The following is a 55,941-nucleotide window of genomic DNA, read 5'->3' on the forward strand; positions in this document are numbered from 1 at the left end:
ATCTTGCCCTTGCGCCCGCCGTGATGCCGGTGCGAGATCTGGCGCACCATCTTGTAGACCTTCTCGTTCGCCTCGGAGCCCGAGTTCGAGTAATAGACCCGGCTCATCCCCGGCATCCTGGCGATCAGCTTCTCGGCGAACAGCGCGGCGGGGACCGAGCCCGAGGCCCCGGCGAAATAGTTCATCTTCAGGATCTGGTCATAGACCGCGCGAGCGATGCTCTCCCGCCCGTAGCCGACATTGACGGTCCAGACCCCGCCCGAGACCGCGTCGAGATATTCGCGCCCCCTGGCGTCCCAGACCCGCAGGCCCTTGCCCTCGACCATGATGCGGGGGTCGGTGGTCTCGAATGCCTTGTGCTGCACCAGATGGTGCCAGACATGGGCGCGGTCGGCCTCGACCACATGCTGCATGTCGTTCATGCCCTGAATGCCTTCCATGGCTTGTTCCCGCCTTTCCCTGCCGGTCTTCGAAGGCGCGATTATCGCGGCAATCGCCCGGCGCGCTTAGGGCCAGAACCGGACCGGACCTATAGCCAGTTGCAGAGGACGGGCCCGAAGGCCGCCACCGGGGCCTCCCATCCGCCCCGCCAACGTCATGGATCCAGGCTCCGCCAGGTTGCCGGATCGGCGACAATCCCAGCCATCCGACCGGGATTGTCGCCCCATTCATACCATATTTTCGCCCGTGGAATGCCACGATTTGAATGGCAATTTAGCCGCATTTTACCGGGATTTTATGGATCTGGGGCTCCAACCCCGTCATTTCAACGGTTTTCGCCCGTCTCCCGCCGGGCAAGGACATCACCAGGGACAGGTCCCCGGACCCCTCAGGACAGGACGCGCCATCATGGCAGGCAAGCTCGGATTTCTTCTCAGGCGCGGCGCCAAGTTTTCGCTCGGCCTCGGGGCGCTTGGCGTCGCGGGCTGGACCATGGGCGCCCAGCATCTGCAACCCTACAGCGCCGAGGCGGTGCTGAACGCGCCGCTGGTGTCCTTGATGGCGCCGGGCGAGGGCGCGCTCACCGACCTGCCCGCGCCGGGCCACCGCGTTTCGCAGGGCGAGCGGATCTTCACCATCTCGGCCTTCCCGCGCATCGGCGGCATGGCCCAGCAGGCGCTGGTCGGCCTTGGCACCGAAAGCGCCCGCCGCCTGGCCGAGGTCAAGGCGCTGCACCGCCAGATCGACGAATTGCAGGCCATCGCGACGCGGCTGGCCGCCCAGGCCGAGACCTATCGCACCGCGCAGTCCGAGCAACTCGCCCTTGCCATCGCCGAGCTGGAAAGCCGCCTCTCGCTGCGCGAGGCGCAACTGGAGACCGCGCGCCGCACCGCCGAGCGGGTCACCCGCCTGCGCGGCAGCGGCGCCGTCTCGGAGAACGAGCTAGAAAGCGCGCTTCTGGACCTGACCCTGGCCGAGCGCGAACTGGCCATCGCCGAAAGCCAGCTTGCGCAGAAGCGCCATGCGCTTGAACATGCGCTGACCTCGACCTTCCTGGGCGACGCCTACAACGACGTCTCCTATTCCATGCAGCGCCATGACGAGGTGATGCTGCGCATCGCCGATCTGACCGCCCAGATGACGCTGAAATCCGAGGGCCTTCCCGCAGCATTGGTCGAGGGTCTGGTCGGGGGCCTGGTCGCGGACCTGCCGGAAGGCGGGCCGATGCAGGTCTCGTTCGGCGCGCAGCCCCATGACGGCGCCATCGCCATCGCCTCGCCGGTGCAGGGCCGGGTCTGGTCGACCCCCCTGCCCGAGGGCATGCCGGTCTCGACCGGCGAGACGGTGATCGAGATCGCCGATTGCAGCCGCATGACCGTGGTCGCCGACATCTCGCGCCGGGGCTCGGCCAGCATCACCCAGGGCGCGCGCATCGGCTTTACCCCCACCGGAAGCGCGCAGACCTTCGCGGGCACGGTGATCCGGCTCGCGGACGGCAGCCACGACCAGCGGCTGGCGATCGCCGCGCCGCGCGGGCCCGAGGCGGTCTATCAGGTGGTCGCGGTGCTCGATCCCGCGCCCGCGCTGGCCGAATCCTGCGCCATCGGCGCGCTTGGCCGGATCGCGCTTTGGGAAGACCAGGCGCCGCCCGCGCCCTCGTCCCCCCGCGGCTCGGTCTTCGACGGGTTCCTGGCGATGATCGGGATGGGCACCACCCAGATCGCGGCCAGCGAACTGGCCCCGGGCGCGCCGCTGCGGCCCTGACCGGATGGAAGAGGGCGGGCCCCCGGCTTGCCCTGCTCTTACCCGCCTTCTTCCAACCTTCTCCCGCTCCTCTCCCTTTCCCGACGCCCCCTCCCGACAAGGAACCCCCATGCCCGCTGGAATCGGCCCCGTTCTGATGATCATCGGGCTTGCCCTGGCCGTGCTGCCCTTCGTGCGGCGCGAAAACCCGGTGGTGCGCGCGATCGCGGCGCTGTTCTGCGCCGGGCTGGTGCTGCGCTATATGGCCTGGCGCATCACCCAGACCCTGCCGCCCTTCGCCTTCGACGCCTCGACCCTCTGGGCCTGGGGCTTCCTCGCGACCGAGCTTGCCGCCGGGATCAGCGGGCTGACGGTGCTGTTCTTCCTGTCGCGCCACCGCGACCGCGGCGCCGAGGCCGATGCCAACGCCGACTGGCACGCGCAGGGCGGCCAATCCCCGCGCGTGGCCGTTCTGCTGCCGACCTACAACGAGGAACGCGACATCCTCGAACGCTCGATCCTGGGCGCGAAGGCGCAGGATTACGCCAATTTCTCGGTCCATGTGCTGGACGACGGGCGGCGTGACTGGCTGCGCGACTATTGCGCCGAACTGGGGGTGGGCTACCACCGCCGCGCCGACAATGCCCATGCCAAGGCCGGGAACATGAACGCGGGCCTCGCCTCGATCGAGGCCGGGGGCGAATCGGGGGGCGAGCGGCCCGAGATCCTCGCCATCCTGGACGCCGATTTCATCGCCATGCCGCATTTCGTCAGCCGGGCGATCGCGCTGATGCACGATCCCAAGGTGGGCGTGGTGCAGACGCCGCAGCATTTCTTCAACTCGGACCCGTTCCAGCACGCCTTCCGCGCCGCCAAGATCTATCCCGACGAGCAACGGTTCTTCTTCGACACCATCCTGCCCGCCAAGGACGCCTGGGGCACCGCCTTTTCCTGCGGCACCTCCTCGCTCGTGCGGCGCGAGGCCCTGCGCGCCATCGGCGGCTTTCCCACCGAAAGCGTGACCGAGGACATGCTTCTGTCGCTGAAATCCCAGGCGGCGGGCTGGAAGACGGTCTATCTGAACGAAAGGCTCAGCCAGGGCCTCGCGCCCGAGGGGATGGGCGAATACATCAGCCAGCGCGCGCGCTGGTGCCTGGGGCTGATGCAGATCCTGCGCAGCAAATGGGGGCCCTTCGGCCGCAGCGGGCTGCGCGCGGTCGACCGGCTGAGCCAGATCGATTCCGCGCTTTACTGGATCGCGACCTTCCCCTTCCGCATCATGTGCTTTCTGGTGCCGGTGGCCTTCTGGTTCACCGGGGTCGCCGTGGTCCATACCAGCCTGCCGGAACTGCTGTCGCATCTGGGGCCCGCGGTGACCTGCCAGGTGATCCTGCTGGCCTGGCTGTCGCGCGGGCGGATCCTGCCGCTGATGACCGACGCCAACCAGCTTATCGCCGCGCCCGAGGTGATCCGCGCCTGCGCCGCCGGGCTGCTGCGCCCCCGGGGCCATAAATTCGTCGTCACCGCCAAGGGCGGCGACCGCAGCAGGGTCGTGGTGCAATGGGGGGTGATCGGGCGGCTGTCGCTTCTGGGCGTGCCCACGGTGCTGGGGGTGATCTACGCCCATCTCGACCCCTGGCTGCCCTATCTTTACCACGACGCCTTCTGGGTCTCGCTGTTCTGGAGCTATTACAACATCTTCGTGCTGGCCGTGGTCGCCATGGCCTGTATCGAGCTGCCACGCCACCGCGACGAGCGTTTCCCCACCGCCGAGACCGCCCGGACGCTGCAGGCGGATCGCATGCGCGAGGTGCGGCTGATCGACCTGTCGCTGGGCGGCGCGCGCATCCGGGGCGAGACCGACCTGCCCGTCGGCGCCGCGCTGGAGATCGAACTCTCGGGCATGGCGCCGCTGGCCGCGATGGTGATGGAAAAGAGCCGCGCAAGCTGGGTTCTGCGCTTCACCGCGCCCGAAACCGCCCGCCCGGCGATGATCCGCCGGTTGTTCTCGGGCGCATATGGCACGCCGATCGCCAGCATCCGCTTTCACCGCGTGCTGGGGGCGATGGTCGGGCGGCTGGTCAGCTGACCAGCCCCGGCCACCGGGTGGCATTGGAGAGGCCCGGCCGGGCGGCAGGCGCCTCGGGACAGTTTTTCCATGCAGCGAAAGCCTGCCCCCCAGCGGCAGGACGGGCAGCCCGGGAACGAAACCGCCGCCGCGTTCGCGGATTGCGGGCTTTCCTCCGGTTTCGGGCCCGGTTCTGGCCCTTCGGCCCTGCCCGCCCTTCTGGCCGCCCAATTCTGGCCGCCCAATTCTGGACCCTCGGCCCCAACCCCTCAGTTCTGCGCCCAGCCCTGCCCTCTCAGCCCTGGCTCCCGAAGGCCACCACGCGCGGCCGACCCGCCTCGTCCAGCGCGACGAAGGTGAATCTGGCATCCGTCACCTTGATCGAGGCGGTGCCGTAGCGGTCGCGCCGCCAGGCCTCGACATGGATGCGCATCGAGCTGCGGCCATGCGATTCCAGTTCGGCGTAAAGCGAGACCTCATCCCCCACCTTGACCGGCTTGAGGAAGGTCATCCCCTCGACCGCGATTGTCGCGGCGCGCCCCCGCGCCAGCCGCGCGGCAAGATTGCCCGCCGCCAGATCCATCTGCGCCATCAACCAGCCGCCGAAGATATCCCCCGAGGGGTTGGTGTCCGATGGCATGGCGATGGTGCGGATCACCGGCTCATGCCCGGGCGGGCGCGGCGCCTCCTCCGCGGCAAGGCTTGCGGGCTGGACCGCGCCGCCCCGGGCAAGGGTCGCCCCGGGATCCGGCCTTTCCTGACGCGCCCCCGGCGCGGCCGGGTTCGCCAGATCAGGGCCGGGCGCGGCAGAACCCGGCGGATCCAATCTCGGCCCGCCAGACTTCGACGGCTCCGGATCCGACGAACGATGGAGCGGCAAATCTGGATGTGGCGAGGCCAGGTTCTGCGGATCCAGGTTCTGCGGGGCCGAGTTCTGCTGGCCCGACGCCTTCGGATCTGGGCTGCGGTCGTGGGTCATTCTCTCTCCTGCGGCGCAGGTTCCAGAATGCCGCGTCCGGTCTCCGGACAAAAGAGGGCCCGCCCGTTCTCCGGGCAAAAAAGGAACCGCCGCCAAAGCCGCGCCGCGCCCCGGCATCAGAAAGGGCGACCGGCAAGGCCGATCGCCCGGTTTCAGGGCAGTCCGAAGGCGCACAGGCAGCTAAACGGCCCCAAGAGCACCCCCAGAGGATCGCGGTTCTCCGCAAGACCGGCGGCTGCGCCGCCTCAGTTCACCGCCAGCGCCAGGAAGCGCGGATCGCCGTCGCGGCGGATCAGAAGCAGGATCGACCTGCGCCCGGCGGCCTTGGCCTCTTCCACCCGGTCGCGCAGGTCCGAAAGCCGCGTCACCCCCTGCTGGCCCGCCTCGACGATCAGATCGCCCTCGCGCAGCCCCTTGGTCCAGGCGTCCGAACTCTGGTCCACCCTGGTGACCAGAAGCCCCGTCGCATCCGCCGCCAGCCCCAGCCGCCCGCGCAACTCGGAATCCAGCGCCTGCAGCGTCAGGCCCAGGATCTCCAGCTCGCGCGGCTCCACCGCGCCGCCGCCGCCGGGCTGCGACACCGGAAAGGCCTTGGCCTCCTCGTCCTCGCGCCGCCCCAGCGTGACCTGAAGCGTCATCGATTCGCCCTCGCGCAGGATCACCACCGGCACGACCGCGCCCACCGGCGCCTCGGCCACCTTGCGCGTCAGATCGCCGCCGTTGCCGATGGCGGTCCCGTCCAGCGTCACGATCACATCGCCCGAGCGGATCCCCGCGGCCCTGGCCGGCCCCTCGGGCACGTCGATCACCAGCGCGCCCGCCGCCACCTCCATCCCCATGGATTCGGCGATGTCGGGGGTCACGTCCTGGATCCGCACCCCCAGCCAGCCGCGCCGGGTCTCGCCATATTCCTTCAACTGGTCGACGACCTTGGTCACCACGTTCGAGGCCATCGAGAAGCCGATCCCGATCGAGCCGCCGGTGGGCGACAGGATCGCGGTGTTCACCCCGATCACCTCGCCCGCCATATTGAACAGCGGCCCGCCGGAATTCCCGCGGTTGATCGCGGCATCGGTCTGAAGATAATCGTCGTAGGTGCCCGTAAGCTCGCGGTTCCGGGCCGAGACGATCCCGGCCGAGACCGAGAACCCCTGCCCCAGCGGATTGCCCATGGCCACGACCCAGTCGCCCACCCGCGCGGTGTCGGAATCGCCGAAGGCCACGAAGGGCAGCGGCTTTCCGGCCTCGACCTTCAAAAGCGCGATATCGGTCTTGGGATCGGTGCCGACCAGCACCGCCGTCAGCTTCTCGCCCGAGAAGAATTCGATGGTGATCTCGTCGGCGCCCTCGATCACATGGTTGTTGGTGACGATATAGCCGTCCTCCGAGATCACGAAGCCCGAGCCGAGCGCCTCGGACCTTTGCTGGCCGCCCTGGCCGCGATCCCCGAAATCATTGAAGAAATCCTCGAAGGGGCTGCCCTCTGGCACGATGGGCCCGCCCCGCGACGGCCCGGCGACCAGGGCCGAGGTGGTGATGTTGACGACCGAGGGGCTGATGCGCTCGGCTAGATCGGCGAAACTCTCGGGCGGGGCGAAGGCCAGCACCGGCATGGGCGCGGAAAGCGCAAGCCCCGCGCCAAGCGCAAGCGCCAGAGCGGCGGCGCGGCCAGGCCGCGACGAAGGACGAAACGGAAGGACAAGAGCCAAAACGGGATCTCCTCATGACATCGGCCGATGCACCGAACCGCGGCGCCCGCCGCCCGGAACCGGCCCCAACCGGCCGGAAACCGCACAGCCGGGCCCGCGCCGGATCGGTATCAAGATGAACAGTGCGGCAAGGCGGCGCACAATGCAAACCCTGTCGCGCGCCATCAAAGCGACGTGAACGCCGCCCGCCAAACGCTCCTCCGCAAACCTCCCGGGGCCCCCGCCCGGCCCCCCCCCCGCCAAACCACCCCATCCCTCTTCTTCTTTGCAAAAATATCCCGGGGTGAGGCGCCAAAGGCGCCGAGGGGGCAGCGCCCCCTCCCGCCGCCTCCGCCCCCCACCCCGCCCGACAAAAGCCTTTTGCCCTCGGCCCGCGATTGCGATACTGCGCCCGCATCCGCCGTTCCGTTCCCAGCGAGGATCACCGCCATGCCCGCCGACCTCAACCCGATCGACAAGGCCAAATTCGTCGCCGCGAAACGCGCGGTGGATTATGTCGAGGACGGGATGAAGCTCGGCCTCGGCACCGGATCGACCGCCGCCTGGATGGTGCGCTGCCTGGCCGAGCGGGTCCGCAACGAAGGCCTGCGCGTCAGGGGCGTGCCGACCTCGCGCCGCACCGCCGAACTCGCCGCCTCGCTGGGGATCGCGGTCCATACGCTCGACGAGGTCAAATGGCTCGACCTGACCATCGACGGCGCCGACGAATTCGACCGCGACCTGAACCTGATCAAGGGCGGGGGGGCGGCGCTCCTGCAAGAAAAGATCGTCGCCACCGCCTCGGACCGCATGATCGTGATCGCCGATGCCGCGAAAGAGGTCGCCCGCCTCGGCGCCTTTCCGCTGCCGGTCGAGGTCATCCCCTTCGGCTGGCAGACCACCAAGGCTCTGGTCGAGGAGACGCTGGTCTCGATGGATGTGCTGGGCCGCGACACCGCGCTGCGCATGAACGGCGAGCGTCCGCTGATGACGGACGAGGCCAATTACATCCTCGACCTGCATCTGGAGCGGATCGGCAATCCGCGCCAACTCGCGCTGGTCTTGAACCAGATCCCCGGCGTGGTGGAGAACGGGCTGTTCATCGACATCTGCGACATCGTGGTGATCGGCGAGGCCGACGGGCGGGTCTCGGTCCGAGACATCAACGCGGGCACCACCGACGAGGACCGGGTGGAATTCGCCCCCACCGACAATATCTTCGCCGATCTGGACTGAGCTTTCTCCGCCCGCGGCAGGCGCCCGGGGCCAGTTTCAGGCCGACCTCCCGGGGGGGCGGGTCCTCCGGGCCAGCCGCCCGGGTCGGTCTCCCGAGCCGCTTCCCCGGGCCTTCGATTGCCAAAAGCTTCATTTCCCGGGGCCAGTCCCCGGGCCAGTTCCCCGGCCATCACCCTTCCGACAGTCGCCGCCCCGAGGCCACCGCTTTCCCGGACGATCAATTCCGAGAGCATGTTTTCCCCAAGCCCCTCCTCCGGGGTAACACGGCCCCGGACCAGCGCGTCCACCAGCGTCTCCCCAGAGCTGCCGCGCCCCGGCCGTGCCCCGGATGGCGCCACCCCGGCGCATTCCTCAGCGCTCCTGCGGCTCTCGCGCCGCGCGCCCATTCCCCCGGTCACCTCCCGGTCCCACCTGCCTTTCCGCGACAAGCCGGACAGCGCGGCCCGCGAGGGCGCGCAGGGGCCCCCTCGGCCTTGTTCATGCGCCATTCGCGCCATCGCAGGACAACTCCGCCACAAGCCCCATGACTGCACCCGGACCGGGCGGGACGGCGGCGCTCGGGAAGGATCGGGCCGAGGCGTCCCCACCCGCCATGCTCATGCTCATGCTCATGCTCATGCTCATGCTCGGCCAGAGGCAAACAGGCGACAATACGCAAGCCACGGCCGAGAGGCCGCGAAGGATGGGCCGCGACTGAGGGCTGCAACCGAGGGCCGCAACCGGAACCGCGGGGGCCACGACGAGCGGCGGCGGCGGGAGGGCCGCGGGCACTGGCCTTTCGGAACGCGCTGTGGGATAGCTGCGGGCGGGGCCGGGACCGGAAGCGAATGGCCCCGAAGCGCGAGGGGTCGGGCGCAAAGAATCGCGCGCGGGATGCAAGGCATGGCGCGGGTCGGGCCCGGCGCGCAGGCACCGCGACCCCGGCAAGGTGGCGCTTGCGGCCCGGACCGTGGTCGGCGCTGGATCTGACGGGACCCGACCGGGAACCTGACTGGGGGACGAAACATGGCATTCGACTGCGATCTTTTCGTGATCGGCGGCGGCTCGGGCGGGGTCCGGGCGGCGCGGATGGCGGCAGCCACCGGCGCGAAGGTCGCGCTGGCCGAGGAAAGCCGCATGGGCGGCACCTGCGTCATCCGGGGCTGCGTGCCGAAAAAGCTGATGGTCTATGCCTCGGGCTTTCGGGACCTGCCCGCCGAGGCCCGCGCCTATGGCTGGGACATCGCCGAGGGCCATTTCGACTGGACCGCCTTCCGCACCCGCCTTCACGCCGAGCTCGACCGGCTCGAAGGCGTCTATCGCGGGCTTCTGGCCGGGTCCGGGATCGCCGTCCACGACCAGCGCGCCCGGCTCGTCGACCCGCACCAGGTCGAGCTGGCGGACGGCACCCGCATCGCCGCCCGCCATATCCTGATCGCCACCGGCGGCCGGCCCGACCGGCCCGAGATCCCCGGAGCGGAGGCGGGCATGGTCTCGGACGATGTCTTCGGGATGGAGCGCCTGCCCGGAACGCTGGCGATCCAGGGCGGCGGCTTCATCGCCTGCGAGATGGCCTCGATCTTCGCGGGGCTGGGGGTGAAGGTCACCCAGTTCCATCGCGGCACCCAGATCCTGCGCGGCTTCGACGACGAGGCCCGCGCGCTGATCGCCGAATCGATCCGCGAAACCGGGGTGGATCTGCAACTGGACGCCTCGATCGCCGCGATCGGCCCCCGCGCGCAGCTTGAGCGCGCCGACCTGCCCGCCTCGGAGCCGGTTCCCGCCGCGCGGGCGCTGCCCCCCGGCGAGCCGCTCGCGGTCAGGACCCGGACCGGCACGATCCTTGACACCGATGCGGTGCTCTTCGCCACCGGGCGGCGGCCGAACACCGAGGGGCTGGGTCTGGAGGATCTGGGCGTGAGGCTGGGGCGGCGCGGCGAGATCCTGGTCGATGCCTACAGCCAGAGCTCGGTCCCCTCGATCCATGCCATCGGCGACGTGACCGACCGGGTGAACCTGACCCCGGTCGCGATCCGCGAGGGGATGGCGTTCTCGCGCACCGTCTTCGAGGGCATCCCCACCGCGGTCGATCACGATCTGATCGCCTCGGCGGTCTTCACCCGGCCCGAACTGGGCAGCGTCGGGCTGACCGAGGAGGAGGCCCGCGCGCAGGAGCCGATCGAGGTCTATGCCACGGCGTTCCGGCCGATGCGCTCGGCCTTCGCGGGATCGGAAGCGCGGGTGATGATGAAGCTTCTGGTGTCCCAGGCCACCCGCCGGGTCCTGGGCTGTCATATCGTCGCACCCGAGGCGGGCGAGATGATCCAGCTTGCCGCCATCGCGATCAAGATGGGCGCGACGAAAGAGGATTTCGACCGCACCTGCGCGGTCCATCCCACCATGGCGGAAGAACTGGTGACGATGCGCAGCCCGGTGCGTCGCGACTGAGCCGGTGGCGGGGCGGGGTATGGCCGGGACAGGCAAGGGGGCGCTGCCCCCTCGGCGCCTTTGGCGCCTCACCCCCGGGATATTTCTGCAAAGAAGAATGGGGAAGGCCGGAGGGGGCGTTTGTGGGGCAGGGAGCGGGAGGCGGGCACATGGCGCGCGTGCGGACCCGGGATGGTGAGCGGTGCCGGAGGCGGGCGACGGGCATGGGCCCGGGGCGGGGGCGCGAGGTCGGCCTGGCGGATCGTCTCCAAGCTGTGCCTTGATTTTATCGGCCTGATGCACAATTCAGGCAGGGAAGAAACACAAGGAAGGTTCAATGGCGGGTAGCGGAGGCCCCTGGGGGGGCGGAGGCGGCGACGACGACCGTGATGGCGGGCGCAACGGCGGACGCGGCACTCAGGGCGGCGGCAACGGCCAGGGCGGCGGTTCGCGCCGTCCGGGCGAGAGTGGCCAGATCCCCGAGATCGACGAGATCATGCGCAAGGGGCAGGAGCAGCTTCGCGTATTGATGGGCGGGCGCGGGCGCGGCGGCCAGGGCAATGGCCAGGGCGGCGGGCCGCGCAGCGGACCGACCGGCACCGGGCCGATCTTCACCCGGCAGGGCCTTGCCATCGGCGCGCTGGCCGCGGTCGCGGCCTGGGCCTTCATGTCCTTCTACACCGTGCGCCCGGAAGAGCGTTCGGTGGAGCTGTTCCTTGGCGAGGCCTCGGGCATCGGCGAGCCGGGCCTGAATTTCGCGCCCTGGCCGGTGGTGACCTATGAGAAGGTCCAGGTCACCGGCGAGCGGACCACCGATATCGGCGCCGCCGACGGCAGCACCGGCGCGCTGATGCTGACGCGCGACCAGAATGTCGTCGACATCGGCTTCCAGGTGGTGTGGAACATCTCGGATCCCGAGCGCTATCTCTTCAGCCTCGCCGATCCCGAGGAGACCATCCGCGCCGTGGCCGAATCGGCGATGCGCGACATCATCGCGCGTTCGGAGCTTTCGCCGATCCTCAACCGGGACCGGGGCGCCATCGCCTCGGACCTGCGGGTGGCGATCCAGGCCACGCTCGACACCTACAACGCCGGGATCCAGGTCATCCGTCTGAACCTGGCCCGCGCCCAGCCCCCGGCCGATGTGGCCGAGGCCTTCCGTGCCGTGCAATCGGCGCAGGCGGAACGCTCGCGGCTGGAAAACGAGGCCGACGGCTACGCCAACCGCGTGACCGCGGGCGCGCGCGGCGAGGCGGCGCGGCTGACCGAAGAGGCGGAAGCCTATCGCGCCCAGGCCGTGAACTCGGCCGAGGGCGAGGCCTCGCGCTTCCTCTCGGTCTATGAGGAATACGTCAAGGCGCCCGAAGTGACCCGCCGCCGCCTTTACCTCGAGACGATGGAACGGGTCTATGGCGGCATGAACATGGTCATCCTCGACGGGGTGGGCGGAGAGGGCGCGGGACAGGGCGTCCTGCCGATCCTGCCGCTGGACGGGCTGGTCGGCCCAGGTTCGGGTTCGGGCTCGGGCGGCAGCGCCGTCCAGGGCGCCGCGGCCGCAACCGCGACGGGGGGGAGCAACTGATGCGCGCGATCTATGTCATTCCGGTGCTGGTCGCCCTTGTGGTCACCGCGCTGTCCTCGGTCTTCATCGTGGACGAGCGCAAGAAGGCGCTGGTCCTGCAATTCGGCGAGGTCACCCAGATCAAGGAGGATGCGGGCCTGGGCTTCAAGCTGCCCTTCATCCAGGAGGTGGTCTATTACGAGGACCGCATCCTCGGCCTTCAGACCGCGCCGATCGAGGTGACGCTGCTGTCCGACCGCCGCCTGGTGGTCGACGCCTTCGCGCGCTGGCGCATCACCGACCTGGGCGCCTTCCGCCGCGCGGTGGCCGGGGGCGGCGAGGCCCGCGCCCAGGTGCTGCTGAACAACATCCTCCAGACCGCGATCCCCGAGGTTCTGGGCACCACCACCCAGGACCGCGTGCTCAGCCAGGACCGCACCGCGCTGATGAACGAGATCCTCGCCATCGCCCGGCGCGAGGCGGCGGCGCTCGGCGTCACCGTGATCGACGTGCGGCTGACCCGCACCGACCTGCCCGAGCAGAACCTTGCCGCGACCTTCGCCCGGATGCGCGCCGAGCGCGAGCGCGAGGCCGCCGATGAGGTCGCGCGCGGTGGCGAGGCCGCGCAGCGCGTCCGCGCCACCGCCGACCGCACCGTGGTCGAGGAGACCTCGCGCGCGCGGCGCGAAGCCGAGGTGATCCGGGGCGAGGCAGATGCCGAGAGGAACCGAATCCTGGCCGAGGCCTATGGCTCGGACCCGGAATTCTTCGCCTTCATCCGCTCGCTCACGGCCTATGAGAGCGCGCTGGTGACCGGAAATTCCTCGATCGTGATGCAGCCCGACAACGAGTTCTTCACTTATCTGCGCGGCGAGGGCGGCGTGGTGACGGGTGGCGCGGCGACAGCCGTGCCGATCCCGGCGCCCGCTCCCTGACGCCTGCACAGCAAGCAACATCCCCGGGGCCCCGAATGCGCGGGCCCCGGCGGCTTTTGTGCCGCACGCCCCGATCCGGGAAGCGTCGGCTCCGAAAGCGACAATTCTTGAGGCGCCACGCGCCCCCGGGGCTGCGAAAGCCCCGCTTTCCCCCGAGAGCAGAAAACCGGCCCTCTGGCCTTCGCTGGACCGCTTGCGGGCCTGCGCTCTGGCGCGGCCCCCGCACAGTTCAGGGGTCTGGCCGCCAACCGTCAACCGCCAACCGCCAACCGCCAAAAAATGCCCGGCCATCACGGCCCTGCGTCAAGTCTCAATGTCACATTCGTTCAGGATATGGGCCGAACAGTCGATATTCGTCGCAATCGACATGACCGCCCGCCAAGGCGAGCCATGCTGACCGGCCCTGAATGGCCCATGTTTCGCCCTCTTTGCCGATTTGAGGCAAGGAGGGCATGGAGCACGGGGAAACTCGGCAACGGCTCAAACGCGATGCGGTGGCGTGGATCACCGAGCGAGGCGACCTCTCAAAGCAAACGGATTTCCGGCTGAAGCTGGAAGTATTCTCGCCACCTTGCGCGTGTTCTCACCCTTTTGCGCGATGGATATCCTCTTCCCACAGCCCGCCGGGGGGGGGAGAAACGGGCCGGGCCCAGCCTCCTCCCCGGCGGGCCGTGGAAAAGGTCTTGGCGTGGCGCGGCATCGCGGGGAGGGGAAGCGGGAAATCGACCCGGAAGTTCCCGTAAACATTCAAACTTCTATCTGAGCCGCGCCCATCGGGGAAGAGTTTCCGCCGCAGAGCCGACTTCAAGAGACTTCTCAAGCAGCCTTTCAGGGCATTCTCTTGCGCAGTCCGTGGGCTGCCGCCGTCCCGACCTTGCCGTGACGCGCGCGCCCCCCCCCTGCGCCACCCGCCTCCGCAATCGCGCACGCCCCCCCCCGCGCGGCCAGCGACAGGAACGCCTCGGCATCCGGCCCGGGACCACCATGCGCGCAACCATGCGGCTCCGGCTGCCTTAGCCGCGAACGCCCTGCCCCGGCGGCCCAGCCCAGACAAGCCGCCCCCGGGCAACCATGCGGCTCCGGGCGCCCTAGACGCGAACACCCTGCCCATGCGCGCATCCTACCGACGCGCGCCCTGTCCACGAACGCCCCAACCGGGACAAGCCCCAGCCCAGGCACATTCCCGCCCGACGCCAGGACACACCGCCGCCAATGCTCCCCTGACGCCCCCCTGACGCCCATCGCCCCATCGGCGTCGCTTTCGGGCTTCACCTCGGCGCCGCGACACCCCATCTTGAACAGGCGCGATCCGGAGATCCCCATGTTCCTGTCTGTCTTCGATATGTTCAAGGTCGGGATCGGCCCCTCCTCCAGCCATACGATGGGGCCGATGGTCGCCGCCGCGCGCTTTCTCGACCTGTTGCGCAATTCGCCCTTCCAGGCCCATGGGCTGAAAGCCTCGCTCCACGGCTCGCTCGCCTTCACCGGCGTCGGCCATGCGACCGACCGCGCGACGATCCTGGGCCTCGCGGGCTTCTCGCCCGAAAGCTACGACCACGAAAAGGCCGAGGCCGCGCTGGCCCGGATCCAGGCCGAGGGCCGCGTGACGCCCCCCGGCCTCGGGCCGCTGGCCTTCGATCCGGCCCGCGACCTTGTCTTCGACTATGGCCCGGCGCTGCCCGGCCACGCCAATGGCATGATCCTCAAGGCCACCGACGCCCAGGGCGACGCGATCCTCGAAGAGACCTGGTATTCCATCGGCGGCGGCTTCGTCCTGACCGCCGCCGAACTGGCCGAGGCGACCGGCGCGCGCAAGAAGGCCGCCGCCCCCGTGCCCTTCCCCTTCGCCACCGGCGCCGAAATGCTGGCCATGGCGCGCAAGGCGGGCCTGTCGGTCGCCGCGATGAAGCGCCGCAACGAGGTCGAGTTCCGCCCCGCCGATGAGATCGACCGCGGCCTCGCCCGGATCTGGCAGGTGATGAGCGACTGCATCGACCGAGGCATGCGCAGCGACGGCATCCTGCCCGGCGGTCTGGGGGTGCGCAGGCGGGCCAAGGGCATCCATGACGCGCTGCTGGCCGAGCGCGGGCGCAACCTCGCCCCCCCCCATGTGATCAACGACTGGATGAGCCTCTACGCCATGGCGGTGAACGAGGAAAACGCCGCCGGCGGCCAGGTCGTCACCGCGCCCACCAATGGCGCGGCGGGCGTGGTCCCGGCGGTGATCCGCTACTGGCTGGACCATGTGCCCGGCGCAAGCGCCGCGGGCGTGGCCGAATTCCTGCTGACCGCCGCCGCGATCGGCGGGCTCGCCAAGCACAACGCCTCGATCTCGGGCGCCGAATGCGGCTGCCAGGCCGAGGTCGGCTCGGCGGCGGCCATGGCGGCGGCCGGGCTTTGCGCGGTGATGGGCGGCAGCCCGGAACAGGTGGAAAACGCCGCCGAGATCGCGCTGGAACACCATCTGGGCATGACCTGCGACCCGGTGAAGGGCCTGGTCCAGGTGCCCTGCATCGAAAGAAACGGGCTGGGGGCGATCAAGGCGGTCTCGGCGGCCTCGCTCGCGCTCCGGGGCGATGGCCGACATCTCGTCAGCCTCGACGCCTGTATCGAGACGATGCGCCAGACCGGCCGGGACATGCATGAGAAATACAAGGAGACCTCGCTCGGCGGCCTCGCCGTCAACGTGCCGAACTGCTGAGCCCCGCGCGCAGGCGCAGCCCCCCGGCACAAGCGCGGCGACCGCGATTTGCCCCCCCGACCACCCTTCCACAGGGCCGCGCAAATCCCCGCCATCGCGCCGGGGGCAGCTTCGTCCAACCCGCCTCCCTTCTCCCAGAGAACCACCCAACTCCGCGGGCAATCCACCGCCGCCATCCCCCCGCCCACCCCACCACCCTCCACCAAACGGCCCAAGCCCCCCGACCGCCCCAAACGGCATGCCCCTTCATCTTGGCCCAAATATCCCGGGGGGAGGGCTCCACCAGGAGCCCCGGGGGGCAGCGCCCCCCTTCTTCGCCCCGCGCACGCACCGCCCTGCGCATGCACCGCCCCACTTCGCCCCAACCGAAGCCCCCCTCCCGCCCGCCCCCCTTTTTCCTGTTTCCCCCGCGCGCCCGCCCCGCTATACCCCTGACGCATTTTCCTGTTGCGAAGGACATCGTCAAAATGGCCAACGTTGTTGTCGTGGGCGCCCAATGGGGCGACGAGGGCAAGGGCAAGATCGTCGACTGGCTGAGCGAGCGCGCCGATATCGTCGCCCGCTTCCAGGGCGGTCACAACGCGGGCCATACGCTGGTCATCGACGGCAATGTCTACAAGCTCTCGCTGCTGCCCTCGGGCATCGTGCGCGGCGGCAAGCTCTCGGTGATCGGCAATGGCGTGGTGCTCGACCCCTGGGCGCTCCTGGCCGAGATCGACAAGCTCGGGGCCCAGGGCGTGACCATCACGCCCGACAACCTCTATATCGCCGAGAACACGCCGCTGATCCTGTCGATCCATGGCGAGCTCGACCGCGCGCGCGAGGCGCAGAATTCGGTCTCGAAGATCGGCACCACCGGGCGCGGCATCGGCCCGGCCTATGAGGACAAGGTGGGCCGCCGCTCGATCCGCGTCGCCGATCTCGCCGATTCCCAGACGCTCGACACCCGTATCGAGCGGCTCCTGACCCATCACAACGCGCTGCGCGCAGGGCTGGGGCTCGACCCAGTCGACGTGCCCGCGCTGAAGGCGCAACTGGCCGAGGTGGCGGGCCGCATCCTGCCCTATGCCAAGCCGGTCTGGAAAGTGCTGACCGAGGCGCGGCGCGCCGGAAAGCGCATCCTTTTCGAAGGCGCGCAGGGCTCGCTCCTGGATGTGGATTTCGGCACCTATCCTTATGTCACCTCTTCGAACACGCTGGCGGGGATGGCGGCGACGGGGGTGGGCCTCGGCCCGACCTCGATCGACTTCGTCCTCGGCATCGTCAAGGCCTATACCACCCGCGTCGGCGAGGGCCCCTTCCCCAGCGAGCTTCACGACGCCGACGGCCAGCGCCTGGGAGAGCGGGGCCACGAATTCGGCACCGTCACCGGCCGCAAGCGCCGCTGCGGCTGGTTCGACGCGGTGCTGGTGCGCCAGACCTGCGCCACCAGCGGGGTTTCGGGCATCGCGCTGACCAAGCTCGACGTGCTCGACGGGTTCGAGACGCTGAAGATCTGCACCGGCTATGAGCTGGACGGGGTGCGCTACGACTATCTGCCCACCGCCGCCAATCTTCAGGCCCGGGTGACGCCGGTCTACGAAGAGATGGAAGGCTGGAGCGAATCGACCGCGGGCGCCCGTTCCTGGGCCGACCTGCCCGGTGCGGCGATCAAATATGTCCGACGCATCGAAGAGCTGATCCAATGCCCGGTCGCGATGCTCTCGACCAGCCCCGAGCGCGACGACACCATCCTCGTGACCGATCCTTTCGCGGACTGACCCATGTCCCCGGGGACCCAGATGGCGCGGGAGGGCTGAGATGGCGCTTGGCTACAAGGCCCGCAAGCGGCTGGCGCTCGCCATCCTCACCCTCGGGCTTCCGGCCTATGTGGTGGCGGTGGTGACGGTGATCGACCTCGCCAATGCCCGCTGGGGGCGGATGCCGCTCTGGGGCGAGTTCCTGGTCTTCGTCGGTCTGGGGATCCTGTGGGCCCTGCCCCTGCGCCATGTCTTCAAGGGGATCGGCCAGCCCGACCCCGATGGTGACGATGGCAGCGACGGGGGCGGCGACGGGGGCAATGGCGACGGGGGCGAGCGCCCCTGAGGCCGTCCGGCCCGAGGGCCGAAGCGCCGGGCCGAGGAAATCCGTGCCGGAACCGGCACCAGGCCGCCCGCACAGGCGGGCCCCGCTTGCGAGATCCCGGGGCCTCGTCGGGCGCCCCGCATCCTGCGCCCCTTCACGCGCGAACCCGCACCGGCTGCCCGCAACGCACGAACATCGCACCGGCACCCTTTCGAACGGCTGAAATAGCAAACGGACGGAGGGTTGCCCCTTCCGCCCGTCCGCCATTTCAGCCGCCGCCATGCCCGACCCCGCCCCCGGGGAACGGAAGCCTCAGCCCGCGAAGCGGCGCGCCTCGGCCAGCAGCGGCGAATCCTCGGCCAGGGCATATTGGCCCCGGCGGACCTTCTCGATCCGCCCCTCGCGCAGAAGCGCGCCGAAGCTGCGCAGCCCCTCTTCGCGGCGCCGGCCGTTCTGCAACTCGGCGCTGGAGAACGCGTGGCGCATCAGCACCGGGCGGGTGAAGACATCGCGCTTCTCGACGAAAGTGGCATAGACCGCCGCCGCCTCCAGCAGCCCGGGCAGCGAGGTCGCGCCAAGCCGTTCGGCGAAATCCTGGAAATCGCTGCTGTCGTCGAACATGTTGCCCGCATCCGGCGCGTCTTCCTCTTCGTCATCCTCGTCGGTCAGCAGGTTCTGGGCCGAGGTCTCGAAGCCGCCCTCTCCCAGGGCTTCGGCCAGTTCGGCCTCTTCCAGCGCCGCGCGCAGCGAGGCGTCGAAATCGTCCTCGGCCAGCGGCGCGACCGGGGCCTGGGCCTGGGCCCGAAGCGGGGCCTGCTCGACCGTCTCGGCATGCCCGAGCGCGGCCTCCGGCCGCTCCTCGGCCGCCAGATCCGCCGGATGGGCCGAGGCCAGCGCGGCCCCGCCCATCGGGCGGCGCGGGCGCACCGGCATGACCGGCGCCACCGAAGGCGCGGCGGGGGCGGCCGGGCGGTCGATCCGCTGCTCGGACACCAGAACCAGCGGCGAGGGCCGCACGCCCCCCCGCTCCGCCGACGGGGCCGACGACGCGCCGGGATTGCCATCTGCCAGGCCACCCTCCCGACCGCCCTCGACGGGGCGAACCGGACGCACCGGGCGCACGGCGACGCGGGCGAGATCGGCGCGATAGGCTTCCTGACGCTCGCCCTCGGCGGGCTGCGCGATCCCGGCCTTGCGATCGGCGACGGTGGCGGCCACGGCGGCCTTCAGATGCTGGATCGCGGCCAGGCGGCGCTGGCTTTCGGGATCGGCCATGCTGTCGTCGGCCTGTTTCAGCAGCCGGGCCACATCGGCCTCGGCTTCCGCCACCGGCGCGCGCGGCGGCGTCGGCTGGGGCGTCGGCTGGGGCCCGGCCACGGGATGCGGCGCCGCCTCGGCGGGCGCGGCGCCCGGCAGGGATTGGGCCAGATCGCTGCGGCGGATCTTGATGACCCGGGCGCGGGCCCTTTGCAGCTTGTCGGCGATCGCCGGGTCGACGGTGGGGGCCACCGAGGCGGCGCCGACCGCGTCGCCCTGGCTGGTCGCGCCCAGGTTCGCGGGGGTCTGGTTCGCGGGGGTCTGGTTCGCGGGGGCATCGTTCGCGCCCTCCACCCCGGGCATGAGCGCCTGTGGCGCATCCGCTACGGGCGCGGGCGCTTCGAAGGCCGGGGTTTCGAAGACGGGCGCTTCGAGGGCAGCGGCTTCTAGGGCGGCGGCTTCGGGGGCGTCGTCCGGGATCTGCCAACCGTCTTCGGATTGCCAACCGTCTTCGGATTGCCAATCGTCTTCGGCGGTCTGCGTCGCTTCGAAGCCGGTCTCATCGAACCCGGCGGCCTCGTCGTGCCGGGCCGGTTCGTGGCTTTCGGGCAGATCCCGGCTTTCGGGCGCGCTTTCCGGCGCCAGCGATTCGGCCACGAGGTCGGAGAGCAGTTCGAAACCGTCGTCCTCATCCTCGGCGGCATTCTCCCATCCGGCCAAGCCGGGGGCGGGAGTGTAGGCGCGCGCCGTCTCATCCGCCAAGGGGGCCGCTTCCGCGATCCCCGGCGCGGCCAGCGCCGCGATCATCGCATCGAGCCCCTCATCCGCGGCTTCGGCTTCGGCTTCGAACGAGGCCGCGGGCGCGGTATGGGATTCATCCTCCGACAGCAGCGTCTCAAGCCGGTCCAGAACATTCGCCCCGTCCTGCACCAACCCGTCCTGCACCGAATCGACGGCAACCGATTCGTCCTTCGATTCGACCACCGGCTCGGCCAATTGATCGGGCAGGACCGATTGACGCAGCCGCGCCAGCTTGGCCGCAACGCCGCCGGGCATTTCGGCGCGCAGCAGCGGCGCCGCCGCTTCGGCGAAGTCGGGGCCCTGCGCGGGCGCCTCGACAAGCGGCAGCGCGAAATCGGCATCCGGCGCGGCGACATCCATATCGGATCCGGTATCGAACGGCGCCCCGGCCCCGGAGAGGTCCTGAGAAGCATCGGTATAGAAAGCCTCGTCCGGCTGGTCGGCATCGGGCGAAACAGGGAGGAGCGCTTCGAAGGGGGCCTTCACCGACGCATCGGCCAGCCGGGAATCGGCCGGTGCGAAATCACCCTGTGCAAGATCCGCCACCGGATGCGGGGCCCCGGGCGCGACGCCCTCGGGCGCAGCGGCGGCGGGCAGGTCTTCGGGAAACGCGCCGTCCGTCAGGTCGGCCGCGAAATTCCCGGAAGCATCCTGATGAGCATCCTGAGGGGCTTCGCCAGAGGAATTGCCGGAGAAACTGTCCGGGAAATCCTCGGCGAAATTCCCCGGGAAATTTCCGGGCACCCCGGTTTCGGGCTGGAAGGCCTCGGGCGCGGAATCCGTCTCGGTCCAGTCTTCGGCCCCGTCTTCGGCTCCGTCTTCGGCAGCGGGATTCCCGGCGGTGAACTCCTCGGCCAGATCCGATCCGGCTGCGGTCCAGGCTGCGGCCAACGGGGCGACATCCTCGGAGAAGGTCGCGGCGCCCTCGGCCGGGCCGTCGAAAGCCACACCGGGATCTTGCGTTGCAAATTCAATGGATTCAGGCGCGAATCCGGTATCGGCGCAGGCGGCCTCCCCGGCAGTTTCGGGCGGAAGATCGGCGGGCGGAGCATCGGCCGCCACAATCGGGGCCGCCGCAAGCGCGGTCGCCGGAACCAGGGCCACGGCTGCGCGCGCCGCGAATCCTTCCTGCGCCCCTCCCCGCCGGGACGGCGCCGCCTCCACCGCCTCGCCCGCGCGCAGGACGACGCCATTGTCGTCCACCCGTGCCTCGACCCGGCGCTGGATCTCGCGCTCGGCGATGCGGTGCAGCATGGCGGCATCGGGCTGCGGCGGCTCGGCGCCGAAATAGCGGTCCTCGGCGGCGAGATCACGGAAATATTCCGCGATCGCCTTCATCGTGTTGAAAGGATCGTCAAAGCCTTCCAGCGTGCAGCTGAAGGTCCCGTAGGATACCGTCAGGATCTTGCTTGCACCGATCATGGGGCGAACCTCATACTTTCCATGACGGAAACATTGTCTCCGTCCTGTTCGAATCCATGGACAGACCGGGGTAATTTGATGGATTGATTGTGGCCCCCGGCCCCGATCCCCGCCTTAATTCGTCCGTTGCGGCCCCGGCGAATCCACTTCACCCCCGCCGGGACCGGCCCGGACGGCCGTCCATCCACCGCCCTGCCCGACCGGGCCCGCCCCGAGCGCAAGCCAAACCCCAGCCCAGACCGCGGCCCGATTTCCGCCCCCTCAAGACCGGCCCTCACCTTGACCCGAGTATCCACATGAACCGCCCCCTCGTGCAATCCCCCGGCGGGGTCACTCTTGCGGGAGGCGGGCCGGTTTCGGCCACCGACCTGCGCCGATGCCTAGCCCGCGCGCCGATGGCGGTGGCGGCCGACGGGGGCGCGGACCGCCTGCTGGCCCATGGCGTGATGCCCGAGGCGGTGATCGGCGACATGGATTCGCTGTCCGAGGCCGCGCGGGCGCGCATCCCCGCCGCGCGGCTGCATCCGATCGCCGAGCAGGAGAGCACCGATTTCGACAAGGCGCTGCGCAGCATCAGGGCGCCCTTCATCCTTGCGACCGGCTTTGCCGGCGGGCGGATCGACCACGGCCTGGCCGCGATGAACGCGCTGCTGCGCCATGCCGGGCGGGCCTGCATCCTGGTCGGGCCGAAGGATCTGGCCTTCGCGGCCCCGCCCCGCCCGATCGCGCTGGCGCTGCGGCCGGGGGATACCGTCTCGCTCTTTCCGCTGGCGCGGGTCGGCGGCCGGTCCGAGGGGCTGCACTGGCCGATCGCCGGGCTGGATTTCGCGCCGGACGGGGTGATCGGCACCTCGAACCGGGCGACCGGGCGGAGGGTGGAGCTGGCCTTCGACCGGCCCGGCATGGTGGTGATGGTGCCGCGCGGGCGGCTGGATGCGACGATCCGGGCGCTGACCGAGGGCGGGGGGTGAGGTTTCCGGGGGCGGGTTCGCTGCTGCCGGGAGCGGGGAAGAAGGGGGGGGCGGGCGGGGAGAGTCCGGGTCTTTGCTTCTTTTTTGGGGAAGCGGCGGGATTGTCGGCCGGGGTTTTCGGGGCGGGCGTTTCGGTGGGAGGCGCTTCCGGCATCCCTGTGGGTGGGATGGGGTCCGGGGATGGGAATTGACCGGGCTGGCCCCGAAATCCGGGAAGGGAAAGGGCGGGGCACGCCTTGCCCCGCCCCGTCTCCATCTCTTCCGTCTCCATCTCTCCCGTCTGCGTCCGCCCTGCCCCGCCGGGTCGGGTTCCGGGGTCTCAGATCCCCTTCGAGCGATAGGTCTTCGCCACCCGCTCGATCGCGACGATATAGGCGGCGGTCCGCAGGTCCTCGACATCCTCGCGACCGTGCCAGACCTCGCGCATCGACTGGTAGGCGGTGCGCATCGTGTCATCGAGGCCCGAGCGCACCAACGCCAGTTCGTCCGACCCTTGCAGGAATTTCTCCTTGAAATCCTCGGCCAGGCTCCAGCCGAGGCCGCGGTCGGCGCTCAGCCGTTCCAGCTCCTCGACCAGGAGCCGCGAGCGGCCCTCTTCGGCGCGGCGCTGCATGCGTCCGAAGCGGATATGGCTGAGGTTCTTCACCCATTCGAAATAGGAGACCGTCACCCCCCCGGCATTGGCATACATGTCGGGGATGATCAGCCGCCCGCGCTTTCTGAGGATCTCGTCGGCGCCGAAGGTGACCGGGCCGTTGGCGGCCTCGATGATCAGGGGCGCGCGGATGCGCTCGGCATTGCCGCGATGGATCACCCCTTCCAGCGCCGCCGGGATCAGGATATCGCATTCGGCTTCGAGCAGGCTTGCGCCGTCCTCGACATAGGTGGCACCGGGGAAGCCCTTCACCCCGCCATGCTGGGCGATCCAGTCGCGCACCTCGTCGACGTTCAGCCCGCTGTCGTCGACCAGGCCGCCGTCGCGCTCGGCGATGGCGATGACCTTGCAGCCATCCTCCTGCGACAGGAACCTGCCCGCGTGCCAGCCCACATTGCCCAGGCCCTGCACCACGACCCTCTTGCCGCCGAGGCCGCCGCTCAGCCCGGCCCTGGCCACGTCGACCGGATGGCGGAAGAATTCGCGCAGGGCGAACTGGACGCCGCGCCCGGTGGCCTCGACCCTGCCCCGGATGCCGCCGGCATGGGGCGGCTTGCCGGTGACGCAGGCCTTGGCGTTGATGTCGGTGGTGTTCATCCGGGCGTATTGGTCGGCGATCCAGGCCATCTCGCGCTCGCCCGTGCCCATGTCGGGGGCGGGCACGTTCTGCGCCGGATGGATCAGGTCGCGCTTGATCAGCTCATAGGCGAAGCGGCGGGTGATCTGTTCCATCTCATGCTCGTCCCAGGCGCGGGGATCGACGCAGAGCCCGCCCTTCGAGCCGCCGAAGGGCGTCTCCACCAGGGCGCATTTGTAGGTCATCAGCGCGGCCAGCGCCTCGACCTCGTCCTGGCTCACGTCGAGCGAGAAGCGGATCCCGACCTTGACCGGCTCCATATGTTCGGAATGGACCGAGCGGTAGCCGGTGAAGGTCTCGATCTTGCCGCGCAGCCGCACGCCGAAGCGCACCGTATAGGTCGAGTTGCACACCCTGATCTTCTGTTCCAGCCCGGGGCTGAGGTCCATCAGCCGCACCGCGCGGTTGAACATCAGATCGACCGAGGCCCGAAAGCCCGGCTCGGTCTCGCCGGTGATACCCGTTGTCATTGCCGTCTCCTCCGTTTCGATGCGGCCGGGGCGGGAAGAACTCACGCGCCGCCCAAGGCCCCGCCACAACGCGAGTTTACGCCCGCCTCCCGCAACTTCCCATGACAAATTCCGGCACGAGAGCGGGAAGACGGCGGTTCTGCGCGACCGGGGTGAGCGGGGCGGGACGGGCGGCGGGGCGCGGTCGGGTCGGGATTGCAGTGGCGGGACCGGCGCCACCGCATGGCGCGCCGGTTCGCTAAAAACGAATCAGTTTTGTTAACCTTGAGGGCGGAAATGCGGCCGGGCCCCGGGGGCGAACCGTTCGCGGGGCGCGGACAGTTCTCCGGGCCGGGCCGCGAATGTTTCCCCGCCACCGAATTGCCGGCCCCCCGACCGCAGCCCGCCACAATTCCGCCCCCAAGCCACGGCCTTAATGAGCGCGGAAAGGCCTGCCTGAAGCATGGCGGCCGATGACCCCTGGATCGGTATCATGATTACGAATTTCGCCCGTCGCCCTGCCTCCGGCTCCCGCCCCCTTCCCGGGCGCTGCGCATTGCCGCCGGGCGGCACCGCCTGCGGCCGGGGATCCGACGGGCAGCGATCCGGCGCGCGCTGGCGGGCCCGCCAGCGCATCGGCGCCTTCCTGCACGAGGAAGACGGCGTGATGGCGACGCTGGTCCTGCTGTTCTTCTTCCTGATGATCGTCACCGGCGGCATCGCCGTCGACGTCATGCGCTTCGAGACCCGGCGCGTGGCTGTCCAGAACACGCTGGATCGCGCCACGCTGGCGGCGGCCAGCCTGCAACAGACGCTCGATCCCGAAGAGGTGGTGCGCGACTATTTCGACAAGGCCAATCTGGGGCAGGCGCTGGACGGCGTGGACGTGGTGGACGGGATGAACTCGCGCCGCGTGACCGCCGACGCCTCGGTGCTGTCGCGGAACTATTTCATGTCGATCCTGGGCGAGCCGGACCTGCGCGCGTTCAACGTCTCGCAGGCCGAACAGAGCGTGACCAATGTCGAGATCGCGCTGGTGCTCGATATCTCGGGCTCGATGTATAATACCATCAGCCGGATCAACAATCTGAAGGTCGCGGCGAAGGATTTCGTCGACACCGTGCTGGAAAACGACCTGGAGAACCGGATCTCGATCTCGATCGTGCCCTACAACGGCCAGGTCAACCTGGGCCCCGAGCTGTTCGGCAAGTTCAACGCCACCCACACGCACGGCTATGCGGAATCCTACTGCCTCGACCTGCCCGATTCGACCTTCACCTCGACCGGGGTGTCGCGCACGACGGCATTCCCCCAGACGCCCTTCATCGACGGTTTCTCGACCACCCAGCAGACCAACGGCTATTACGACCACAACAACAGCGACTGGTCGCGGGTCAGGTGGGATTCCGCGCGCAGCGTCCATCCCAGCGTCTTCTGCGCGCCGCACAGGGAAAACTATGTCCTTGTCCACACCAACGACATCGACGAGTTGCACGACCGGATCGACGGGCTGATCGCGATCGGCGCGACCTCGATCGACCTGGGGATGAAATGGGGCACGACGCTGCTCGACCCGTCGTCGCAGGCAATCGTCGCGCAAATGGCCGCTTCGGGCAGCGTGCCGTCGGAATTCGCCGACCGCCCCGCCCCCTATACCGACACCGAGACCCTGAAGGTCATCGTGCTGATGACCGATGGCGAGAATTTCGAGGCCGAATACATCAACCCCGCCTATCGCACCGGAATCTCTGACATCTGGCGCGCCAATGACGGCCGCTATTCGTTCTTCGACGGCGGGCGGGTGAACAACTCCAGCACCACGACCCGCTGCAACAGCCGCCCCTTCTACGTCCCCCATCTGAACGCCTGGCATTCGCGGCCCTGGAACGGCACGACGCCCGGCTCCAGCGCCTGCTATTCGCCGACGGCAAGCTATTCCAATACCACCCAGCAGACCTGGCCCGAGGTCTGGCAGCGTCAGCGCATGCAATGGGTGGCCTGGCAGCTTTACGCCCGCCGGATCGGCGGCAACAACGCCACCGCGCGCAACAACGCCTTCGTGCTGTGGCGCGACACCTTCCGCTCGACCACCTCGATCTCCGACATGGACGACCGGCTTGAGGTGATGTGCGAAACCGCAAGGCAGCGTGGCATCCTGGTCTATGGCATCGCCTTCGAGGCCCCCTCCAACGGCCGTGATGCCATCCGCAACTGCGTGTCGGAACCGCATTCGACCTATTTCTTCGACGTCTCGGGCCTTCAGATCCGCACCGCCTTCGCGCTGATCGCCTCGAACCTGAGCCAGTTGAGGCTGACGCAATGAGCCGCCCGAATCCGGTTTCCCGCCTGCTCTCGCACCTGCGGCACCGTGCGCAAAGGCTGTGGCGGCGCGAGGACGGCACGGCGACGATCGAATTCGTCTTCTGCGTGCCCGTCGTCCTGACGCTGTTCATGGCCTCGATGGAAAGCGGCTATTACATGATCCGCCATGTGATGATGGATCGGGGGCTGGATCTGGTGATCCGCGACTACCGGCTGGGGCGGCTGCAATCGGTCAGCCACGACGATTTGCGCAAGCTGGTCTGCGAAGCGACGCCGGTGATCCTGAATTGCGAAAGCGCGATGCGGGTCTGGATCCAGCCGATCAACACCACAAGCTGGGCCCGGCCCGGCACCAACGCCTTCTGCGGCGACCGCAACGGCACGTTGACCGCGCCCTCGACCGGCTCGGTGCAGCATGGCGCCTCGAACCAGATCATGTTCGTGCGAATCTGCATGATCCAGAAACCCCTGTTTCCGACCACCGGCCTCGGCCTGCAACTCAGGGCGGATTCGGTGTCGGGCGGCTACCAGCTTGCGGTGACGACGGTGGTGGTCAACGAGCCCGTCAACACCTCGGGCAATTGAGATCGGAGACCATGATGCGCGCCCTTACCCCTCCCGTCGCCCGTTCCGCCCGCGCCACCGGCGCCCGGTTGCGCCGCTTCGCGCGGGACGAGGACGGCGCGCTGGTCCTGACCGAATTCCTGCTCCTGCTGCCGATGCTGGTCTGGGGCTTCATCGCGCTTTTCGTCTATTGGGACGCCTTCCGCACCATCAACGAATCCCAGAAGGCCTCATACACCGTGGCCGATCTGATCTCGCGCCAGGGCGATGTGAGCACGGCATTCATCAACGGCATGGACGATGTGATGGACTTCATGGTGACCAACAGCACCGGCATCCGGGTGCGGGTCACCTCGGTCCAGTGGGACCCGGCGAACGACCGCCATTACGTGTTGTTCTCGCGCTCGCCCGGGAATGCGATGCCGCGGCTGACCACGGCGCAGATGCGCGACCTGCGCGACCGGATCCCGGTCATGGCCAATCTCGACGGCGTGGTGATCATCGAGACCGAGGTCGATTACACCCCGGCCTTCAGTGTCGGCTTCGACAGCATCCTGCTTGCCATCGGCGTCGACAGCCAGACCTTCCGCAATTTCGTCGTCACCCGGCCGCGCGGCGCGGCGCGGCGGATCTGCCTGGTCGAATCGATGAGCACCTGTCCGGCCTGGATGTAATCGCTGCGCGGCAGGTCCGGGGCAGGCCTGGGGGCAGGTCCGGGAGGGGCAGCTTCGGGGGGGCGCAGGTTCGGGGGGCGCAGACGAAACCCGGCCTTTCGCGACCGGCCCGAACAGGCTAACCTCGGGGGAAGCAACCCAAGCCTCGCCCCCAGCCCGGGCCATGGCGCAAAGTCAATCCCCTTGCCCGCGACCCTTTTTCCGATGTTCCAGCCCCTTCGTGCATCCCTTTCCGCGGCGCGGCGCCCCGGCCCGACGCGGCGTCCGAGCCGGAGGCTTGCCCGCATTCTTCCCGGCTTTCTCTGCGCCGCCCTGCTGGCGGCCTGCACGCAGTTTCCCGAAGTCGACGGCCTGCCCCCCGCCGCCCGGTCCGAGCCGCCCGCCCTGCTGACGACCGATGAGTTGGCCGCGCTGCGGGCCGCAACCGTCGCCCCCGCTTCGGCCGAAACCGCGCTGGACGCGCGGGCGCGTGCCCTGCGCGAACGCGCCGCCGCGCTGCGCGCAAGACCCCTCCGGTCGTGACCGCGGGCGCGGGCTTCGGCGGCGTTGCGCCCGCGCGGGCAAAGGGCTAACAGGCGGGCGCAACCCTCATCCGAAAGGTCGTGTCCATGTCCGTCGAGCCCACCGCCGCGCCCCTCCGCCTCGGTCTTGCCGGCCTGGGCACCGTCGGCATCGGCGTGGTGCGCATCCTTCAGCGCGAGGCCGCGCTGCTCTCGGCCCGTGCGGGCCGCCCGGTCGCCATCACCGCCGTCTCGGCCCGAGATCCGCTGAAGAACCGCGACGCCGACCTCTCCGGCTATGCCTGGGAGACCGACCCCGTCGCCCTGGCGCGGCGCGAGGATGTCGATGTCTTCGTCGAGGTGATGGGCGGCCACGAAGGCCCGGCCAGGGACGCGACCGAGGCCGCGCTGCGCGCCGGAAAGCATGTGGTGACGGCGAACAAGGCGCTGCTGGCCCATCACGGCCAGGCCCTGGCCGAGGCGGCCGAGGCCGCGGGCGTGGCGCTGCGCTTCGAGGCGGCGGTCGCGGGCGGCATCCCGGTGATCAAGACCCTGACCGAGGGCCTTGCCGGAAACCGCATCAAGCGGGTGATGGGGGTGATGAACGGCACCTGCAACTACATCCTGACCCGGATGGAAGAGACCGGCCAGGGCTACAACGTCCTTTTCGACGAATGCGCGCGGCTCGGCTATCTCGAAGCCGATCCGAACCTCGACGTGGGGGGGATCGACGCGGGCCACAAGCTTGCGCTCCTGGCCGCGATCGCCTTCGGCACCCGGGTCAGCTTCGACGCGGTGGAACTGGAGGGCATCGGGGCGATCTCGCTCGACGACATCCGCCATGCCGCCGAAATGGGCTATCGCATCAAGCTTCTGGGCGTGGCGCAGATGAGCGGGCGGGGCCTGGAGCAGCGCATGACCCCCTGCCTCGTCCCGGCGCGAAGCCCGCTGGGCCAGTTGCAGGGCGGCACCAACATGGTGGTGCTGGAAGGCGATTCGGTCGGCCAGATCGTCATGCGCGGCGCGGGCGCGGGCGAAGGGCCGACCGCAAGCGCGGTGATGGCGGATGTGATCGACATCGCGCGCGGCTTCCGCCTGCCGGTCTTCGGCATCCCCGCCCGCGACCTGGCCGAGCCGGTCGCCGCCCGCGCCGCCACGCCCGCGCCCTACTACCTGCGGATGCGGCTTCTGGACAAGCCCGGCGCGCTGGCCAAGATCGCCACCTGCCTGGGCGAGGCCGGGATCTCCATCGACCAGATGCGCCAGATCAACCAGGAAGAGGCCGAGGACGACGACGCCATCGTGCTTTTCGTCACCCACAAGGCCAGCCCGGCCGATATCGAACATGCGCTTGGCGAATTCGAGCGCACCGGCGTCCTGGTCGAGGCGCCGGTGGCGATCCGCATCGAACAGGTCTGAGCGCGCGCCGACCCTTCCGGCCACGGTCTTTCCGGCCAGGCCCTTCAAGCCCCGGGGGCTTTCCGCCCCGGCCGCCGCCCGGGCCCCAGCCGGCTCCCCCCCCTGCCGCACCGCCCCCCCCGGAAAACCGCCGTTCCCGCCACAGGGCCGCAGTCGTTAGCGCAACCTCGCTTGCGGCGCGGCTCTTGCGGGGCTAAACCTTGGGACGACCCCAAACTTCAGGAAATTCCCATGGCCGACAAAGCGCAATTCCAGGACCGGCTGCTTTCCCTGGGCCTCGCCCGCGTGTCCGAGGCCGCCGCCATCGCCTCGGCCAGGCTGATCGGGCGCGGCGATGAAAAGGCCGCGGACCAGGCCGCCGTCAACGCCATGCGCGACCAGCTCAACCTGCTGGAGATCGACGGCACCGTCGTCATCGGCGAGGGCGAGCGCGACGAGGCGCCGATGCTCTACATCGGCGAGAAGGTCGGCACCGGCACCGGGCCCGCGGTGGATATCGCGCTCGACCCGCTCGAAGGCACGACGCTGACCGCCAAGGACATGCCGAACGCGCTGACCGTGATCGCCATGGCGCCCGCGGGCACGCTGCTGCACGCCCCCGACACCTATATGGAAAAGCTCGCCATCGGCCCGGGCTACCGGCCCGGCACGGTGACGATGAACATGTCGCCCTCGGAACGGGTCTCGGCGCTGGCCTCGGCCAAGGGCGTCTCGACCGAGAATATCACCGTCTGCGTCCTCGAACGCCCCCGGCACGAGGATCTGATCGACGAGATCCGCTCGACCGGCGCCGCGATCCGGCTGATCACCGATGGCGACGTCGCGGGCGTGATGCATTGCGCCGAGCCCGAGGTGACCGGGATCGACATGTATATGGGCTCGGGCGGCGCGCCCGAGGGGGTGCTGGCGGCGGCGGCGCTGAAATGCATGGGCGGCCAGTTCTTCGGCAAACTGCTGTTTCGCAACGACGACGAGAGGGCCCGCGCGACCAAGGCCGGGATCACCAATTTCGACCGCGTCTATACCCGCGACGATCTGGTGCGCGCCGATGTGATCTTCGCCGCGACCGGGGTCACCAACGGCTCGCTGCTGACCGGGATCCGGCGCGAGCCGGGCTGGATCACCACCGAGACCATCCTGATGCGCTCGAAGACCGGATCGGTGCGCCGCGTCACCTATCGCAGCCCGCTCTGATCGGCCCGCGCCGCACGGCCGGACCACGGCGGCGCGGCCAGATTCAGGGCGCGCGGCCTCCCTTGCGGGCGGTTCCCCCCCGGCGCCCCGCCTGCGCTCCTCAGGGTGGCAAGAAGGGCGACGGCGAGACGCTTCGCCGGTCCCCCTGCGCCCCCACGGGTGGTCGAGGGGAGGCGGGTGGCGCTTGCAACGCCCCGCCCCTGCGGCGCGGGTTCCCCGCCCCCCAGCCTCTCGCACCCCGTCTCCTCGCACGCCGCGCCTCGCAGCGGCCTCTTGCCCCCGGCCCCTCTCGCAACCGGCCCGTTTACACCGGCTCCCCTTGCAACGGGCCGCGCTTTGCGCCACCCCTCGGGCATGAGCGACACCCCCTCCCCCGCCCCGCCCGCCTTCCTCGGCGTCGAGACCTCGCTGACCGGGCGGCGCTGGACCGGGCCCGCCCCCGCGCTCGAACGCCTGGCCGAGGCCCTGGCGCAGGACACCGGCCTGCCGCTGCCGCTGTGCCGCCTGCTTGCCGCGCGCGGCGTCGCGCCCGAACAGGCGGCGGGTTTCCTCGCGCCCCAATTGCGCGACCTGCTGCCCGATCCGCGCGGGCTGCGCGACATGGAGCGCGCCGCCGCCCGGATCCGCGCCGCCCTCTCGGCACGCGAAAGGATCGCGATCTTCGCCGATTACGATGTCGACGGCGGGGCCTCGGCGGCGCTGCTGCTCGACTGGCTGCGCGCGCTCGGCCATGACGCGACGCTCTATATCCCCGACCGGATCGACGAGGGCTACGGGCCCAACGTCCCCGCCATGCAGGCGCTGGCGCGAAGCCATTCGCTGATCGTCTGCGTCGATTGCGGCACGCTCAGCCATGAGGCGATCGCCGCCGCCAGCCCCGCCGAGGTGGTGATCCTGGACCATCACCTTGCGACCGAGACCCTGCCCGGGGCGATTGCGGTGGTGAACCCCAACCGCCAGGACGAAGACGGCCGCCTCTCGCATCTGTGCGCGGCGGCGGTGGTGTTCCTGCTTCTGGTCGAGGCCAACCGCCAGTTGCGCGCCGAGGGGGTGAGCGGCCCCGACCTGCTGCGGCTTCTCGACCTCGTGGCGCTGGCGACCGTGGCCGATGTCGCGCCGCTGGTGGGCGTCAACCGCGCCTTCGTGCGCCAGGGGCTGAAGGTGATGGCGCGGCGCGAACGGCCCGGCCTGCGCGCCTTGGCGGATGTGGCGCGGATGGACAGCGCGCCAAGCGCCTATGCGCTTGGTTTCCTGCTGGGGCCGCGGGTGAATGCCGGGGGCAGGATCGGCCAGGCCGATCTGGGCGCAAGGCTGCTTGCGACGGCGGATCCGGCCGAGGCCGAGGCGCTGGCGCGGCGGCTGGACGAACTGAACGCCGAGCGACGGCTGCTGACCGAACATGTCCGCGAAGAGGCCATGGCCCAGGCCGAGGCCCGCGGCCTCGACGGCCCCCTGGTCTGGGCGGCGGGCGAGGGCTGGCACCCGGGCGTGGTCGGCATCGTCGCCGCCCGCCTCAAAGAGGCGACCGGCCGCCCGGCGGTGGTGATCGGGCTGGACGGCGGGGTCGGCAAGGGCTCGGGCCGGTCGGTCAGCGGCGTCGACCTGGGCGCGGCGGTGCAGCGGGTGGCGGCCGAGGGGCTGTTCCTGAAGGGAGGCGGCCACCGGATGGCGGCGGGGCTGACCGTGGCGCAAGAGGCGCTGGAGCCCGCGATGGCCCGGCTGGGGGCGCTGCTCGCCCGCCAGGGCGCCGACCGCCCCGGCCCGCGCGCCCTGCATGTCGAGGGCCTTCTGATGCCCGAGGCCGCCACCCTGCCCCTGGCCGAGCAGATCGAAAGCGCGGGCCCCTTCGGCGCCTCGGCCCCCGCGCCGCGATTCGTGATTCCCTCGGCCTCGGTCAGCGCGCGCCGGATCGGCGAAAGCCATCTGCGGCTGACGGTGCGCTCCTCCGCCGCCCCGCTTGAGGCCATGGCCTTCGGCGCCTTCGACAGCCCCCTCGGCCCCGCGCTGGAGGCGCCCGGGCACCGGCTTTTCCACCTTGCCGGACGGCTGGAAATCAACAGCTGGGGCGGCCGGTCGAAGGTGCAACTGCGCCTCGACGACGCGGCAGAGGCCTGATTTCAGGGAAATGTTTTTTTCCTCTTGCGCTCCCCGCGCCGCCCGCATAAACACCGCCTCATCGAAAGGCTGGCCCGTTCGTCTATCGGTTAGGACGTCAGGTTTTCAACCTGAAAAGAGGGGTTCGACTCCCCTACGGGCTGCCATATTTCCTTGTAAGTAGTTGATTTTATTAAGTTTTTCAGAACTCGAAAATCTCTGCCTAAGGATTGCCCAAGGTATCTGACTGCGCCTTCCGGCCCGTCGCGGCCCCGGAAACGATCACGCATTCGTGATAAAAAAGCCGCCCCCGAAGGGACGGCAGTTCGGCACTCTCCCACGACAGGCCGACGCGGAAGCACGGGGCAACCCGGCACCGGGCCGGGCGCTATCTCATTCGGCTGCGGCGGCGGGCGGTTCGGCGAAGGGTGCCGCCGTATCGACATGCGTAGAGCGGATGCGGTCGGCCACGGCCTTCGTGTAGGCGGTGGCATGAAGCTTCTTCATGCCTTCCTGCATCCGGTCAGCTTCTTTCCCGACCGCGACGGCGTGTCGAAGCGCGGCAACATCTTCGGGGGCAAACGCGGCAATGGCTTCGTCCTTCAACCGCATGTGCCGTTCGGTGCTGTTCACGCCCGACAGATACCCCGGCGCGTTCGCAACCGCGCGGGCCGTGTCCAGATCGGTGCGGCAGAGTTCGGCCAGTTCGGCGGGAAACTCGGGGTCGGTGCGGCGGCTGGCGCAGTAGGCGCGGATTTCAGAATAGACCTGGGCCTTCGTCGGATCGGGGTTCATCACCGCAAGGGCGCGCGCCCCGGCAGCTTCCGCTTCGCGTTCCGACCAGTCGCGGATTGTCTGAACATGCTTCGAAACTTCTTTCGACAGGTTGTCCATGACGATGCGGCCCCCTTCGTGGCGCATCGCAAGCGTCTTGCTTTCGTCACCGGCCAGCCGTGAAACCCTGCCGATTGCATCGTGGATCGCGAACTTGGCTTTCATCGCCGCCGATCCGACAGCGGGGTCAACCGCGTCGGGTTTCATGGTGAAGAATTCGACTTCGAAGCCGACATTCGTTCGGGCGAAGTCAAGAAAGCGAACATGGGTCGGGTGTTCGGTCAAATATCGGGCCATCTTATGTTCTCCATTTCTCGCCTGTGAGGCGGTCTTGTTGCCATTCAACTCCGTTGGCATCTTTGATTAAGATATATTGTGGTCTTTTCTTCCCCGGCGGAAGCGGGGGAAGTTCGCCCGAAGGTTCGGGCTTATGGAAATTCTCATTCGCGCTTCCTTCATTCAGTTGTTCGGCAAAAGCTTCGCATTGAGCAAGCAACCGGCGCTGTTGATCGCGACAATGAGATTCCCAATCTTCGGCGGGAATGCGCGTTCCACCAATGACGCCGATCACTTGAACGCCCGGTCTATGAACGCCGTCCCATTTGGGGAAACCTTGGCTGTCGCAATAATTCAGAATGCCAAGAATCCTGTTGTCTTCGGCGTTCGCGACCCGACGCTTCTTTTCGAGTGCAGCAAGGCGGCGGTGCAGGCTCATTCGTCGGCACCTTCTTCAAGCCGCTTCAAGCGTTCCTCCATATCCGACGCTTCAAAGCTGCGCTGAACTTGGGCGAGAATGTTGACCAAGCGGCTTGCATCCGAAATATCCAGCTTTCCAGTTCTTGCTTCTTTAAAGATGCGAACCATGTGTTCGCGGCAATGGATCACATTGGCGATAGGCCCGATCCGCTGCGGCAGGGGGCGGGCAGGTTTTTCCCAAGCGGAAGCAAGGTTTGCCATGAAACGACCCTTTCGATTTCTGCGGCTAAGCCTAGGCTAATCGGGAATAGGCGGCAATTAACGGATAGGCACAATAAGCCGCGCATGGCAAGCCCTATTTATCCCATCCTGCCGCCAATTGCGCAATTTCTGCCCGCGTCAGCTTGCGTTTCATCCAATTCGGAATCTTCGGCCGATATTGCGGAATAGGAATACCATAGTTTTCGCCAATTCGTTCGTTTCTCTGGCGGCGTTCTTTTGCCCGCTTCCCTTGCTTGGACATTTCGGCGACGAGAACGGCAGTTTCTTCGTCATTCAGAATGATTCCAGTTCGGAAAGCATTTCGGACCTTATCCATGTTCACCATTGCCATACCCCTGCCAAGCTGCCCACATACCCCATGCCCGCAGACCTCGATTTCCGGCCCGTGGAGCGGCTTCCCGGTGCCGGGGCATCCTCTCCCCAGCCCCAAGCCCCTACCCGCAGCCCTGCGCCCGCTCCTGCGCGGCGCTGGCCCTATGTGTCACCGATCTGCCGCCGGTGACTGCCAAGCGCCCGCATCTGGCGTTCAAGGTGCTTGGTAGGAACAATGGCGGCGTCATAGTCCAAGCCGCGACGCCGCAGTTCGCGGTTGATCTGTTCCTTGACGCCGGGCAACTTCGCGGCGGCAAGATGGAAGATGCCGTTCCAGCTTGCACCGATCAAAACCGCATCGTCAGGCTGTTGCAGTTCTTCGATGTAGCGTTGCGTCAGTATCGCGTGAAATCGCGGGAAATAGTAATGGGAATGAAACGACAGTTGATTTCCGCAGGCGTTCGAGCGTGTAGCATTCATTCGCTTCATCAGTGGATGCAGCCTATCGGTTCCAGACCCAAGACACTTCAAGAGGAAGTATTCCGCACCGGCGGTCGCTTCGCCCTGCATGAACCAAGATGCGCCTTTGATAATGTCGGCGACTGTTTCGATATAAACCCGGCAAAGAATTTCTTCGGTGTCTCGATGATCGCAGATACCCCCGGAAGTCAAGCGATCTTCGGCAATGTCGATAACCTTCCTAACCATTTCGTGGGCAACGGGATTGAACATCGCGTCCAAATCGCGGTCTTCATCGGTTTTCAGTTTCTTTCTCATTTCGGCGTTCCTTTGTTTTGCCCACATGGGGCGGGTTGCAGGTTGCTGTCGGTCAAAGTGGAAGGGTGGAAATCTGACCGGGAAACCTTCCACCCCATAAATCACTGTTCTTGCTTGCTAATATGTAAGAAGTAGAAAAGTAGAAGAAGTGGACCATAAGGGAATAGGCTGTGATATATAAATATAACAGTATATAATTTCATCTGTGATCTATATGGGGGTAAGAACCCGGTCCACTTTTCCACCTTTCTACTTTCCAATTAAATCAATGGCTTACGATCTACCGCAGGCTTCCCCTTTCTACTCCAAGAAGGCTTCTGGCCTTTCGACGCCATATGCGACGCCAGAATAGCCGTAATCTTTCGCCATTTTTGCGCGCGACATTTCGACAAGTTCGCCGCGCTCAATCATAATCCGAAGCGTTTGCTTTATCGCTTCCGATGATTTTCCGAACGCTGCATCCTTGAACGGCTTCAACTTCGAAACTGACCGCTGGACGAATCCATACGGGACGATATTTTCGCGATGAAGCCCCGACGATCTGGAACCCGAATACGACGCAACTTCGGGCCATTGTGACGTAAGATAGCGTTTGATCGCGCGCTTAACTTCGTTCAGCCGCGCAACTTCGGATTTCGACACGTCGCCAACTTCGCCGTCGTCAAACTTGTTCAGCAGCTTTTCAATGCTGCATGTCACAAGAGAAACGGCCCAAGTCGCATCGCAAACGTCGATTGTGGGCATAAAGAAGTTTCGGCCAACGGCAAGGATGCCAGACACGCGCAAAGCATGAATATAGCCCCGCGACCAGATTGCGCGGATATGTTCTTCCTTCGATGCGTCGCGTTCTTCGGCGCATCTGTTGCGGAAATCGACCAGTTCAAACCGGGCGTCTTTCGAAATGGCAATGTCTTGAATTAAACCCTGATTGTTCAGGTTCAAGGATTGGCTGCAAAGATCGGAAAGGCGTTCGATCAATTCGGCGGAAGGTTCGACCGACGCATGACCTTCGTTGAACGGCGCGGTCCTTTCTTCATTTTCAAGGATGATGAAGCGCGGGAAGAACCCGTTCGCGGTGTTCTTTTCGTTCATCGCGCCGTAGAAGGTCGCTGCGGTGCTATCGCCGACAATCGAAACGGCGGGGCGTTCGACGGTTTCGATGTTCTTTTCAACGTCAGCATATGCCGACTTGTGAAGGACCGATCCTTTGCCGCCCTTTTCAAAGCAATCAAGAAGCATCTTGCGCAGGCTTTGGCGATGTTCGCTTGCGGTCGGCGACACGATGGGTTCCATCCATTCGCCAGCTTCGTTGATGAACATGACGAACGACGGGGGCGTTGTCTTCGACACATAGCGATGAAGCGCCGCTTTCGAAGTCACGTCGCCCGGCCCGATGAAGCTTGCGGCAGGGGAAATCTTGCGAACGATATGGTTCAGAAGGATACCCGGTCCCTTCGACGCCATTTCCTTGCCGGAACCGGACGGCGACAGAAGGACGGCGAAGATGTTCAGCCCGCTATCTTCGACGTTCCATGCCCTGCCCACAATACCGGCCAGAAACCCTAACGAACCTGCGACCGAAGCATAGCGCATGGGATGCGGTGCCTTCGCTTCGATGAAGCCCATAACATCGCCGACAAGACCGATGGGCGGTTCGGGAAAGACCGGAACCGGATCGCCGGGTTCGGTGCTATAGACATACGGGTTCGCGACGTGATGCCAGTTGCTTTGCCAAGGCTCATGCTTGTGGGCATCGAACGGGACATGAAGTTGCGCCATGATTTCGGGCCTGTCCTTAGGCAAGGCTTAGGCAGACTAACCGGCCCTTGCTCTTTGCAGTCTTTTTCAATGTGTTGCGGAATTCATTGGAAGCCAATTCGGCTGCCATCACGCCAAACGCTTGCGGGCTTCGGTCAACTCAACGACCAAAGCGCGAAGTTCGTCTTCGGACTTACCGGCGATCCGGGCTGCGCACATGGCGTCAACTTCCCGGCAGGGCCATGCCGACGACTTTTCGCCAAGCTTGATCGGGCGGGGAAACAGGCCCTTCGCCATCGCCTCATAGAGCGTCGGGCGGGCCATGCCGGTGACGGCGCAAACGTCTGGGGTGCGCATCAGGGCGTTCGGGACAAGCTGCGCAGGGGTGACGGCGCGGTCGGGGCTGCCATAGTCGGCGGCGGGGGTCGCAGGGGCGTTCATGGTGCTATCCTCACAAATCCGGGCGCGTCTGCCCGTCAGGTAAGGGTTTCCCCCATGCCGTCGCCCAATCCTGCCACTAAAGGCGCGGGATTAGTGGCAGACAGACTTAGGGGCGTTTCACGACAGGCTTGCCCGGCCCTGCACCGCCCGGAAACTGGTAGCCCATGTGGGTTACGGTATCTATTACGGAACAAATCAGGTCGGTAACATGGGCCTGAACTTGTGAAAGAAATTCAATATCGACCTTGCTTTCAAACTGAACCAAGTTCCCTGTTGCACGATCCTTCTTCGTAAAGCGCGGAAGCGACTTGCCTTCATTGTCTGGCACCATCCAACTGCCATGACAAAGCGTGTTCCGTAAGCCTGCGGCTTCCTTTATTGCAGCGACAAGTTCGCCGATGTTTTCGGTAGAATTGTTCGGGTTTGAGTTTGCCGCTTCTTCGAACTCTTTTGCCAAGTTCCAAAGCTGCGCTGTCATAATTCGCTCTAGTTGCTTTCCCCATTCTGCCACAGCCTTTTCGGCTTCTTCGGGTGGAATTGGTCTTGTCCCGGTGAATGCGAAGATACCCCGGCGCAATGTGTCTTCCAAAAACCCAAAGCTTGCAATCGCACGGCCCAAGTGTTCCCAAAATTCGGGCGTATGGCGATGGGTCGGCCATTGGGGCGGAAGCCCATTTCGATCAGTAATCGCCCGCTTCACTTCGTCACCTTCCGCCATGTCGCACCTTCGCTATTCGGGATGGTGGGCAACATGCCATGCGGCGCGGTAGGCGTCACGCAAGTTTTGAAGCTGCGACCGACTGTATTTTTCGTCCTGCCCGTCGTCCAGTTCTGCGGCGACGGTCGCGACGGCCTTTTCGGGCTTCATTCCGTTGTCTTCAAGGTCGCAGATGCGCCTTCCGACCGTGAACCAAGCGTTTGGATCGGCTTTCGGGCCGCGACCGCGCTTTACGCCAAGGCGGCGGGGCAGTTCGTCAGGATCGCGGCCCGAAAGCCGGATCGCTTCGCCAAGCCATGCCGCCAAATCGCGCGGGATAGGTTCGCCGTCTTGCAGGTATTCAACGATGGTATCCAGCTTCGTCCAAGGATCGTCAGAAGCGTTCGGCAAGGTGCCATCAAACGGGTATCGAAGCTTTGCCATCACGCGACCCCTGCCCGAAGCGGAACGACTTTCGACGCTTCGGCTTCGTCAAGGCAGAAGGCCGCATAGGCGTTCATCATGGCCCGGCGTTCTTCAACAAGGTCGTCACGACGATAGCGGCGTTCAACTTCGGTGCCCACATTGTGCGCCAAGGCCAATTCGGATTGAATATTGTCATACCCGCGCTTCGCCGCCCAATCCTTGAACGTGCTGCGAAGCCCGTGCGGGACCGCAGGGCGAGGGTTCGTATCGTCGGAAGGATCGACCCAACCCCGTTCATCAACCTTCAACTTGGCTTCGTGCATCCGCTTCATAACTGCGGAAATCGTCATGTCGGACATTACGCCGCCTCGCGGGGCCGGGAAGACAACCGCCTTCGGGTCTTTGTGATCGGCTTCGAAGTTCGGTAGCGCCTTCAACAGCGCGACCGCAGCTTCGGACAGCGGCACCGAATGCGGCTTCTTCATCTTCATGCGCGCCGCCGGGATGGTCCAGACCTTCGCCGCGAAATCGACCTCGCCAAAAACCATGCCGCGCACCTCGCCCGACCGGCTGGCGCAAAGCACGGCAAAGGCCAGTGCCTGCGAAGCCATGCCATCGCGCTTGCGCAGTTCGGCGAACCATGTGGGCATATCGCCCTGCTGAATGGCCGGATGGTTCTGCGCTTCGGCCTTCTTCTGGTTCTTGATCCAGATTTGCAGCGCCGCGACCGATGCCGGGTTGTCGTGTTCACGGCAACCTTCGTCAATCGCCCAAGCGAACACGCTTTCCATGCGCTGCCGAACCCTACGGGCGGTATCTGTCTTCGTGGAATAGATCGGTTTCAGAACGTCCTTTACTTCGTCAATCGTGATGGTGCCCACATTCTTCGCCCCGATCTTCGGGACGGCGTGAAGATCAAGGCTGGCGCGCCATTGCTTGCGGTGCTTGTCGCTGGAAAGGTTCTTCTGAATGTAATCGGTCTTCATATATTCGTTCAGCGCGTCGGCGAAGGTGACGATCTTCGGCGCGTCGGGCGCGGCCTTCTTCGCCCGGTTCACTTCGACGGGGTTTTGCCCCGCTTCGACCATTTCGCGAAGTTCGATAGCCTTGCGCCGGGCTTCCTTGACGCTCATTCCCTTCTGGAACTTCGGTTCACCTGCACGGGGCGGTTCGACCCAACGGCCCAAGCCGGTGCAGGATGTCTTGCCGTTCATGGTGAAGTAGAATTCCCATGACTTCGACACCTGTTCAGCGCCCTTCGCGTTAACGTGCTTCGTCACCCGCAGGAACAACCCATCGGCCAGCTTGTCGCGCAGCCGCATGACGGTCTTACCGGCTTCCGGTCCCTTGATCGAAGCGACGAACTTGTCGTCCAGCTTTTCGTATTCCTTGGGCGGCATATCGAACCCCTGCCTAAGCGTTGCCTAAGGAATATCGCAGAAACAGGCAGTCAAAGATAGACGGGTGCAGACGCAACAGCGCAGCAAGCGATTGGAAACAATAGGTATTTCAGACGGCCCTAGACGCTGACAGACATACCGATGGACGCCCTACGGGCTGCCACCTTCCCCATGATTGACTGTATAATCAAGGGTTTAGTCCTTTGAGTTGCTAACCTTCGCAGGGTGGTTAGCAGATTGGGTTACGGAGTCGATCACGATCAGCTTGCCCATGGCGTGTTTCGCCAGCTTCTTCTGATCGGCGGCTTTGGTGTAGCGGGTCACTTCGGCTTCGGTCTCGTGGCCGGTGATTGCCTTGATCTCCTGATTGCTGCATCCGGCCTCGGCAAGACGGCGGGCGCAGGCTTTGCGCAGCCCATGCGAGGAACAGGACGGCAAGGCAGCCTCGTCGCACCTGTCGCGCATCCAGTTGCCGAAGCCGTTGGCGCTGAACGGCCTGCCGTATTCGGTCAGCAGAAAGGTGAGGTTCGCCTTCGGGGTCTGGTCCAGCACCGCTTGCAGATCGGGGTGGATGGGGATGGTCAGCGTGGCCTTGGTCTTTTGCTGGCGCACGGTAATCATGCCCTCACTGACATGCTGCCAGCCCATGCGCACGGCATCGGATCGGCGCTGCCCGGTGCAAAGCATCAAGGTCATGGCAAGCCGGGCCTTGGAGCCGATGGGGTGGCGCTTCTCGAAAGCCGCGATTTCTGCCTCGGTCCAAGTGTGGAAGCCCTCGCTGTCACTCTTGAAGCCTTTCAGGCCAGACAGTGGGTTGTGGGGGATCATGTCCATGTCCACCGCGAAATTCATCAGCACCTTGAGGCGTTTCAGAAGCGTGTTTGCCGCCTCGGGGCGATCCGCCATCTTCCCAAGTATGTGCATGACGTGCTTGCGCCCAAAGCCCTCCACCGGCTTTGTGCCATGCTCATCGCGGAATTTGTCCAGTTGCCGCCGGTAGGTGTTCCGGCTGGTCTCGGCCAGATCGCGGTAAGAGGGCGATTTCAGATAGAGTTCGATCAGCCCCGCGATGGTGTTCTTCGGCGCGCGCGGCTGCGTCGGCGGCGCGGCCAGTTTCACCCCGGCAATAGCCTTGGCATAGGCTTCAAAGAAAGTAGGGCTGTTCAGCGGTCCCGGCAGGGGCACCTTGGGCTGCCCCGGCTTGTTCAGATAGATGCGCACCTTGCCGTGGCGGTCACGGTAAACGTGCACATGCGGGGGCTTGGAGAGTTTTGCCTTACTCATCAAGAATATCATCCCACGGGTTCGACGGCGGTTCAGGCGCAGGGGCGGCAGCGGTCCCGGCAGCGATCACGCGGAAACCGCCTTCCGGCATCAGTTCAATCGCGGCGAGGGATTTTCCCGCGCCCTTCATGAGTTTCATCGCCTTTTTGACTTCAACCACGGGCAGGATGATCTTCTTCACCGGCTTGGCCCGCACCTTCGCCCAGATGCCTCCGGCCTTCTTTGGAAGGTCAACAGGCTGGGGCAGCTTGGAAAGGATGCCGGTCACTGTGCCGCCTCCCCTTGCTCGGACTTTTTGGCGGCTTTGATGATCTGGACAATCTGCCGGTTCAGGCTGCGGCCCTCATCGGATGCCTTCGCTTCGATCCATGCACGAAGATCATAGGGAACGCGGATGCGCATTTCTTGGGTTTGCATGTTATGCCTCCAAGTCTCACCGTGAGACATATGTGAGGCTATTGACGGAGGAGCTTGCGGTCAAGCCCCAAGTGAGGCACATGTGAGGCATGTCCAGAGATGATCCAATCTTTCGCCTTCGCCTCCCTGATCCCCTCAAGGACAGGCTCAAGGAGCTTGCTGAAACCAGCCGCCGAAGTCTGACGCAGGAGATTGTGGACAGGCTAGAGAAGTCGCTTGTTGCAAGTGACAGTGCCGGGGTGCCCGACTTCTCCCAACCGGACAGGATCGAGAGCTTAGAGCAAGAGATTGAGAACCTGCGGGCAATCGTGCGGGGAGTGGAAGCGCGATTGAATACTTTGGAGGTCGAGAAATGATTAATATAGGCCGCTCAACCCTAAAGAAAGGGCGCCCCTATGTTTTTTAATACCTGCAATCTCATCAAGCATATCAATTAAGGCGTCAGTTTTCTGCTTGTGTTCGAGGAATTGTGCTCGTCGAAATGCCTCTATTAATTTTGGCGCCTTGCCCTTGAAAAAAATCCTATCTTTTGAGTAAATCTGTGTGATTTCATTCACCCAATCAACCATCCACGGAGCAACACTTAGAGACGCACAGTTCGGTGATGATCGCATCGCCATGGGTGTGCAGAAGTAAACGCACAGGTGGGGTGTCAGCGGCACAAGAGCTTTTCCATTTATCCTGTTTCCAATCAATCCGCTGGTCAACCAGTCCAAGCTCCCATCTCCAAAAGTAAATCTCTTCAAGGGAGAGTGAAGTAGGACAAAATATTGATTTGACGTGAAACCGCTCTGACAAATCTTTTTCGCAATCATGTAGTTTTGCTGCATGTTTGCTTTGCCCACATCCTCATCAGGAGGCATGCCTGCAAGTCTTGAATAACCTTCATACTTGGATCTATTAGACGGGCTTCTTATGATAAGAGAAAGTATCAAAAGCAGGAGGCGTCTATGTAAGCTTTCCTCCAACACATAATACTTACACATATCCCGAAGTGTGCGATCTTTTTTAAAAATCATCTTCAATAAAGTGAAAAATTCTGCTGGAGTTCGGCCTAGCGGCTTCAGCTCTTTCAGCGAAGAAATTACGTTGTGCACCTCACTATCAATATCAAACTCTTTCTCAAAATTACCCTCCCACGCACCACCCCGAAAAATCGTGTGTCCATGTATCTTAAATCCAATTTTTCGATTTGCAGCGCGTTTCTTGTCGGTTCTTCCGCTTGGCTCTATCCACCAAACATTCCCTGACTTATCCGCCCAGTAGCCCTGCAATGCTACCGGCCACCAATGGTGATTTTTCGACTTCCCACCGCCTGACATTTTTCCTCCGTAGCCCTTTGAAAATCTAAGGCGCAATATCGAGCAAGCTCAAGAGGAATTGTTGGTTAGCCGTTCCGGTTTGTAGCCCGCTGCATCTCTCGGGCCATGCCCGACATGACGCTGCCCTTTGCCCGGCGGATGCTGGATTTCGGGGGCGCGACATGCCTCTGCACTTCCTTTGCCACCAGATCGGCAAGGCGCTGATCCTGCACCGGGTTGCCTGATCCCTGCACAGAGATGTTCAGGCTTGGCGCATAAGTCGAGGACAGGCGGGTGCTGCCCACCATGCCCCCGGCGGCGAGGCCCCGCACCCTGCCACTGTTGATCGCTTCCAGAAGGGCAAGGTGCTTTCGGGTGGCCTTGGCGTTCACGACATATTCCCCATCGGAAAGCATGGCGGGGATGCTGTCGCTGGTGCCGGTGCCCGGCCCGCTGATCCTGCCCCCGGTGGCGGCATGGACAGGCCCACCCTTGGAGAAGCCGAAGATGCCGCCAAGGAAGCCCCCGCCAATCTTGCCGAACAAGCCCCCCAGCAGCGTGTCGAACAGGCGGTTGGCAGCCATTTCCGCCAGCCGGGCGGAAAGGTTGGACAGGGCTTGCCCGAAGGTCTGGGCACCTGTCAGAACGCTGGCGAATGCATCCCGTCCAGCATTCTTGAAGTCCTCCATCCTCCGGTTGGCATCCGCCTGCGCATCAGCCAGTTGCTTTGCCGCCTGTTCCACGCCGATATAGCTGTCTGCCAGCCCCTCCACCTCGGTGCGAAGCTGGGGCGTGATGGCAAAGCCCGCCTCTTGGGCGGAGTTCAGCAGTTCATGGACGATCCGGGCGCGATCAACGGCGGCTTCCTGTTCCTCAATGCTGCCGGTCACAGTGCGGCGGGCGGCGATTTCGGCCTCCATTGCCGTGATCCGGTCGCGGATATTGGCTGCATCCCGGTCAAAGGCATTCTCCCTACCGCCAGCACCGCGCCCGCCTGATCCGCCACGGGTTGGGCGGTCGGCATCGCGGCGGGCATCTTCTCCGGCAAGGGCAGCGCGGGCAGCGGCTTCGGCCTGTGCGGCGGTCAGCGTCACCCCGGCATCGCTGGCCCGCTTCCGGGCGGCTTCCACCTCGCGTTGCAGGCGTAGCTGTTCGCTGGTGGCGGCATTGCGGGCGGTCTCGGAAGCGGTAAAGCGTTCGTTCGCCTCTCGCATCGCCTCATAATTCGCCATGCTGGCAGCCTCTGCCGCGTGACGGTCACGCAAAGCCTGTGCTGCCACCTGATCGGGCGAGATGCCCGCAGCCTGTTGCAGGGCTGCCTTGAGGCTTTGGGCAAGGCTGGTGACGCCTGCAATCACGCCCCCAAGCCGGGAAAGCTGCGACATGACGCCTGCGAAGTTGATCCTGTCGCTATCGTCCAGCGTGGCGAAGGCGGCAGAGGCTTCGGCCTCAAGTTCGGTCATGCGGATGGTGAAATCCTCTGCGGTCACGGTGCCCGCATTGAAGTCATCCGCCACCTGCCGCATCTCGGTGCCCACGCGGGCGATGGTGTCGGCCTGTTCCTCATATCCCCATGCCGAAACCTGCGACATGGCCCCCAGCAGGGCGTTCGAGGCGGTGCGGGCCTCATCGCCAAGCGTGGTATACTGGCCCCGCAGGCGGGCAACCGCCTCGGCGTTCTGGTCCAGCGTGTCGCGGTTGCGGTCCAGTTCGTTGTAAAGGTCATCACCAAGGATCGCCCGGCCCTGCGCCTCATCGGGGAAAAGCTCGTCCAGCTTCGCCCGCATATCGACAAGTTCCGCCCCGGCCTCGGCAACGGCCACCGCCACGCGCTTGCCGAAGTTCCCCATGGTCGTGGCCAGTTCGGCAAACTTGCGGTCCAGTTCCTCGGCCTTGGCGATCAGTTCGGCATCCAGCACGGCCCCGGTTTCATGGGCGCGGGCGATGGTGGCCCGAAGCGCATCATCCCCTTGCGCCAGAAGCTCCACGAATTGCTCGCCCCCGGTGCCGCCGAAAATCTCATCGGCAATCCTGATCTGGGCGGCGGTGTTGAACCGCTGCATCCGGCCAAGGATTTCCAGCATCAGCGCCGAAGGATCGGCCAGCTTGCGCTTGAGGTCATCAGCCCGGAAGCCCAGACGCCCGAAGGCTTCGGCAGCCGAACCGGCCCCGGTGGTGATAAACTCATCCGCCCGCAGGTTCAGTTCCTTGAAACCGTCCACAAGCGCATCCACGCTGATACGGTTTTGTTGCGCGACGAATGACCATTCCTGAAACGCCTGCACCCCCACCCCGGCGCGGCGGGCCTCGTTCCCGATCTCGGCAATGCCCTTGACGGTGCCCGCGATGTTGCTGGTCAGGCTCGCCATGGCGGTGGTGACCACGCCCCCGACAAGGCCCCCGGCAAAGGCTGTTGCCATGCCCTTCATGTTGCGGGCGATCCCGGCGGATGCCGATGCCATGGAGGTTTCCAGCCGGGTGGCGGAGGTCTTCGCCCGGCGTTCGATGGCCCCGAAGTTTGTGTTGGCGGTGCGATTGGCCTTCTGGAAATTGCGCTCGAATTGATTGACGCGGGCCTCAAGGCTCACCAGCAGGCGTTCGGTATCGGTGGACATGATGTTCCCTCACCAGACAAGGAAGCCCTCGGGGCGTTCCTCGGTGTCATAAACGGATCGCGTATCTTCGCCCTGGGCTGCCCGTGCCACGGCCATGGCGCAGGCCACGGCCCCGTCGATCTTCTCGGCAGATTTGGACTTGTTGAACGATTTGTTGCCCTTGCCGTCATCCTGAATGGCGATGTTGGCGAAGTTCCAGCGAAGAACCGGGTGCCCGCCATGCCGGAATTTTCCGGCAAGTATGGCGCGTTCCAGTTCCTTGATGGCTGGCCCCATTGTCACCCAGCCCTGCCGGAACGATACGGCAGGGAAACCATCATCCAGCAAGTTTTGCATAATCATCCCGGCATAATGGGGATCGAAGGCGATTTCCCGCACCTGATAGATTTCGCACAGGTCGCGGATATGCTGTTCCAGCACCCGGTAGTCGGTGACGTTGCCCGGCGTGGCGATGATCCGGCCCGCCTTGGCATGGGCGAGATACGGGAAACCGGATTTAATTGTGCGCTGGTCGATATTGTCGGCAGGCATGAAAAAGAAGGGCAGGACGATATACGCCTCATCCTTGGCGGGATCGCGGAAGGCCAGAACCACGGCGGAAAGGTCATCCGTCATGCCAAGATCAACGCCGATCCAGCAGGGTTGCCCTTTTAGCGCCTCAAGTTCGATCGGATCGGCCCCGCGATCGTAAACCGCCATTTCCACGAAAGGCGATGTTGATCTGTCGAGCCATATATTGAGGTGAAGCTGCCGGAAAGCGTCCTGCGCTGCGGGGCTGTCTTCGGCCTCTTTTGCCTCCTGCCGCAGGCCGGTCAGGCTGGGATAGCCATGCGGCAGGCCGGGGTTCGCCAAGGGCCAAACGCTTTCATCCCGCCAATCGGCATCCGGCGGGGCTTCGAACAGGAAGGGCAAGGTGAAGGGGTCTTCAATGTCGCCCCGGGCGATCTTGCGGGCGCGTTCGATGATCTCCCACCCGATGGTATCCTGCCCCCGGCCCCCTGTGGTGATGGTCACCCGCAGGCTGTTTTCCGTTTTGGCAAGGCCGGTGCCGATCACGTCCCAGAGGTCGCGCTTCTTCCATGCGTGGATTTCATCGCACAGGGCGAAGGCCGGGGTGCGTCCGTGCTGGGTGCCGCTGTCATTGGACAGGGCCTCAAGCCATGATCCGTTCGGGAAATGGATTTGGTTCAGGTATTCCTTCACCCGGATTTGCTTGGTCGGATCGGTGGATTTGCTGGCCTGCCCCTTCTTCCAAAGGGTCGCATCCCCCGCTTGCAGGATGTTGTATGCTTCGCGGTAAGCGATTTTCGCCTGTTTCTGGTCGGCAGCGGCAAACAGGACTTCCCCGCCCGGCACCGTTTCCGGGCCTTGGGTGTGCAGCAGGGCAAGGGCTGCGCCAAGGCTGGTCTTGCGGTTGCCCCTTCCGATCAGGATCACGGCATGACCACAGATGCGATTGCCGTTCGCATCGCATGGCCCGTAGATGCGGCGCACGATTTCTTCCTGCCACGGGTCAAGCTGGAAGGAATGGCCCGGCAGGCGGGATTTCGGATGCTTGAGGCCCCGCAGGAAATCCACTGCCCGTTGCCCGTATCCCAGCGGATCGGGAATATGGGGGAACGGGTTCACCGGCTTGCGCTTCTTTACAATTTTGATGGGCATCAGGCTGCCCCCTTGGCGATGCAACGCAATTCCAGCCCTTCGCGGCGGCCAAGTTCCTTGATTTCCTTGAGGTCATAGACGCGGCCCCCGTGGGTGACGCGATCCGCCGGGGTGATCCCGTCCATGAAGCGGATGCGGAAAACCACGGCCACCTCGGTGCGGGTGCCGAAATTGCGCATGAATTCCTCGGTGCTGGCCTGCACGATCTGGGCGCGGACGGTGGCAAGATCGGCCCAGCCCTCTGTCGGGGTGCCGTATTGGTCCACGGCAATCGTGGCCCGCTGCAAGGTGATGGTCTTGGTGAGCTTGCCCGCGCGCATCATGCCACCTCCATCATGTCGGCCCGCAGCGTCATCACCCCATGGGAGACGCCGGACGGGTCGCGCAGGAAGCGGGTGGACTGCACATAGGCATCGGCGACATGAAAGCCGGTGACGGTCCAAGGCCGGTCCCGCAGGGCATCGCGGATCGTGCCTGCGATCAGCTTCGCGGTGGCAAGGCCGGGTTCTTCTGCCCAGATATGCAGATCGGCAAACACCTCGTGCCGGGTGCGCATCAGCCCCGGCCCCGGCAGGGTCTGGGCCTCCCCGATCAGGATGCAGGGAAACACCTCGGGGCGGGTGTTGCGGTCGAGGATATGGGCGGCGGGCACCAGAGACGTGACCACGCCCGATGCCACCATGCGGGCGCGAAGCATCGCCTGTAGGGCAAGGGAAGGTTCAGCCATTCGCCCACCCCTCCCTCACTGCCTTCGCAATCGCCCGCTTGATGCGGTTCGCGGCCCGCTTGCGGGTCAGCCGGAAGCCCGGCCAGAAATAGGGCTGCGCAGGCGCATGGGCGGTGCCATGCTCCACCAGATGCGGATAGCGCACATCACTGTTCCCGGCAGTCACCAGTGCCTCAAGCTGGGAGGCCACACGGGAACCGCCCGGCTGCGAATAGGCCGGTGTCGGCATTCCCGGCGGGGTCACGGTGATGCTGGCTTTCAGATCGCCGGTTTCTTCGGGTGCAAGCGCCCGCTGGGCAGCGGCCACTTCCTCGGCCCCTTTCACAAGGGGAGGCTTCACCGCTTCCCGGACGGCCAGCGGGATGGCCTTCATGCGGCGGTTCAGGCGGTCAAGCTGCGCACTCATGCCCCGAAACTCCAAGCCCGGTGCTGGTTCAGGATGTCCCAGAGGCCCAGCGGCAGTTCGGCGGCGCTGATCCCCACAAGGCTGGCCTCGCGGTTTTCATAGAGATGGCCCACCAGCAGGCGCACCGCCTCTTGCAGATCGGCGGGCACTTCCTCCATCTCGGCCAGCGTGATTTCCAGCCAGCGGGAAACCCATGCCTCGGCAGCGTCGATCTTCTGCGCCAGAAGCGCGTCGTCGGCATCGCCCGAGATGTTCAGATGGGCCTTGAGGTCTTCAACAGTCAGAATCGCCATTCAGCCCTCCATCGCGATTTCGGTTTGCAAATCGTTTTCGAGGCTCCCCCCGCCGGTCCCCGGCCAGATGGGCAAAGTTTCGACATACCCCCGGATGGCTATATGCCCGCGTATTGACCTCGGCATGATTGAGCGAAATGCTACCGTTACGCGGTGAATGGAGGTGGCGATGAGCTTTTTTCCCGATGGCCTGACTAATGAGGAATATGCGCTCCTGCGTTCGCTCCATGTGAACGATGCCAAGCATTTCAACAGAGAAGTCGCTGATACGCTGATGAAGAAGGGGTTGGCTGTCATCACGGATGCGGGCCACCTGCAAGCCACGGAGACGGGCCTTGCTGTGCCGCGCACACTCAGGGTGCAAAAGTAATCCATCACCATCCCCGCTTCTCCTGCGATTGCTTGCGGCTGGAATGGCAGGGGGTGCACAGGGCCTGCCAGTTGCCCTTGTCCCAGAACAGCTTGCTGTCGCCTCTGTGCGGCGTCCTGTGATCCACCACTGTGGCTGTGGCCCCGCATATGGCGCAGGCGGGATGCGCTTTCAGGAAACCGGCGCGGGCCTTGTCCCATGCGGTCGTGTATCCCCGTTCCCGGGCGTTCGGTCGGTTCTGGTCGTGGCGGGCCTTGCGTTCAGCATCGGCCCCCTTGCGGCAGGGGCAGCGGCTGCCGCTGGGCACTACCTTGCCGCATTGGCAGACGGATGGCGCTCTGACAGGCATTGCCGTGCCTCCTGCTTGGGGTTGGCGGGCAAGGCATCCAAGACGTAGCCCACATGGCTGAACCACGCTTCGACATAGTGCATGGGGGTGCGGCCACTGCCCTTGAGGAAGGCGTGAAGATTCGCCCTCGGGGTTTGGGTCTGGATCGACAGCGCCCGGGCGGAAATGCCGCGTTCCTGCATGATCTGACGCAGGATCGGCCCGAAGGCGCAGGGCTTGGCGGGGAAGGTCGCGGGTGCGGTCATGCGTCATACCTCGGGGGCTTCACGGTGCCGATGGAACCGAAGACCGCCCGGAATTTGCGTTGTAGGTCCACCGGCTCGGGGGTGGTGTCGTCGTCTTCATCGCTGGTGCCGAAGATCAAGCGCAGAAGTTCGGCCCGGCCCTTCACCGCTTCGATGATCTCGGCAGGCGTGGCATCCAGCGCGGTTGCCGGGGTCCAGCCCAGCCAGCCGGTGGCCTTGCGGTAGAGGTCTGCCAGATGCTCGGCAAAGGTGGTGGTCGTGCCTTGCGTGGCCTCATCGGTCTGGGTTTCGAGGTCCAGCCCGGCGGCATGAAGCACGAATTCCAGCAGCGGGGCGCGGAAGCTGTCCACCCCGCTGTGCATCACCTTGGCCTCAAGAAACGGGGCATCCAGATCGGCGCTGCGCAGCACGTCACAGATTGCGGTCATGCTGCCGTCCTGTATCTCGGTCAGGAGGCGCGGAAATCCCCCAGGGCGATTTTCCAGCAGCATGGCGCAACGCAGGCTCGGGCGGATGGCATGACTGCCAACGCCCTTCAGGAACACGATGAATTCCTTGCCCACGCGCATCGCTCATGCCCCCTTACGGGTCAACCGCTTCGGCGGCGGGAACCTCGAACACGGCCCCGTCGATCCCGAGGCGAAGCGTGGTGCGGGTCACGTTGTCCTCGGTGCCGAAGTTGTTGCGAACCGAAAGCACCACGGCCCGGAAATAAAAGGTGGTCCCGGTGCCCCCGGCGGGCGCGTCTTCCAGCACCACGCGGAAGGCGTAGGGCAGATGATCCTCGAAGGCGGCTTTCGCGGCGATCTGGCCCGCGTCCAGCGGATCGCGCCCCACGATCAGTTCGATGGTTCCGGCATCAAAGCTGCCTTTCATGCGCCGGGTGTGACGGTCGCCCAGAGCCTTGAAGGTCAGTTCCGTCGCCTCGGCGCCCCATTCGCCAAGGTCTTCAACAGGGGTGATCTCGGCCCAGCCGGTGGTGATCGCCTGAAATTCGGCCAGCGTGTCGGCGGTGGTGGTCGCGGGGCCGATGAAGACCTTTGCCCCTGCGGTTGCGTTGATAGCCATGGCATTTGCCCTCTGGTGATGGTGTCAGGGGTGAACGGCGGCTGATCCGCCGCCCTCGGTCATCAGGCTTCGATGGTCAGGAAGCGGAAGGCTTCGGCCTTGGTCATCGCCCCGCCCACGCGGCGGCGGGCATGAAAGCGCACAAGCCCATTCACCTGCACCGAATAGGGGTCGCGCAGAACCGACAGGTTCACCCGGTCGAAGATGCGGAAGCCTGCCGCGAAGTCCCCGAAGATGAGGGGGATTGCCCCGTCTTCGGCGTCCGGCAGATCGGGGAATTCGATCACCGGACGGCCCAGAATGGTGGCCGGGTTGCCTTCGGCGAGGCTGTCATGCCAGAGAAAATCCCCGTTCTCGTTGCGCAGCAGGCGGATTTTCCCGATGGTGGTGCGGTTCATCGCCCAGACCGCGTTCGCGGCGTAGAAACTCGGCAGCGAGTGATAAAGCGCAATCAGTTCCTCGGCGAGGATGGTCGCCCCATCGGTGGTGATGCCCGGCACGGTGGTTTCGGTCAGAAGCCCCTTCGGCTGTCCGATGCCGGTGCCAGCGATGAAGGCGGCGCTTTCCGCCCGTCCGAATTCCTCGGCGAAGTCGCGGGCAAGTTCGCTTTCGATGTCAAAGGCGGCATCTTCCAGAAGGCGGTTGCTCACGTCCACATGGCAGGCAAGTTCGTGCACGTCGATCTTCTGTTGCCCGTAGGCGGGTTGGGTGTTCGGGGTTGCAGCCCCTTCCCCCACCCATGCGGCGGTAAGAGTGCCGGTGCGCTTGGGCAGCAGGATTTCGCCCGCGCTGGTGGCGGCGACACGCGCGGCGGTGCGGATCGGCGAGAATTCGACAAGCAGCCGGTCGAGTTCGGTCAGAAACTGTTCCGGGGCGAGGAAACCGCCTGCCGTATCGGTGGAGACGTTCAGGGCGCGGACTTCATCCGCCTGCATCCGCTCCACCCCGGTGCGCACGAAAGACGCAAAGGCCCGGCGCTCGGCATTGGGTTCGGTCGTGTTCTCGGTGCCGGTGCCGGGGCGGTTCAGCCGGGTTTCCAGCGCCGCGATGCGATCCTGTGCCGCCCGCAGTTCGGTGCTGTGCCGGGTCTGGGCCTCGGTCGCGGCGGTGCGCAGTTCGGTGACGGCGGCAATGGCTTCGGTCAGATCGCCCGGCGGATCGTTGCGGGTTTCAACCGGCAGCCTCGAACGGGTTTCGATGCGATGGTGTTTCATGGGTCAGTTCCCTTTCAGGGTGGCGGTGGTGGAGCGGCAGGCGTCGAGGAAGGCGGCGAGGTCGGAGGCGGAGCGGGTCGAGGTGACACGCGATCCCGGCACGGCGGCGATTGCCACCACGCTGATTTCGACAAGGCGGGCCTCGGTGATCCGGCGAATGCCCCCGGAAAGGCGTTCGTCTTTCAGGGTGCGGAAACCGATGGACAATCCGCCGATGTCGCCCGCTTGCAGCAGGGCGCGCACCTCTTGGGCCTTGTTGACGGCGAGATTGAGCTTGCCCCGGACGTGAAGCCCATCCGCCCGCGCTTCGATCCCGGACCATGAACCGATCACCTGCGCGGGGTCGTGACTCCACAGCATCGGCACCGATCCGCGAACCGAAGCGAAAGCCCCCGGCGCGAATTCGGTGCGGTAAGAGTCCACAACCCCGAAGCGGACGGCGATGCCCTCAAGGGTGCCGTCTTCCGTGATGGGCGAGAACCGCACTTCGGCATCGGCCAATTCGGTGGTGGCGACTTGCCGGGCCTCGGGTGCAATCAGATTCATGGGATCGTTCATTTATCGTGCCTTTCCAAAGACATGATGCCAACCGCCCCGCTTTCCGGGTTTGCCCACCCGGCACTTGGCCAAGCCCATATCGTCGGCGTGTGTGCGCAGGCAGCGCGTGAGATTGTTAATCTGTGAACGGCGGGGGTTCGGCCCGTAGACATGCGCGGCCAGTTCTTCGGTGCTGGCCCGGCGCTGCGGCTCGGCATCGAACAGTGCAGTGACTGATCGCTGGATATGGCCCGGCCCACGACTCATGCCTTGCCCTCCTGCGTGGTTGAGGCGGGCGCGGTGCCGGTCATGAGGTGATCGAGAACCGCGACGGCCAGCGCGAAGCCTTCCAGCACCGGCCGGGGCACGACATAGGACGCGATCAGGGCAGCGGCTTCCTGCGGATCGGTGCCCCCGCCGATCAGGGCAAGGCGGATGGTGTGGTGCAGGTGTGCAAGGTGGAAATCGCCAGCCATGAACCGGCGGGCGAAACCGCCGATCCCTTGGCCGGTCAGGCGCTCAAGCTCGGCCACAAGCTCGGGGGTCAGCAGGAAATCGCGTTCCTGATCCCCGAAGAAAATGTGGAGGGCGGGGGCTTCGGTCATTCGTCGCCCTCCTGCGGATCGGTCTTGGCAGGGGTGGTGGCGCTGGTCGTGTAGGGGTTTTGGAGCACGTTCCCGCCGGGCAACGGCGGCAGGTTCAGGCCCTGCCGCACCTCGTTCGCGGTCATGGCCCCCATGGAGCGATATTGCCCGTAGGCGGTGGCACGGGTGGCGAAGTCGGCCCGCAACAGGGCATCGGTCAAGTGCTCCACAAAGACGCTGGGGCGATCCTCGGGGGCGATCAGTTTCAGGGTGATTTCGGCCTCCCAGCGGGCAAGCCAAGGTGCAAGCGTGTAGGTCAGGAATTGCTGCCCACCGGTCTCGGCATTGGCCCAAGTCTGGCGGCTGTAATCCATCAGCAGGACAGGCGGAACGCGCAGGACGCGGGCGATTTCGGTCAGCGAGAGTTGCCAGATTTCCAGAAACTGGCTGTCCACCGAATTGAACGACAGAGGGGTGAAGTTGCCTCCTTCTTCCAAAACAGCGGTGCCGCCATTGTGCTGCCCTGAGGTCGCGGCCTGCCAACTCGCCTTCATCCGGGTGGCAGCCTCTGCGCTCAATTTCGCCGGAAAGTGGAGAAGGCCGGAGGGGCGGCCACCATTTGCAAACAAACGGCTCGCGTAGCCTTGCAGGACGATCAGCAGGCCGATGGCGTCCTTTGCTTCCATGAGCGGCGAGCGGCCCGACACGGCATCGGTGCTGGCAGGGCTGGGCGCTCGCAGGTGCAGCACGTCACGAAAGGTCAGGACGCGGGTCGCGGTGCCGGACTGAACGCGGTAGCTCGGTTCGCCGGACAGGCTGTCCACGGCGATGCTGACGGCTTGGGGGTGCAGGCGATGAAGCTCCCGGGGCTGCCCGGTCCCGTCCCGCACGATCTGGGCAAAGGCATTGCCGCGACAGATTGCGTCAGCGGTCAGAAGCTCGCGAAGTTGCGGGCCTCGGGTCCACGGGTTGGCATCGGCGTTCAAAAGCTGGAAGGCGGGGTGGTCGTGGTCACGATCCCGGGAGCCGTCCTGTGCCCGGCGGTAGGCGTGAAGCGGCAGGATGCTGACGGCTTCCGCGATGGCCTTCACCCCGGCGGCGACAGCAGGCACCCGCAGCGCGGTGACAGGCGAGACCGAAACATCAGCCGCAGCCGTGTGCCCGCCGAACAGTTCGACAAGCGACAGGTCAAGCGCCCGCTGTTCAGGCGGGGCGGTCGGTTCGGTCGGGGTGAAACGGCTGAAAGGCCACATGCAGAGCACCAGAGCAATCTTCGGGGGATCGCTGCGGCGGTGCTGCCGCTCCGGTGCCACGGTCGCCCGGCGGGCGGATGGCATCAAGCCGGATCAGATTACGCGCCATTGCCCGACAGGTCAAGGCGGGCGGTCGCGGGTGGTATAGATCGTGCCCCGGTGCGGAAGGGGGGCTATTGGGGGGAAGGCCCCGGAGGGGAGAAGCCTGTTTCTTGAAGCGGAGCGTATAGCGTGAACGCGCAGGCGGTCACCTCTCCCCATCTCACTTATCATTCAATCAAATATAGTATTCTACTATTTGATCATTCTACTATTTGATCCGGTCAAATTTAGAAATTTATGTAGCAAAAACAAGAAAATCACTGTTTTTCACATCCCGAAAAACGGCTATTTCATGCCAAAGTATCCGGTCAAATTTAGAACCTAAAAATGACCGGATACTTTCAGGGCAGGAGCGTGTCCCGAAGCACACGGTGCTTATGGCTGCCTGCCGGGGCGAAGGGCTGAATGATGAAACTTTTCGCCACCTCCTGCGGTTCGGTCAGTCGCCGGAAAATGGTCCAGCGTTCTGCATCCGACATGCCGCCGGGAAGATCGTAGCCCCGTGCCCGCCGATACCAGCCTTTGGCTTCCGCCATATAGCGGGCATGGGCGGCACTGTTGCCTCGCGGGGCCTTTGGCTTCGGCTGGGTCGTGTAGCTGTCCCGAACGGCTTCCCATCGGCCCGGCTCGAACAGGATACGGGTCAGATCGGGGGAAGGTTTGATCCAGAGGCTTCGCTTGCCTTGCCAGAAATGGGTTTCGGAGACGATCAGGCCCGCCCCCGCCAGTTCAGCGATAGCGCGCCGGAATGTGCTCTCCGAAGGGCGTTTCTCCCCGTCTTGCAGCTTGTCCAGCCACTCGGCCACGGATCGAACGCCCAGCGTTCAAAGCGGCCCAGATCGGGGTTCCAGCGCCCGTTCGTGGACTGGTGATGCCAAAACTCCACGTCGCGGAGGATCGGCCCGCACAGGCTGTTTCTTCCGCCCGTCGCGCTGCCGACAATCGCCTTCCAGCCTTTTCGGCGGGGCACATAGGCATCGACAAGGGGGCCTTGAGACAGGATCGCCGCCCCGGTCGGAGAAAGGTGGACAGCCTTCGCCGTGGTCGCGGTAGCCTGCCACAGGGGCAGCACCGCAAGCTGTTCGGGTGTCTCGGCTGCGGCTTCATGGG

Annotated in this window: 52 protein-coding genes and 1 tRNA gene (1 of these 53 running past the window's edge); 20 read left to right on the forward strand and 33 right to left on the reverse strand. The window is 65.9% G+C overall.

The annotated features are described in order from the left end of the window. Positions 1–440, reverse strand: partial view of a hypotaurine--pyruvate aminotransferase Tpa gene (gene tpa, locus ABNX41_RS10470; protein ID WP_438669671.1) — the beginning only. The gene continues 940 nt to the left of window position 1, outside the view; only the first 440 of its 1,380 coding nucleotides appear in the window; the start codon lies at positions 438–440; the stop codon falls past the left edge of the window. 409 nt (positions 441–849) lie between these two features. Here tpa and ABNX41_RS10475 point away from each other — a divergent pair, with 409 nt between their 5' ends. Further along, a complete protein-coding gene (locus tag ABNX41_RS10475; protein WP_438669672.1) occupies positions 850–2,205 on the forward strand; it encodes an HlyD family secretion protein in 1,356 nt (451 codons plus the stop codon). Positions 2,206–2,314: 109 nt separating this feature from the next. Continuing rightward, the gene (locus tag ABNX41_RS10480) at positions 2,315–4,273 is read left to right on the forward strand and encodes a glycosyltransferase (protein WP_438669673.1); all 1,959 of its coding nucleotides are present in this window, start codon (positions 2,315–2,317) and stop codon (positions 4,271–4,273) included. A 274-nt stretch (positions 4,274–4,547) separates the two neighbouring features. Here ABNX41_RS10480 and ABNX41_RS10485 read toward each other — a convergent pair whose 3' ends face one another. Beyond that, a complete protein-coding gene (locus tag ABNX41_RS10485) occupies positions 4,548–5,078 on the reverse strand; it encodes an acyl-CoA thioesterase (protein ID WP_438669674.1) in 531 nt (176 codons plus the stop codon). A gap of 398 nt (positions 5,079–5,476) precedes the next feature. Further along, positions 5,477–6,844 (reverse strand): Do family serine endopeptidase, encoded by a 1,368-nt coding sequence (locus ABNX41_RS10490; protein ID WP_438669736.1) that lies wholly within the window; start codon positions 6,842–6,844, stop codon positions 5,477–5,479. A gap of 525 nt (positions 6,845–7,369) precedes the next feature. Here ABNX41_RS10490 and rpiA point away from each other — a divergent pair. The 7 genes from rpiA (at position 7,370) to ABNX41_RS10525 (ending at position 17,843) form a co-directional block, all read left to right on the forward strand. After that, on the forward strand, positions 7,370–8,155 hold the full coding sequence (rpiA, locus tag ABNX41_RS10495) for a ribose-5-phosphate isomerase RpiA (RefSeq protein ID WP_438669675.1): 786 nt from the start codon (positions 7,370–7,372) through the stop codon (positions 8,153–8,155). Between the two features lie 1,005 nt (positions 8,156–9,160). Next, the gene (locus ABNX41_RS10500; RefSeq protein ID WP_438669676.1) at positions 9,161–10,582 is read left to right on the forward strand and encodes an FAD-dependent oxidoreductase; all 1,422 of its coding nucleotides are present in this window, start codon (positions 9,161–9,163) and stop codon (positions 10,580–10,582) included. Positions 10,583–10,898: 316 nt separating this feature from the next. Further along, entirely contained in the window at positions 10,899–12,143 is a 1,245-nt protein-coding gene (gene hflK, locus ABNX41_RS10505) for an FtsH protease activity modulator HflK (protein WP_438669677.1), read from the forward strand. Next, positions 12,143–13,057, forward strand: a complete 915-nt coding sequence (gene hflC, locus ABNX41_RS10510) for a protease modulator HflC (protein ID WP_438669678.1) — start codon at positions 12,143–12,145, stop codon at positions 13,055–13,057. The genes hflK and hflC overlap by 1 nt, the downstream gene beginning before the upstream one ends. Positions 13,058–14,378: 1,321 nt before the next feature. Next, positions 14,379–15,758, forward strand: a complete 1,380-nt coding sequence (locus tag ABNX41_RS10515; RefSeq protein WP_438669679.1) for an L-serine ammonia-lyase — start codon at positions 14,379–14,381, stop codon at positions 15,756–15,758. 467 nt (positions 15,759–16,225) lie between these two features. After that, complete coding sequence (locus ABNX41_RS10520; protein ID WP_438669680.1) at positions 16,226–17,518, forward strand: adenylosuccinate synthase; 1,293 nt, start codon at positions 16,226–16,228, stop codon at positions 17,516–17,518. Between the two features lie 40 nt (positions 17,519–17,558). Further along, positions 17,559–17,843, forward strand: coding sequence for a DUF2842 domain-containing protein (locus ABNX41_RS10525; protein ID WP_438669681.1), 285 nt, complete (start codon positions 17,559–17,561; stop codon positions 17,841–17,843). Positions 17,844–18,134: 291 nt separating this feature from the next. Here ABNX41_RS10525 and ABNX41_RS10530 read toward each other — a convergent pair whose 3' ends face one another. After that, complete coding sequence (locus ABNX41_RS10530; protein WP_438669682.1) at positions 18,135–21,302, reverse strand: hypothetical protein; 3,168 nt, start codon at positions 21,300–21,302, stop codon at positions 18,135–18,137. 296 nt (positions 21,303–21,598) lie between these two features. Between ABNX41_RS10530 and ABNX41_RS10535 the strand changes: the two genes are divergently transcribed. Further along, positions 21,599–22,273, forward strand: a complete 675-nt coding sequence (locus ABNX41_RS10535) for a thiamine diphosphokinase (protein ID WP_438669683.1) — start codon at positions 21,599–21,601, stop codon at positions 22,271–22,273. Positions 22,274–22,592: 319 nt separating this feature from the next. Here ABNX41_RS10535 and ABNX41_RS10540 read toward each other — a convergent pair whose 3' ends face one another. Continuing rightward, on the reverse strand, positions 22,593–24,035 hold the full coding sequence (locus tag ABNX41_RS10540; RefSeq protein ID WP_438669684.1) for a Glu/Leu/Phe/Val family dehydrogenase: 1,443 nt from the start codon (positions 24,033–24,035) through the stop codon (positions 22,593–22,595). 472 nt (positions 24,036–24,507) lie between these two features. On the opposite strand from ABNX41_RS10540, the gene ABNX41_RS10545 reads away from it, so the two are divergent. From ABNX41_RS10545 to ABNX41_RS10580, 8 genes are all read left to right on the forward strand, one after another. After that, positions 24,508–26,337, forward strand: coding sequence for a TadE/TadG family type IV pilus assembly protein (locus ABNX41_RS10545; RefSeq protein ID WP_438669685.1), 1,830 nt, complete (start codon positions 24,508–24,510; stop codon positions 26,335–26,337). Continuing rightward, complete coding sequence (locus tag ABNX41_RS10550) at positions 26,334–26,921, forward strand: TadE/TadG family type IV pilus assembly protein (RefSeq protein ID WP_438669686.1); 588 nt, start codon at positions 26,334–26,336, stop codon at positions 26,919–26,921. The genes ABNX41_RS10545 and ABNX41_RS10550 overlap by 4 nt, the downstream gene beginning before the upstream one ends. An 11-nt stretch (positions 26,922–26,932) precedes the next feature. Beyond that, positions 26,933–27,574, forward strand: a complete 642-nt coding sequence (locus ABNX41_RS10555; RefSeq protein ID WP_438669687.1) for a hypothetical protein — start codon at positions 26,933–26,935, stop codon at positions 27,572–27,574. Between the two features lie 183 nt (positions 27,575–27,757). Further along, complete coding sequence (locus ABNX41_RS10560) at positions 27,758–28,096, forward strand: hypothetical protein (protein WP_438669688.1); 339 nt, start codon at positions 27,758–27,760, stop codon at positions 28,094–28,096. Positions 28,097–28,182: 86 nt separating this feature from the next. Beyond that, complete coding sequence (locus ABNX41_RS10565) at positions 28,183–29,493, forward strand: homoserine dehydrogenase (RefSeq protein WP_438669689.1); 1,311 nt, start codon at positions 28,183–28,185, stop codon at positions 29,491–29,493. A gap of 231 nt (positions 29,494–29,724) precedes the next feature. Continuing rightward, on the forward strand, positions 29,725–30,687 hold the full coding sequence (gene glpX / locus ABNX41_RS10570; RefSeq protein WP_438669690.1) for a class II fructose-bisphosphatase: 963 nt from the start codon (positions 29,725–29,727) through the stop codon (positions 30,685–30,687). A gap of 354 nt (positions 30,688–31,041) precedes the next feature. Next, positions 31,042–32,802: a single-stranded-DNA-specific exonuclease RecJ gene (gene recJ, locus ABNX41_RS10575; RefSeq protein ID WP_438669691.1), complete on the forward strand. Its 1,761-nt coding sequence runs from the start codon at positions 31,042–31,044 to the stop codon at positions 32,800–32,802. Between the two features lie 71 nt (positions 32,803–32,873). Next, positions 32,874–32,948, forward strand: a tRNA-Glu gene (locus ABNX41_RS10580). A gap of 226 nt (positions 32,949–33,174) precedes the next feature. Here ABNX41_RS10580 and ABNX41_RS10585 read toward each other — a convergent pair. The 13 genes from ABNX41_RS10585 to ABNX41_RS10645 all read right to left on the reverse strand — a co-directional run bounded on the left by ABNX41_RS10585 (position 33,175) and on the right by ABNX41_RS10645 (position 42,105). Continuing rightward, positions 33,175–33,912 (reverse strand): hypothetical protein, encoded by a 738-nt coding sequence (locus ABNX41_RS10585; RefSeq protein ID WP_438669692.1) that lies wholly within the window; start codon positions 33,910–33,912, stop codon positions 33,175–33,177. Position 33,913: 1 nt separating this feature from the next. Beyond that, positions 33,914–34,330, reverse strand: a complete 417-nt coding sequence (locus ABNX41_RS10590; protein ID WP_438669693.1) for a hypothetical protein — start codon at positions 34,328–34,330, stop codon at positions 33,914–33,916. Then, a complete protein-coding gene (locus ABNX41_RS10595; RefSeq protein ID WP_438669694.1) occupies positions 34,327–34,572 on the reverse strand; it encodes a hypothetical protein in 246 nt (81 codons plus the stop codon). The genes ABNX41_RS10590 and ABNX41_RS10595 overlap by 4 nt, the downstream gene beginning before the upstream one ends. Positions 34,573–34,666: 94 nt before the next feature. After that, positions 34,667–34,918 carry a hypothetical protein gene (locus tag ABNX41_RS10600; protein ID WP_438669695.1) on the reverse strand — a complete coding sequence of 84 codons (252 nt, stop codon included), beginning with the start codon at positions 34,916–34,918 and terminating at the stop codon, positions 34,667–34,669. Between the two features lie 149 nt (positions 34,919–35,067). Further along, the gene (locus tag ABNX41_RS10605; RefSeq protein WP_438669696.1) at positions 35,068–35,682 is read right to left on the reverse strand and encodes a hypothetical protein; all 615 of its coding nucleotides are present in this window, start codon (positions 35,680–35,682) and stop codon (positions 35,068–35,070) included. A 300-nt stretch (positions 35,683–35,982) separates the two neighbouring features. After that, positions 35,983–37,461 carry a DUF3987 domain-containing protein gene (locus ABNX41_RS10610; RefSeq protein ID WP_438669697.1) on the reverse strand — a complete coding sequence of 493 codons (1,479 nt, stop codon included), beginning with the start codon at positions 37,459–37,461 and terminating at the stop codon, positions 35,983–35,985. Between the two features lie 108 nt (positions 37,462–37,569). Further along, positions 37,570–37,881, reverse strand: coding sequence for a helix-turn-helix transcriptional regulator (locus tag ABNX41_RS10615; protein WP_438669698.1), 312 nt, complete (start codon positions 37,879–37,881; stop codon positions 37,570–37,572). Positions 37,882–37,987: 106 nt separating this feature from the next. Then, complete coding sequence (locus ABNX41_RS10620; protein WP_438669699.1) at positions 37,988–38,599, reverse strand: hypothetical protein; 612 nt, start codon at positions 38,597–38,599, stop codon at positions 37,988–37,990. A 12-nt stretch (positions 38,600–38,611) separates the two neighbouring features. After that, on the reverse strand, positions 38,612–39,022 hold the full coding sequence (locus tag ABNX41_RS10625; protein ID WP_438669700.1) for a hypothetical protein: 411 nt from the start codon (positions 39,020–39,022) through the stop codon (positions 38,612–38,614). After that, complete coding sequence (locus ABNX41_RS10630) at positions 39,022–40,404, reverse strand: tyrosine-type recombinase/integrase (protein ID WP_438669701.1); 1,383 nt, start codon at positions 40,402–40,404, stop codon at positions 39,022–39,024. Before ABNX41_RS10630 ends, ABNX41_RS10625 begins: the two co-directional genes overlap by 1 nt. A 195-nt stretch (positions 40,405–40,599) precedes the next feature. Beyond that, positions 40,600–41,688 (reverse strand): tyrosine-type recombinase/integrase, encoded by a 1,089-nt coding sequence (locus tag ABNX41_RS10635; protein ID WP_438669702.1) that lies wholly within the window; start codon positions 41,686–41,688, stop codon positions 40,600–40,602. After that, positions 41,681–41,956, reverse strand: a complete 276-nt coding sequence (locus ABNX41_RS10640) for a hypothetical protein (protein WP_438669703.1) — start codon at positions 41,954–41,956, stop codon at positions 41,681–41,683. Before ABNX41_RS10640 ends, ABNX41_RS10635 begins: the two co-directional genes overlap by 8 nt. After that, entirely contained in the window at positions 41,953–42,105 is a 153-nt protein-coding gene (locus ABNX41_RS10645; protein WP_438669704.1) for an Arc family DNA-binding protein, read from the reverse strand. Before ABNX41_RS10645 ends, ABNX41_RS10640 begins: the two co-directional genes overlap by 4 nt. An 89-nt stretch (positions 42,106–42,194) precedes the next feature. On the opposite strand from ABNX41_RS10645, the gene ABNX41_RS10650 reads away from it, so the two are divergent. Further along, positions 42,195–42,461, forward strand: coding sequence for an Arc family DNA-binding protein (locus ABNX41_RS10650; RefSeq protein ID WP_438669705.1), 267 nt, complete (start codon positions 42,195–42,197; stop codon positions 42,459–42,461). Here ABNX41_RS10650 and ABNX41_RS10655 read toward each other — a convergent pair whose 3' ends face one another. The 7 genes from ABNX41_RS10655 to ABNX41_RS10685 all read right to left on the reverse strand — a co-directional run bounded on the left by ABNX41_RS10655 (position 42,462) and on the right by ABNX41_RS10685 (position 49,109). Continuing rightward, positions 42,462–43,427, reverse strand: coding sequence for a DUF4238 domain-containing protein (locus ABNX41_RS10655; RefSeq protein ID WP_438669706.1), 966 nt, complete (start codon positions 43,425–43,427; stop codon positions 42,462–42,464). A gap of 65 nt (positions 43,428–43,492) precedes the next feature. Beyond that, complete coding sequence (locus tag ABNX41_RS10660) at positions 43,493–46,021, reverse strand: hypothetical protein (protein ID WP_438669707.1); 2,529 nt, start codon at positions 46,019–46,021, stop codon at positions 43,493–43,495. A gap of 9 nt (positions 46,022–46,030) precedes the next feature. Next, entirely contained in the window at positions 46,031–47,683 is a 1,653-nt protein-coding gene (locus tag ABNX41_RS10665; protein ID WP_438669708.1) for a terminase large subunit, read from the reverse strand. After that, on the reverse strand, positions 47,683–48,006 hold the full coding sequence (locus tag ABNX41_RS10670) for a phage head closure protein (RefSeq protein ID WP_438669709.1): 324 nt from the start codon (positions 48,004–48,006) through the stop codon (positions 47,683–47,685). The genes ABNX41_RS10665 and ABNX41_RS10670 overlap by 1 nt, the downstream gene beginning before the upstream one ends. Beyond that, positions 48,003–48,410, reverse strand: coding sequence for a DUF3168 domain-containing protein (locus tag ABNX41_RS10675; RefSeq protein WP_438669710.1), 408 nt, complete (start codon positions 48,408–48,410; stop codon positions 48,003–48,005). The genes ABNX41_RS10670 and ABNX41_RS10675 overlap by 4 nt, the downstream gene beginning before the upstream one ends. Continuing rightward, positions 48,403–48,816, reverse strand: a complete 414-nt coding sequence (locus ABNX41_RS10680; protein WP_438669737.1) for an HK97-gp10 family putative phage morphogenesis protein — start codon at positions 48,814–48,816, stop codon at positions 48,403–48,405. The genes ABNX41_RS10675 and ABNX41_RS10680 overlap by 8 nt, the downstream gene beginning before the upstream one ends. After that, positions 48,813–49,109, reverse strand: coding sequence for a head-tail connector protein (locus ABNX41_RS10685; RefSeq protein WP_438669711.1), 297 nt, complete (start codon positions 49,107–49,109; stop codon positions 48,813–48,815). Before ABNX41_RS10685 ends, ABNX41_RS10680 begins: the two co-directional genes overlap by 4 nt. 169 nt (positions 49,110–49,278) lie before the next feature. Between ABNX41_RS10685 and ABNX41_RS10690 the strand changes: the two genes are divergently transcribed. Next, positions 49,279–49,479, forward strand: a complete 201-nt coding sequence (locus ABNX41_RS10690; protein WP_438669712.1) for a hypothetical protein — start codon at positions 49,279–49,281, stop codon at positions 49,477–49,479. Positions 49,480–49,785: 306 nt separating this feature from the next. Here ABNX41_RS10690 and ABNX41_RS10695 read toward each other — a convergent pair whose 3' ends face one another. From ABNX41_RS10695 to ABNX41_RS10730, 8 genes are all read right to left on the reverse strand, one after another. Continuing rightward, positions 49,786–50,073, reverse strand: a complete 288-nt coding sequence (locus ABNX41_RS10695) for a helix-turn-helix domain-containing protein (protein WP_438669713.1) — start codon at positions 50,071–50,073, stop codon at positions 49,786–49,788. Continuing rightward, a complete protein-coding gene (locus ABNX41_RS10700) occupies positions 50,070–50,642 on the reverse strand; it encodes a hypothetical protein (RefSeq protein ID WP_438669714.1) in 573 nt (190 codons plus the stop codon). The genes ABNX41_RS10695 and ABNX41_RS10700 overlap by 4 nt, the downstream gene beginning before the upstream one ends. Before the next feature lie 13 nt (positions 50,643–50,655). Continuing rightward, positions 50,656–51,141: a hypothetical protein gene (locus tag ABNX41_RS10705; protein WP_438669715.1), complete on the reverse strand. Its 486-nt coding sequence runs from the start codon at positions 51,139–51,141 to the stop codon at positions 50,656–50,658. A gap of 62 nt (positions 51,142–51,203) precedes the next feature. Then, a complete protein-coding gene (locus ABNX41_RS10710) occupies positions 51,204–52,355 on the reverse strand; it encodes a phage major capsid protein (RefSeq protein ID WP_438669716.1) in 1,152 nt (383 codons plus the stop codon). 3 nt (positions 52,356–52,358) lie between these two features. Next, on the reverse strand, positions 52,359–52,901 hold the full coding sequence (locus tag ABNX41_RS10715) for an HK97 family phage prohead protease (protein WP_438669717.1): 543 nt from the start codon (positions 52,899–52,901) through the stop codon (positions 52,359–52,361). 254 nt (positions 52,902–53,155) lie between these two features. Further along, entirely contained in the window at positions 53,156–53,497 is a 342-nt protein-coding gene (locus tag ABNX41_RS10720) for a gene transfer agent family protein (protein WP_438669718.1), read from the reverse strand. Further along, on the reverse strand, positions 53,494–54,813 hold the full coding sequence (locus ABNX41_RS10725) for a phage portal protein (RefSeq protein WP_438669719.1): 1,320 nt from the start codon (positions 54,811–54,813) through the stop codon (positions 53,494–53,496). Before ABNX41_RS10725 ends, ABNX41_RS10720 begins: the two co-directional genes overlap by 4 nt. A 359-nt stretch (positions 54,814–55,172) precedes the next feature. Continuing rightward, positions 55,173–55,637, reverse strand: coding sequence for a hypothetical protein (locus ABNX41_RS10730; protein WP_438669720.1), 465 nt, complete (start codon positions 55,635–55,637; stop codon positions 55,173–55,175). Between the last annotated feature and the right edge of the window lie 304 nt (positions 55,638–55,941).

Origin of the sequence: Pseudogemmobacter sonorensis, assembly GCF_042762395.1 — a bacterium.
Lineage (GTDB): Bacteria > Pseudomonadota > Alphaproteobacteria > Rhodobacterales > Rhodobacteraceae > Pseudogemmobacter > Pseudogemmobacter sonorensis.

Excerpts from the sequence above, each read along its gene's own strand:
- ABNX41_RS10475 (WP_438669672.1), top strand. The coding sequence starts at position 850 with ATGGCAGGCAAGCTCGGATTTCTTCTCAGGCGCGGCGCCAAGTTTTCG.
- ABNX41_RS10480 (WP_438669673.1), top strand. The coding sequence starts at position 2,315 with ATGCCCGCTGGAATCGGCCCCGTTCTGATGATCATCGGGCTTGCCCTG.
- ABNX41_RS10490 (WP_438669736.1), bottom strand. The coding sequence starts at position 6,844 with ATGCCGGTGCTGGCCTTCGCCCCGCCCGAGAGTTTCGCCGATCTAGCC.
- rpiA (WP_438669675.1), top strand. The coding sequence starts at position 7,370 with ATGCCCGCCGACCTCAACCCGATCGACAAGGCCAAATTCGTCGCCGCG.
- ABNX41_RS10500 (WP_438669676.1), top strand. The coding sequence starts at position 9,161 with ATGGCATTCGACTGCGATCTTTTCGTGATCGGCGGCGGCTCGGGCGGG.
- hflK (WP_438669677.1), top strand. The coding sequence starts at position 10,899 with ATGGCGGGTAGCGGAGGCCCCTGGGGGGGCGGAGGCGGCGACGACGAC.
- hflC (WP_438669678.1), top strand. The coding sequence starts at position 12,143 with ATGCGCGCGATCTATGTCATTCCGGTGCTGGTCGCCCTTGTGGTCACC.
- ABNX41_RS10515 (WP_438669679.1), top strand. The coding sequence starts at position 14,379 with ATGTTCCTGTCTGTCTTCGATATGTTCAAGGTCGGGATCGGCCCCTCC.
- ABNX41_RS10520 (WP_438669680.1), top strand. The coding sequence starts at position 16,226 with ATGGCCAACGTTGTTGTCGTGGGCGCCCAATGGGGCGACGAGGGCAAG.
- ABNX41_RS10525 (WP_438669681.1), top strand. The coding sequence starts at position 17,559 with ATGGCGCTTGGCTACAAGGCCCGCAAGCGGCTGGCGCTCGCCATCCTC.
- ABNX41_RS10530 (WP_438669682.1), bottom strand. The coding sequence starts at position 21,302 with ATGATCGGTGCAAGCAAGATCCTGACGGTATCCTACGGGACCTTCAGC.
- ABNX41_RS10535 (WP_438669683.1), top strand. The coding sequence starts at position 21,599 with ATGAACCGCCCCCTCGTGCAATCCCCCGGCGGGGTCACTCTTGCGGGA.
- ABNX41_RS10540 (WP_438669684.1), bottom strand. The coding sequence starts at position 24,035 with ATGACAACGGGTATCACCGGCGAGACCGAGCCGGGCTTTCGGGCCTCG.
- ABNX41_RS10545 (WP_438669685.1), top strand. The coding sequence starts at position 24,508 with ATGATTACGAATTTCGCCCGTCGCCCTGCCTCCGGCTCCCGCCCCCTT.
- ABNX41_RS10550 (WP_438669686.1), top strand. The coding sequence starts at position 26,334 with ATGAGCCGCCCGAATCCGGTTTCCCGCCTGCTCTCGCACCTGCGGCAC.
- ABNX41_RS10555 (WP_438669687.1), top strand. The coding sequence starts at position 26,933 with ATGATGCGCGCCCTTACCCCTCCCGTCGCCCGTTCCGCCCGCGCCACC.
- ABNX41_RS10565 (WP_438669689.1), top strand. The coding sequence starts at position 28,183 with ATGTCCGTCGAGCCCACCGCCGCGCCCCTCCGCCTCGGTCTTGCCGGC.
- glpX (WP_438669690.1), top strand. The coding sequence starts at position 29,725 with ATGGCCGACAAAGCGCAATTCCAGGACCGGCTGCTTTCCCTGGGCCTC.
- recJ (WP_438669691.1), top strand. The coding sequence starts at position 31,042 with ATGAGCGACACCCCCTCCCCCGCCCCGCCCGCCTTCCTCGGCGTCGAG.
- ABNX41_RS10585 (WP_438669692.1), bottom strand. The coding sequence starts at position 33,912 with ATGGCCCGATATTTGACCGAACACCCGACCCATGTTCGCTTTCTTGAC.
- ABNX41_RS10590 (WP_438669693.1), bottom strand. The coding sequence starts at position 34,330 with ATGAGCCTGCACCGCCGCCTTGCTGCACTCGAAAAGAAGCGTCGGGTC.
- ABNX41_RS10595 (WP_438669694.1), bottom strand. The coding sequence starts at position 34,572 with ATGGCAAACCTTGCTTCCGCTTGGGAAAAACCTGCCCGCCCCCTGCCG.
- ABNX41_RS10600 (WP_438669695.1), bottom strand. The coding sequence starts at position 34,918 with ATGGTGAACATGGATAAGGTCCGAAATGCTTTCCGAACTGGAATCATT.
- ABNX41_RS10605 (WP_438669696.1), bottom strand. The coding sequence starts at position 35,682 with ATGAGAAAGAAACTGAAAACCGATGAAGACCGCGATTTGGACGCGATG.
- ABNX41_RS10610 (WP_438669697.1), bottom strand. The coding sequence starts at position 37,461 with ATGGCGCAACTTCATGTCCCGTTCGATGCCCACAAGCATGAGCCTTGG.
- ABNX41_RS10615 (WP_438669698.1), bottom strand. The coding sequence starts at position 37,881 with ATGAACGCCCCTGCGACCCCCGCCGCCGACTATGGCAGCCCCGACCGC.
- ABNX41_RS10620 (WP_438669699.1), bottom strand. The coding sequence starts at position 38,599 with ATGGCGGAAGGTGACGAAGTGAAGCGGGCGATTACTGATCGAAATGGG.
- ABNX41_RS10625 (WP_438669700.1), bottom strand. The coding sequence starts at position 39,022 with ATGGCAAAGCTTCGATACCCGTTTGATGGCACCTTGCCGAACGCTTCT.
- ABNX41_RS10630 (WP_438669701.1), bottom strand. The coding sequence starts at position 40,404 with ATGCCGCCCAAGGAATACGAAAAGCTGGACGACAAGTTCGTCGCTTCG.
- ABNX41_RS10635 (WP_438669702.1), bottom strand. The coding sequence starts at position 41,688 with ATGAGTAAGGCAAAACTCTCCAAGCCCCCGCATGTGCACGTTTACCGT.
- ABNX41_RS10645 (WP_438669704.1), bottom strand. The coding sequence starts at position 42,105 with ATGCAAACCCAAGAAATGCGCATCCGCGTTCCCTATGATCTTCGTGCA.
- ABNX41_RS10650 (WP_438669705.1), top strand. The coding sequence starts at position 42,195 with ATGTCCAGAGATGATCCAATCTTTCGCCTTCGCCTCCCTGATCCCCTC.
- ABNX41_RS10655 (WP_438669706.1), bottom strand. The coding sequence starts at position 43,427 with ATGTCAGGCGGTGGGAAGTCGAAAAATCACCATTGGTGGCCGGTAGCA.
- ABNX41_RS10660 (WP_438669707.1), bottom strand. The coding sequence starts at position 46,021 with ATGTCCACCGATACCGAACGCCTGCTGGTGAGCCTTGAGGCCCGCGTC.
- ABNX41_RS10665 (WP_438669708.1), bottom strand. The coding sequence starts at position 47,683 with ATGCCCATCAAAATTGTAAAGAAGCGCAAGCCGGTGAACCCGTTCCCC.
- ABNX41_RS10670 (WP_438669709.1), bottom strand. The coding sequence starts at position 48,006 with ATGATGCGCGCGGGCAAGCTCACCAAGACCATCACCTTGCAGCGGGCC.
- ABNX41_RS10675 (WP_438669710.1), bottom strand. The coding sequence starts at position 48,410 with ATGGCTGAACCTTCCCTTGCCCTACAGGCGATGCTTCGCGCCCGCATG.
- ABNX41_RS10680 (WP_438669737.1), bottom strand. The coding sequence starts at position 48,816 with ATGAGTGCGCAGCTTGACCGCCTGAACCGCCGCATGAAGGCCATCCCG.
- ABNX41_RS10685 (WP_438669711.1), bottom strand. The coding sequence starts at position 49,109 with ATGGCGATTCTGACTGTTGAAGACCTCAAGGCCCATCTGAACATCTCG.
- ABNX41_RS10690 (WP_438669712.1), top strand. The coding sequence starts at position 49,279 with ATGAGCTTTTTTCCCGATGGCCTGACTAATGAGGAATATGCGCTCCTG.
- ABNX41_RS10695 (WP_438669713.1), bottom strand. The coding sequence starts at position 50,073 with ATGACCGCACCCGCGACCTTCCCCGCCAAGCCCTGCGCCTTCGGGCCG.
- ABNX41_RS10700 (WP_438669714.1), bottom strand. The coding sequence starts at position 50,642 with ATGCGCGTGGGCAAGGAATTCATCGTGTTCCTGAAGGGCGTTGGCAGT.
- ABNX41_RS10705 (WP_438669715.1), bottom strand. The coding sequence starts at position 51,141 with ATGGCTATCAACGCAACCGCAGGGGCAAAGGTCTTCATCGGCCCCGCG.
- ABNX41_RS10710 (WP_438669716.1), bottom strand. The coding sequence starts at position 52,355 with ATGAAACACCATCGCATCGAAACCCGTTCGAGGCTGCCGGTTGAAACC.
- ABNX41_RS10715 (WP_438669717.1), bottom strand. The coding sequence starts at position 52,901 with ATGAATCTGATTGCACCCGAGGCCCGGCAAGTCGCCACCACCGAATTG.
- ABNX41_RS10720 (WP_438669718.1), bottom strand. The coding sequence starts at position 53,497 with ATGACCGAAGCCCCCGCCCTCCACATTTTCTTCGGGGATCAGGAACGC.
- ABNX41_RS10725 (WP_438669719.1), bottom strand. The coding sequence starts at position 54,813 with ATGCCATCCGCCCGCCGGGCGACCGTGGCACCGGAGCGGCAGCACCGC.